The sequence below is a fragment of the Variovorax sp. OK605 genome, assembly GCF_900115445.1.
Lineage (GTDB): Bacteria > Pseudomonadota > Gammaproteobacteria > Burkholderiales > Burkholderiaceae_C > Variovorax.
On record NZ_FOWL01000028.1, the window covers coordinates 1 to 54881 of the forward strand.

Annotated in this window: 60 protein-coding genes and 4 pseudogenes; 27 read left to right on the forward strand and 37 right to left on the reverse strand. The window is 64.1% G+C overall.

Annotation, left to right across the window (positions count from 1 at the left end):
• The 5 genes and pseudogenes from BM013_RS38310 to BM013_RS38330 form a co-directional block, all read left to right on the forward strand.
• A pseudogene (locus BM013_RS38310) lies at nt 1–382 on the forward strand (citrate transporter); the annotation flags it as partial.
• A 43-nt stretch (nt 383–425) separates the two neighbouring features.
• Nucleotides 426–995 carry a hypothetical protein gene (locus tag BM013_RS38315; RefSeq protein WP_093135559.1) on the forward strand — a complete coding sequence of 190 codons (570 nt, stop codon included), beginning with the start codon at nt 426–428 and terminating at the stop codon, nt 993–995.
• 247 nt (nt 996–1242) lie between these two features.
• On the forward strand, nt 1243–1506 hold the full coding sequence (locus tag BM013_RS38320; RefSeq protein WP_093135562.1) for a hypothetical protein: 264 nt from the start codon (nt 1243–1245) through the stop codon (nt 1504–1506).
• A 16-nt stretch (nt 1507–1522) separates the two neighbouring features.
• A complete protein-coding gene (locus BM013_RS38325) occupies nt 1523–2647 on the forward strand; it encodes a sensor histidine kinase (protein ID WP_093135564.1) in 1125 nt (374 codons plus the stop codon).
• A 31-nt stretch (nt 2648–2678) separates the two neighbouring features.
• Complete coding sequence (locus BM013_RS38330) at nt 2679–3419, forward strand: trypsin-like peptidase domain-containing protein (RefSeq protein WP_093135567.1); 741 nt, start codon at nt 2679–2681, stop codon at nt 3417–3419.
• A 985-nt stretch (nt 3420–4404) separates the two neighbouring features.
• Here the strand turns inward: BM013_RS38330 and BM013_RS38340 are convergent.
• Nucleotides 4405–4770, reverse strand: a complete 366-nt coding sequence (locus BM013_RS38340; RefSeq protein WP_093135570.1) for a response regulator — start codon at nt 4768–4770, stop codon at nt 4405–4407.
• 180 nt (nt 4771–4950) lie between these two features.
• On the opposite strand from BM013_RS38340, the gene BM013_RS38345 reads away from it, so the two are divergent.
• Nucleotides 4951–5235, forward strand: coding sequence for a hypothetical protein (locus tag BM013_RS38345; RefSeq protein ID WP_093135572.1), 285 nt, complete (start codon nt 4951–4953; stop codon nt 5233–5235).
• A 348-nt stretch (nt 5236–5583) separates the two neighbouring features.
• On the opposite strand, the gene BM013_RS42040 is transcribed toward BM013_RS38345, so the two are convergent.
• The 5 genes from BM013_RS42040 to BM013_RS38360 all read right to left on the reverse strand — a co-directional run bounded on the left by BM013_RS42040 (nt 5584) and on the right by BM013_RS38360 (nt 7956).
• Nucleotides 5584–5718 carry a hypothetical protein gene (locus BM013_RS42040; protein ID WP_256221875.1) on the reverse strand — a complete coding sequence of 45 codons (135 nt, stop codon included), beginning with the start codon at nt 5716–5718 and terminating at the stop codon, nt 5584–5586.
• 199 nt (nt 5719–5917) lie between these two features.
• Nucleotides 5918–6199 carry an IS66 family insertion sequence element accessory protein TnpB gene (tnpB, locus tag BM013_RS40985; RefSeq protein ID WP_143098480.1) on the reverse strand — a complete coding sequence of 94 codons (282 nt, stop codon included), beginning with the start codon at nt 6197–6199 and terminating at the stop codon, nt 5918–5920.
• 12 nt (nt 6200–6211) lie between these two features.
• Complete coding sequence (locus BM013_RS40990) at nt 6212–6445, reverse strand: hypothetical protein (RefSeq protein WP_143098481.1); 234 nt, start codon at nt 6443–6445, stop codon at nt 6212–6214.
• 522 nt (nt 6446–6967) lie between these two features.
• The gene (locus BM013_RS38355; protein WP_093135578.1) at nt 6968–7210 is read right to left on the reverse strand and encodes a hypothetical protein; all 243 of its coding nucleotides are present in this window, start codon (nt 7208–7210) and stop codon (nt 6968–6970) included.
• Nucleotides 7207–7956, reverse strand: a complete 750-nt coding sequence (locus BM013_RS38360; RefSeq protein ID WP_093135581.1) for a Crp/Fnr family transcriptional regulator — start codon at nt 7954–7956, stop codon at nt 7207–7209. Before BM013_RS38360 ends, BM013_RS38355 begins: the two co-directional genes overlap by 4 nt.
• A 460-nt stretch (nt 7957–8416) precedes the next feature.
• Between BM013_RS38360 and BM013_RS40995 the strand changes: the two genes are divergently transcribed.
• Complete coding sequence (locus tag BM013_RS40995; RefSeq protein ID WP_143098482.1) at nt 8417–8716, forward strand: hypothetical protein; 300 nt, start codon at nt 8417–8419, stop codon at nt 8714–8716.
• 179 nt (nt 8717–8895) lie between these two features.
• On the opposite strand, the gene virB11 is transcribed toward BM013_RS40995, so the two are convergent.
• From virB11 to BM013_RS38410, 12 genes are read right to left on the reverse strand one after another with little or no spacing between them, the layout of a single operon-like run.
• Entirely contained in the window at nt 8896–9966 is a 1071-nt protein-coding gene (virB11, locus tag BM013_RS38365) for a P-type DNA transfer ATPase VirB11 (protein WP_093135583.1), read from the reverse strand.
• On the reverse strand, nt 9963–11210 hold the full coding sequence (locus BM013_RS38370; RefSeq protein ID WP_093135586.1) for a TrbI/VirB10 family protein: 1248 nt from the start codon (nt 11208–11210) through the stop codon (nt 9963–9965). Before BM013_RS38370 ends, virB11 begins: the two co-directional genes overlap by 4 nt.
• A 4-nt stretch (nt 11211–11214) precedes the next feature.
• Nucleotides 11215–12027 (reverse strand): TrbG/VirB9 family P-type conjugative transfer protein, encoded by an 813-nt coding sequence (locus BM013_RS38375; protein ID WP_093135589.1) that lies wholly within the window; start codon nt 12025–12027, stop codon nt 11215–11217.
• On the reverse strand, nt 12024–12806 hold the full coding sequence (locus BM013_RS38380) for a VirB8 family type IV secretion system protein (RefSeq protein ID WP_093135591.1): 783 nt from the start codon (nt 12804–12806) through the stop codon (nt 12024–12026). The genes BM013_RS38375 and BM013_RS38380 overlap by 4 nt, the downstream gene beginning before the upstream one ends.
• Complete coding sequence (locus tag BM013_RS41530) at nt 12803–12946, reverse strand: hypothetical protein (RefSeq protein ID WP_177225685.1); 144 nt, start codon at nt 12944–12946, stop codon at nt 12803–12805. The genes BM013_RS38380 and BM013_RS41530 overlap by 4 nt, the downstream gene beginning before the upstream one ends.
• A gap of 13 nt (nt 12947–12959) precedes the next feature.
• Complete coding sequence (locus BM013_RS38385; protein WP_093135594.1) at nt 12960–13910, reverse strand: TrbL/VirB6 family protein; 951 nt, start codon at nt 13908–13910, stop codon at nt 12960–12962.
• Nucleotides 13911–13938: 28 nt separating this feature from the next.
• Entirely contained in the window at nt 13939–14193 is a 255-nt protein-coding gene (locus BM013_RS38390; protein WP_093135597.1) for a hypothetical protein, read from the reverse strand.
• Between the two features lie 4 nt (nt 14194–14197).
• Nucleotides 14198–14920, reverse strand: coding sequence for a P-type DNA transfer protein VirB5 (virB5, locus tag BM013_RS38395; protein ID WP_093135599.1), 723 nt, complete (start codon nt 14918–14920; stop codon nt 14198–14200).
• Nucleotides 14920–17427 (reverse strand): VirB4 family type IV secretion/conjugal transfer ATPase, encoded by a 2508-nt coding sequence (locus BM013_RS38400; RefSeq protein WP_177225686.1) that lies wholly within the window; start codon nt 17425–17427, stop codon nt 14920–14922. The genes virB5 and BM013_RS38400 overlap by 1 nt, the downstream gene beginning before the upstream one ends.
• Entirely contained in the window at nt 17427–17756 is a 330-nt protein-coding gene (locus BM013_RS41535) for a hypothetical protein (protein WP_177225687.1), read from the reverse strand. Before BM013_RS41535 ends, BM013_RS38400 begins: the two co-directional genes overlap by 1 nt.
• Before the next feature lie 9 nt (nt 17757–17765).
• Entirely contained in the window at nt 17766–18134 is a 369-nt protein-coding gene (locus tag BM013_RS38405) for a hypothetical protein (protein ID WP_143072624.1), read from the reverse strand.
• Nucleotides 18135–18177: 43 nt separating this feature from the next.
• The gene (locus tag BM013_RS38410) at nt 18178–18762 is read right to left on the reverse strand and encodes a lytic transglycosylase domain-containing protein (RefSeq protein ID WP_177225688.1); all 585 of its coding nucleotides are present in this window, start codon (nt 18760–18762) and stop codon (nt 18178–18180) included.
• 145 nt (nt 18763–18907) lie between these two features.
• Between BM013_RS38410 and BM013_RS38415 the strand changes: the two genes are divergently transcribed.
• On the forward strand, nt 18908–19759 hold the full coding sequence (locus BM013_RS38415; protein WP_093135610.1) for a helix-turn-helix domain-containing protein: 852 nt from the start codon (nt 18908–18910) through the stop codon (nt 19757–19759).
• A gap of 28 nt (nt 19760–19787) precedes the next feature.
• Here the strand turns inward: BM013_RS38415 and mobF are convergent, their stop codons facing one another.
• The 3 genes from mobF to BM013_RS38430 are packed head-to-tail and all read right to left on the reverse strand — an operon-like array spanning nt 19788 to nt 24755.
• Nucleotides 19788–22796 carry a MobF family relaxase gene (gene mobF, locus BM013_RS38420; protein WP_177225689.1) on the reverse strand — a complete coding sequence of 1003 codons (3009 nt, stop codon included), beginning with the start codon at nt 22794–22796 and terminating at the stop codon, nt 19788–19790.
• Nucleotides 22797–22806: 10 nt separating this feature from the next.
• The gene (locus BM013_RS38425; protein WP_093135615.1) at nt 22807–24402 is read right to left on the reverse strand and encodes a type IV secretion system DNA-binding domain-containing protein; all 1596 of its coding nucleotides are present in this window, start codon (nt 24400–24402) and stop codon (nt 22807–22809) included.
• Nucleotides 24402–24755, reverse strand: coding sequence for a hypothetical protein (locus tag BM013_RS38430; RefSeq protein ID WP_093135617.1), 354 nt, complete (start codon nt 24753–24755; stop codon nt 24402–24404). The genes BM013_RS38425 and BM013_RS38430 overlap by 1 nt, the downstream gene beginning before the upstream one ends.
• A gap of 508 nt (nt 24756–25263) precedes the next feature.
• Between BM013_RS38430 and BM013_RS38435 the strand changes: the two genes are divergently transcribed.
• The 3 genes from BM013_RS38435 to BM013_RS38445 are packed head-to-tail and all read left to right on the forward strand — an operon-like array spanning nt 25264 to nt 26947.
• Nucleotides 25264–25725: a hypothetical protein gene (locus BM013_RS38435; protein ID WP_093135620.1), complete on the forward strand. Its 462-nt coding sequence runs from the start codon at nt 25264–25266 to the stop codon at nt 25723–25725.
• Nucleotides 25722–26480, forward strand: coding sequence for a StbB family protein (gene stbB, locus BM013_RS38440; RefSeq protein WP_093135623.1), 759 nt, complete (start codon nt 25722–25724; stop codon nt 26478–26480). Before BM013_RS38435 ends, stbB begins: the two co-directional genes overlap by 4 nt.
• The gene (locus tag BM013_RS38445) at nt 26477–26947 is read left to right on the forward strand and encodes a hypothetical protein (RefSeq protein WP_093135625.1); all 471 of its coding nucleotides are present in this window, start codon (nt 26477–26479) and stop codon (nt 26945–26947) included. The genes stbB and BM013_RS38445 overlap by 4 nt, the downstream gene beginning before the upstream one ends.
• 86 nt (nt 26948–27033) lie before the next feature.
• Here the strand turns inward: BM013_RS38445 and BM013_RS38450 are convergent, their stop codons facing one another.
• Nucleotides 27034–29061, reverse strand: coding sequence for a ParB/RepB/Spo0J family partition protein (locus BM013_RS38450; protein WP_177225690.1), 2028 nt, complete (start codon nt 29059–29061; stop codon nt 27034–27036).
• A 37-nt stretch (nt 29062–29098) separates the two neighbouring features.
• Between BM013_RS38450 and BM013_RS41540 the strand changes: the two genes are divergently transcribed.
• Together BM013_RS41540 and BM013_RS38455 are read left to right on the forward strand one after the other, a co-directional pair.
• A complete protein-coding gene (locus BM013_RS41540; RefSeq protein ID WP_177225691.1) occupies nt 29099–29272 on the forward strand; it encodes a hypothetical protein in 174 nt (57 codons plus the stop codon).
• A 1722-nt stretch (nt 29273–30994) separates the two neighbouring features.
• On the forward strand, nt 30995–31690 hold the full coding sequence (locus tag BM013_RS38455) for a response regulator transcription factor (RefSeq protein WP_093135631.1): 696 nt from the start codon (nt 30995–30997) through the stop codon (nt 31688–31690).
• Between the two features lie 624 nt (nt 31691–32314).
• On the opposite strand, the gene BM013_RS38460 is transcribed toward BM013_RS38455, so the two are convergent.
• The 3 genes from BM013_RS38460 to BM013_RS42285 form a co-directional block, all read right to left on the reverse strand.
• A complete protein-coding gene (locus BM013_RS38460) occupies nt 32315–32740 on the reverse strand; it encodes a hypothetical protein (protein WP_093135633.1) in 426 nt (141 codons plus the stop codon).
• Nucleotides 32741–33085: 345 nt separating this feature from the next.
• Nucleotides 33086–33430, reverse strand: coding sequence for a DUF2958 domain-containing protein (locus BM013_RS38465; protein ID WP_093135636.1), 345 nt, complete (start codon nt 33428–33430; stop codon nt 33086–33088).
• 264 nt (nt 33431–33694) lie between these two features.
• On the reverse strand, nt 33695–34126 hold the full coding sequence (locus BM013_RS42285; protein ID WP_371281805.1) for a hypothetical protein: 432 nt from the start codon (nt 34124–34126) through the stop codon (nt 33695–33697).
• Between BM013_RS42285 and BM013_RS38470 the strand changes: the two are divergent.
• Together BM013_RS38470 and BM013_RS38475 are read left to right on the forward strand one after the other, a co-directional pair.
• Nucleotides 34049–34204 (forward strand): annotated as a pseudogene (locus tag BM013_RS38470) (aspartate 1-decarboxylase); the annotation flags it as partial. The gene BM013_RS42285 and the pseudogene BM013_RS38470 overlap by 78 nt on opposite strands.
• A gap of 256 nt (nt 34205–34460) precedes the next feature.
• A complete protein-coding gene (locus BM013_RS38475; RefSeq protein ID WP_256221876.1) occupies nt 34461–35120 on the forward strand; it encodes a VOC family protein in 660 nt (219 codons plus the stop codon).
• A 187-nt stretch (nt 35121–35307) separates the two neighbouring features.
• On the opposite strand, the pseudogene BM013_RS38480 reads toward BM013_RS38475, so the two are convergent.
• Nucleotides 35308–35631 (reverse strand): annotated as a pseudogene (locus BM013_RS38480) (transposase); the annotation flags it as partial.
• On the opposite strand from BM013_RS38480, the gene BM013_RS42045 reads away from it, so the two are divergent.
• On the forward strand, nt 35604–36128 hold the full coding sequence (locus BM013_RS42045; RefSeq protein WP_256221877.1) for a beta-propeller fold lactonase family protein: 525 nt from the start codon (nt 35604–35606) through the stop codon (nt 36126–36128). The pseudogene BM013_RS38480 and the gene BM013_RS42045 overlap by 28 nt on opposite strands.
• Here BM013_RS42045 and BM013_RS38485 read toward each other — a convergent pair.
• The 5 genes from BM013_RS38485 to BM013_RS38505 form a co-directional block, all read right to left on the reverse strand.
• On the reverse strand, nt 36125–36865 hold the full coding sequence (locus tag BM013_RS38485) for a P-loop nucleotide/nucleoside kinase family protein (protein WP_256221878.1): 741 nt from the start codon (nt 36863–36865) through the stop codon (nt 36125–36127). The two genes, BM013_RS42045 and BM013_RS38485, sit on opposite strands and share 4 nt — an antisense overlap.
• 11 nt (nt 36866–36876) lie before the next feature.
• Nucleotides 36877–37833 carry an ArdC family protein gene (locus tag BM013_RS38490; protein WP_256221879.1) on the reverse strand — a complete coding sequence of 319 codons (957 nt, stop codon included), beginning with the start codon at nt 37831–37833 and terminating at the stop codon, nt 36877–36879.
• A gap of 684 nt (nt 37834–38517) precedes the next feature.
• Nucleotides 38518–39171, reverse strand: a complete 654-nt coding sequence (locus tag BM013_RS38495; protein WP_093135641.1) for a JAB domain-containing protein — start codon at nt 39169–39171, stop codon at nt 38518–38520.
• A gap of 661 nt (nt 39172–39832) precedes the next feature.
• Nucleotides 39833–40261: a DUF932 domain-containing protein gene (locus BM013_RS38500; protein ID WP_177225692.1), complete on the reverse strand. Its 429-nt coding sequence runs from the start codon at nt 40259–40261 to the stop codon at nt 39833–39835.
• Between the two features lie 96 nt (nt 40262–40357).
• The gene (locus BM013_RS38505; protein ID WP_093135703.1) at nt 40358–40930 is read right to left on the reverse strand and encodes a helix-turn-helix domain-containing protein; all 573 of its coding nucleotides are present in this window, start codon (nt 40928–40930) and stop codon (nt 40358–40360) included.
• A 231-nt stretch (nt 40931–41161) separates the two neighbouring features.
• On the opposite strand from BM013_RS38505, the gene BM013_RS38510 reads away from it, so the two are divergent.
• Nucleotides 41162–41434: a helix-turn-helix domain-containing protein gene (locus tag BM013_RS38510; protein ID WP_093135646.1), complete on the forward strand. Its 273-nt coding sequence runs from the start codon at nt 41162–41164 to the stop codon at nt 41432–41434.
• 418 nt (nt 41435–41852) lie between these two features.
• Entirely contained in the window at nt 41853–43202 is a 1350-nt protein-coding gene (locus tag BM013_RS38515) for an IS5 family transposase (protein WP_093135649.1), read from the forward strand.
• A 974-nt stretch (nt 43203–44176) separates the two neighbouring features.
• Here the strand turns inward: BM013_RS38515 and BM013_RS38520 are convergent.
• The 4 genes from BM013_RS38520 to BM013_RS41015 are packed head-to-tail and all read right to left on the reverse strand — an operon-like array spanning nt 44177 to nt 47842.
• A complete protein-coding gene (locus BM013_RS38520; protein ID WP_093135651.1) occupies nt 44177–45076 on the reverse strand; it encodes an SIR2 family protein in 900 nt (299 codons plus the stop codon).
• Nucleotides 45073–45732: a hypothetical protein gene (locus BM013_RS41005; RefSeq protein ID WP_143098484.1), complete on the reverse strand. Its 660-nt coding sequence runs from the start codon at nt 45730–45732 to the stop codon at nt 45073–45075. The genes BM013_RS38520 and BM013_RS41005 overlap by 4 nt, the downstream gene beginning before the upstream one ends.
• On the reverse strand, nt 45722–47590 hold the full coding sequence (locus tag BM013_RS41010; protein ID WP_143098485.1) for a hypothetical protein: 1869 nt from the start codon (nt 47588–47590) through the stop codon (nt 45722–45724). The genes BM013_RS41005 and BM013_RS41010 overlap by 11 nt, the downstream gene beginning before the upstream one ends.
• 18 nt (nt 47591–47608) lie before the next feature.
• Nucleotides 47609–47842: a hypothetical protein gene (locus BM013_RS41015; RefSeq protein ID WP_143098486.1), complete on the reverse strand. Its 234-nt coding sequence runs from the start codon at nt 47840–47842 to the stop codon at nt 47609–47611.
• A 264-nt stretch (nt 47843–48106) separates the two neighbouring features.
• Here BM013_RS41015 and BM013_RS38525 point away from each other — a divergent pair, with 264 nt between their 5' ends.
• The 3 genes and pseudogenes from BM013_RS38525 (at nt 48107) to BM013_RS38535 (ending at nt 49998) form a co-directional block, all read left to right on the forward strand.
• Entirely contained in the window at nt 48107–48688 is a 582-nt protein-coding gene (locus BM013_RS38525) for a recombinase family protein (protein WP_093135654.1), read from the forward strand.
• A gap of 342 nt (nt 48689–49030) precedes the next feature.
• A pseudogene (locus BM013_RS38530) lies at nt 49031–49228 on the forward strand (transposase); the annotation flags it as partial.
• A 149-nt stretch (nt 49229–49377) separates the two neighbouring features.
• Entirely contained in the window at nt 49378–49998 is a 621-nt protein-coding gene (locus BM013_RS38535; protein ID WP_143098487.1) for a hypothetical protein, read from the forward strand.
• A 360-nt stretch (nt 49999–50358) separates the two neighbouring features.
• On the opposite strand, the gene BM013_RS38540 is transcribed toward BM013_RS38535, so the two are convergent.
• Nucleotides 50359–51030: an SOS response-associated peptidase gene (locus BM013_RS38540; RefSeq protein WP_093135659.1), complete on the reverse strand. Its 672-nt coding sequence runs from the start codon at nt 51028–51030 to the stop codon at nt 50359–50361.
• Nucleotides 51031–51132: 102 nt separating this feature from the next.
• Here BM013_RS38540 and BM013_RS38545 point away from each other — a divergent pair, with 102 nt between their 5' ends.
• The 6 genes from BM013_RS38545 to BM013_RS38570 all read left to right on the forward strand — a co-directional run bounded on the left by BM013_RS38545 (nt 51133) and on the right by BM013_RS38570 (nt 53336).
• On the forward strand, nt 51133–51633 hold the full coding sequence (locus BM013_RS38545) for a hypothetical protein (protein ID WP_143098488.1): 501 nt from the start codon (nt 51133–51135) through the stop codon (nt 51631–51633).
• A gap of 21 nt (nt 51634–51654) precedes the next feature.
• Nucleotides 51655–51999, forward strand: a complete 345-nt coding sequence (locus BM013_RS38550) for a hypothetical protein (RefSeq protein ID WP_143098489.1) — start codon at nt 51655–51657, stop codon at nt 51997–51999.
• Nucleotides 52000–52030: 31 nt separating this feature from the next.
• Nucleotides 52031–52261, forward strand: a complete 231-nt coding sequence (locus BM013_RS38555; protein WP_093135666.1) for a hypothetical protein — start codon at nt 52031–52033, stop codon at nt 52259–52261.
• 25 nt (nt 52262–52286) lie between these two features.
• The gene (locus tag BM013_RS38560; RefSeq protein ID WP_256221880.1) at nt 52287–52511 is read left to right on the forward strand and encodes a hypothetical protein; all 225 of its coding nucleotides are present in this window, start codon (nt 52287–52289) and stop codon (nt 52509–52511) included.
• Nucleotides 52508–52822 carry a phage protein NinX family protein gene (locus BM013_RS38565; protein WP_093135670.1) on the forward strand — a complete coding sequence of 105 codons (315 nt, stop codon included), beginning with the start codon at nt 52508–52510 and terminating at the stop codon, nt 52820–52822. The genes BM013_RS38560 and BM013_RS38565 overlap by 4 nt, the downstream gene beginning before the upstream one ends.
• Nucleotides 52823–52979: 157 nt before the next feature.
• Nucleotides 52980–53336, forward strand: a complete 357-nt coding sequence (locus BM013_RS38570) for a hypothetical protein (RefSeq protein ID WP_093135672.1) — start codon at nt 52980–52982, stop codon at nt 53334–53336.
• A gap of 738 nt (nt 53337–54074) precedes the next feature.
• Here BM013_RS38570 and BM013_RS38575 read toward each other — a convergent pair.
• A complete protein-coding gene (locus BM013_RS38575) occupies nt 54075–54353 on the reverse strand; it encodes a hypothetical protein (protein WP_218153730.1) in 279 nt (92 codons plus the stop codon).
• Between the last annotated feature and the right edge of the window lie 528 nt (nt 54354–54881).

The window sequence follows — 54881 nt, forward strand, 5'->3', positions numbered from 1 at the left end:
GGGCGTCGACTGGGCGTTGCTGGCCATCATCGCGCTGATGTTCGTCGACCTGCGCCAGCTCGCCGAGCTGCCGGCCGTGGCCGCGCTGGTGGGGCAATGGCCGATCGCCGAAGGCTGGCGCGCCTACCTTGCCGCCATCGTCACCTCGCAGTTCATCAGCAACGTGCCGGCCACCATCCTGCTCGACCGCTACGTGCACGACCTGCCCGCGCTGGCGGCCGGCGTGAGCGTGGGCGGCTTCGGCTGCGTGCTGGGCTCGCTGGCCAACCTCATCGCGCTGCGGCTGGCCAAGGTGCCGCACGGGCTGCGCGAGTTCCACCGCATCAGCATTCCTTTCCTGGTCGTGTGCGCGGCGTCGGCGCTGCTGCTGCGGCTCGGCTGATCGTGTTTTTCCGTTCCACGACCACTCACGCAAAGGACTCCCCATGGCGCATTCCCATGACAACCACGACACCCATGACACCCTCGATGTCTGGTCCGTCGAAGGCCGCTTCCAGCACCTGGTGTACAGCCCCAGGGGCGGCGTCGAAGGCGTGCTGATCGACACCGACGGCGTGCCCACGCAGTTCGTTTTCGGGCGCCACGACGAAGGCGCGGCGTCCGCCTTCGCGGGCCTGCAGGTCGGCCAGGCGCTGGTGATCGAGGGCACCGAAGAAGGCCCCTCCCCCAAGGGGAAGGCGGCCCACACGGTGTACCGCTTCGAGCGGCTGGCCTCGGTCGACGGCGAAACGCCGCGGCACGCGGGCGCCGGCGAACGCATCGACGGCACGGTGGTGCGCCTGAACTACGCACGCCACGGCGAGGCCAACGGCGTGGTGCTCGACACGGGCGACTTCGTCCACACCCGGCCCGACGGCTTCGAGCGGCTGGGCCTGAAGATCGGCGACGCAGTGCGTGCCGAGGGCCGCGCCCAACCGCTGGCAACCGGCGAAGGCCGCGTGATCGAGGCCGCGCGGGTCAATGGCCGGTCAATGTGCGCGGCCGGGGAAGGCTGAGGCGGCCCGCCGGAGGCTGCTGCTCAGCACAGGCGCTCCACGGACAGAGCTCTGGCTTGCGCCGCAGGCGCAACCAGCGAGAGCGCGGGAAAGCTAGTTCGCGGCTCTCTTGGTTGCCCTCGCGTGGCCGATCCGTTGGGGTGTCAGTGCCAGCGCAATCTTGACCAGTTGGAGCCACGATCGCACCGGCGCAAAACAGGCGGTAGTCTGATGCCTGTCACACTGTTCCGCTTTGCCCGGAGAAAACATGTCCAAACTTGCGGCCAAGGCGGCCATCGCCTCGCTCACCAGGAACAGCCGTGACGTGCACCTCGAGGCCGTGGCGGTCACGCTGTACAACGGGGTAATCCTGAAGGGCATCTTCAAGCGCCCTTCGGAAGAGGATGTCGGCTGCGTCACAGGATCGTCCAGTGCCTTGGCCGACACGAGCACCCACGTCAGCACGTTCTTCGACCTGGACGACGTGGTGAGCTTCACCTATGCCGAGCAGAATCAGCGCATCGACTACTGAAGCGCATACTCCGGCGATGCGTCTGAGCCAGTTCATCAAGGAAAACACCGAAGCGATCCTTGTCGAATGGGAGGACTTTGCAAGAACGATGATCCCCCCGGCGGAGACCATGTCCGTCGTCGAACTGCGCGATCACGCGGGCGAGATACTGCTTGCCATTGCCCGAGAGATGGATTCCGTGCAGACCGAGGACGAGCGCGAAGCCAAGTCCAGGGGCCTGGCCCTGCCGCGCGACAGGTCGACCTTCGCGGCGACGCACGGCGGCCTGCGGCAGCGCGTCGGCTTCGATTTGACACAACTCGGCGCGGAGTACCGCGCCTTGCGCGCTTCCGTTCTGCGCCTTTGGATGAAAGTGGCTGGCGAAGTCGATGCGGTGATGCTGGAAGACGTCGTGCGGTTCAATGAGGGCATCGACCAGAGTCTGGCCGAGGCGATGGCCTCGTACTCCGAACTCGTTTCAAATTCGAGGGACACCTTCCTGGCGGTGCTCGGGCACGACTTGCGCAATCCGCTCGGCGCGCTCAGTACGTGCCTGCATCTGATTCAGAAGGGCGGCGACGCCCGCCCGAGGGAGCGCATCTTGCGCATCGCGCGGCAAAGCATCACCTCGATCAGCGCCATGATCACGGATCTGCTTGAGTACACGCGCACGCGGCTCGGGCGCGGCATCGAGGTGGTGCCTCACAAGGGTGATCTGGGTGCGCTGTGCCAGGAGGCGTTCGACGAGGTGTCCACCGCCTATCCCCATCGATTGCTGCGAGCCAGCATCCCCCCACAGATCGAGTTGAGCTTCGATGCGACACGCATGCGCCAGGTGCTGACCAATCTTCTGACCAACGCTGTGCACCACGGGGATCCTGAGTTCCCGGTCATCTTGAGCGTCGCGGACGAGCCGACGCAGGTGTTGATCGTGGTGACGAATCGCGGCGTTCCCATACCGCCCGACGCCATGCAGGTCATTTTCAATCCGCTGGTGCAGGTGGTCAGTAAGCAATCCGAACCGCATGAGCGGCCCGCGACAAGCCTGGGCCTGGGCCTGTTCATCGCACGCGAGATCGTCACGGGCCATGGTGGCACCATCACGGTCACGTCTTCAAGCGATGAGGGCACCGCCTTCAGCGTACATCTGCCCCGCAGCTGAGCACACAGGCTGCCCGGCCACTGGAATCTGAATGACCGAACCCTTGCTCATGACCACTGCGCGGGTCACAACCTTCGACGGCGAGCGACTGCTGACCGGGGCCAGCGGCTTCTTCTTCGAGCGAGCGGAACGGCTCTTTCTCGTCACGAGCCGCCACGTGCTGCATGACGATGCAAGCGAGCACCGCCCGAACCGCATCGAGGTCGAGGTGCATGTCGATCCGGTGAACCTCACGCTGTCGCACAACGTGTCGGTGTGGCTTTATGAAGCGGGCAAGAGTCAGTGGAGACAGGGCGCAGACTCGGGCGGTGAAATCGATGTGGCGGCGATCGAGATTGATCGCGCCCTGCTTCCTGCGGGGGTGCAGCTGTGCTGCTTTTCGGAAGAACATCTGCAGGTGGCACCGGACGAAGTCGAGGTCGGCGCGAGCCTTCTGATCGTCGGTTTCCCGCTCGGATTCCACGACACGATGTATCACTTGCCCGTGGTCAGGCAGGCCGCCGTCGCATCGGCTTTTGGCATCCGTTTTCAAGGGCAAGGCCTTTTCTTGACCGACGCGCGCACACATCGCGGAACCAGCGGCGCGCCCGTTGTCATGCGCGCTCCGGGTACAGGCGCGACACTCCCCTGGAAGCTGCTCGGCATTCATTCGTCTCGCATCGATATGGGAACTCGCGACGTCAATCTCGACGAATCGCTTGGGCTCAACGCGGCCTGGTACGCCACCATCCTTCTCACGCTGACGGCCAATCCGATCCTCGGAAGGAGTTGACCGGTTCAGGGGCAGCAGCTCAAAACCTGGCATTCCGCGCGAGTCTTGCTGAATGGAAGGGACTTGCCCGTCCTGATCTGTCCGCGGAATGCTCTTTGTGCGTGCGGCAAATGGCGTCCGAGTGCCACGATGTGAAGTGCTCTCCGACGATGCGCGACCTCGGTGGGCTGGCCCGACGAGCACATCGCCGCGACCCTCAATCGCATGGGCCTTCAACCGGGGCAGGCGAAGACGTGGACCGCGCATCGCGTGAGCTCCGTGCGCAGAGAGAACGACATCCGCGCGTGCCGTTCAGCTCACGAGGATGGGCAGCGGTTGACCATGTCGGAAGCCGCTGCGGAGCTCGGCGTCAACAACCACAGCTGGCAGCAGGGCGGCCGGCATGCAATGTCTCGGCGTGCGCGACACTGCGTCCCGACGCATTGGCGAACAGCCGCACTGGTGGGCCAGTGCCATTCGTCTGTGCCTTGCGCCCAGGCTCGTTCGGTACCTGGACCGTGGTCTCGTCGCCGTAGAACACACCCGGGCTCATGATCGCAGTCGGCGGCGGCGCAAGGCCTCGCTGCGGTGACCGTGCTGCACGCGCTCCGCCCGGGCTGGCGCGACTCGAGCGTCGCTCGCGATCGAGTACACTCCAGCCACGCTCAATGGTTCTGAGCGCTGTCCTTCGGGGCAAGCTGAACCCGATACCAGCGCGTCGAAGTCACTACGACGAAGAAAACAAAAATGACTTCATGCAAAAGAATTTGCCGTAGCGTGGACCGCGTAAGAGTTCACGACCACATTCTCAAAGCCCGCCTCGTGCGGGCTTTTTCATGGGCGCGCCTTCTGCATTTTGCCGCGAAGCCGGATGTCTCCTCCAGTCCAGTCGATGCACGCCGCGATGGTGGTCCTTTATGGGCGTCGCATGGCGAGGACGTCATCGTCCTATTCCCCGAAGGATTCTCAGCAAACGCGACGCGCTTGATGCCGACAAGATACTTGTTCACGACAAGTTGCACCAGTCAAAGAACAGGTCGAGTTCCTTTGACTTGTCAAAAATCGCGTCGGCACCCAGTTCCATGCTGCGACGTCGCATTTCCTCAGTGGGGTAATTCGTCAGCACCACCACGCGTTGGTGGGCCAGCCGACCTTGGCAAGCGCGCAAGACAGTCAGACCGGACCCTTCGCGGAGGAAGAGATCTACCACCACCAGCTGCCATGTGTGCTTGCAACTTTCAAGAATGGAAATGGCTTCGCTTGCTGTTTCTGCGACTGCCACTACGTCTACATTGGAAAGCTCCGTCAGGGCTGGAATCAAGTTCTCCCTGATGACCTTGCTGTCTTCGACCAGGATGGTTGCGAGCGGCATAGCGATTGCGCACGGGCGCCATGTCAGTGTTAGGGGAGCTGGCTGAAAACTAAGCGGTCTTGATTTATACGGGTAAGTCACTCCGCGCTTGTAGGCCTAAAGCTCAACTTGTGCGCTGCGTGTTGGCAACTTCGCATTCTTGGCTAGCATTCAGAACAGTCGCTCAATCCGAGGAAAGCCATGCCCAAGCAAAAGCCACTTTCAAGCACGAAAAAGACACACGGCCTTGCCAAAGCGCTGAAAGAGAACAAGGACGCGACCCAGGCAGTTGAGAAGGCGGCGGACGACCTTGCGGTTGTGCACGCCGTTTTAGACAGCGAGTTGCCGAAAGAGATTGTGTCATCCGATGTGGATCGTGCAGTCGAGCAGACAAGCGAACTGGAAAAGCAGCTCAGTGCTTCCAGTGAGAAGTTGAAGAAGGTGAATGAGGCACTGGAGCGGGAGCTGACCAATGACAACGCTTAGTTGTCGGGCCGACGGACGCAGCGTGGCCCCCGAGCGCAGTTGCACACGATCACTTCCACCCTGCGCCCCCACCTGAAGACTCCATTCGCTTCGCACTCCAGCGGATGTTTTTTGCATCTTGATCCGAGCCCGAGCCAGTGATCCTAAGGGGTGGTCATGGATCCGACGAAGGCGACGCATTCCACGAGGTTGAGGGCGGCCAGCAGCAGGTATTTCTCGGCCTCGGTGCGCGCGCGCAGCTAGTCGTGGTCGCGAGGTATCCGTAGACGAAGGCAAGCAGGTAGCGTTCGGAATACTCGTCACAGAACTGCTGGACAAGCTGGTCCGCCCAACGCGCCCGGCAATCCCTCATTGAAGCGAACCCTCGCCGTCGAGCAAGCACTTGTCCTGCACCTCTTCAGAGACGACCGGCCACGTATGGCCGCCGCGCTTCATCGCCTGGAATGCCACGAACAGGACGTGCAGCAGCACCTCCTGTTCCACCACGCCGACGCCTGCGTATGCACGATGCGGTCGTCTGTAGCGGTCTCACCGAGCATGCTCTGCATGTTGCACGAGTAGGCGCCCGCTGCGCATCGACAGATGCGATGCCAACGGCAACGTTGGTCCGTCAGCGCTTCATGATCGGCTGATGACGCTGAGTTCGCCCAAGCGCTGCCATGGCAGGCCGACCACCAGGGCTTCAAACTGCCGCGCGGTTAGTTGCAGCGTGGCAGCCGGAAGCTGCCCTGGCGAAGGTTCCAGCCTGACGAAGCGCCCCGCGTGCAGGCGACGCGTGGCGCACCACACCGAAGCCATCGTGCACGAGCAGCTTGACGCGCGTGGAGCGCAGGTCCGCGAAAAGGCAGCCAGGGTGTGCGCGCGCCTCGCCGACTGTGTTGACAACGATGTTGAGCAATCGGCCGGCCCCGGCGCGCATGTCCTGCGGCTGACTCCACAGCCACAGTGTGTCGATGCCGATCAACGAGCAGGCTCCTCAGCCCGCGCACAGCGCGTCGGCCAGCGCGCGCAACTGCGCGGCGTACAGCGCGCCCGAACTGGCAGCACACCAACAAAGATCCGCCTTGTGGTCACGGATTTCAAGAGCGGACTGCGCGAACTGCGACCAGCGCCCGATACCGACAAAGGCGCCCCGGAAGGGAGGCCAGCGTTCCTCACGCCGTGCAAGCACCGAATCCGGGTCCCGCCCCACGCAAGCAGGCAGGTCCACCGAGACATTCGCGACTGGAGCAATGGCGTGTCTCAACCCCAGGAAATGCTCGGCGCTCTCAGCCGCTGCGGCTCGTGTGGCCGCGCCTGACGTACCCCTCGTCGCCACTTTGCGTCCCGCGTGATCCGAGCATCTGGGCCAGCGCCTCCTCGCGAGATATTGGTCCACTTTGCCCGTCCACCGCGCACGCCCCAGCTTCATGCCTCAACAGCTGAGGCCCACGCGCGGTGACGGACCCACTGACGACGTCCCCGGCGTCCACCGCCGGACCATCGCGCCGAAGCAGAACGGCACAGGTCCCATCCTCCGTCTCGACCGCGAACGTCATGCGGTCTGCGGCCACTGCAATCACGATAGCGTTCGTCATGTGCACAATTCGATCAACTGAAAATCTCCTCACCCGAATCGCCGTTCGCCGCGAGGGTTGCGCCGCTGCCGCTGCCGCCACGCTCCTCACCGGCGAAGAGCACCCACAAGTCGCTGCCGACGACGGCAGAACTTCCGACAGGCACCGCCACATCCCTAATTCGCATCACCTATCGGTTCCTCCTCATCCGGACGCTCGTCGGAGCGACCCGACTTCGCCGCCAAGCTCTTTCGGGCCTCCTTCACCGCTTCCAGCAGGCTGTCGGCGGTGAGGGCCGCGGCGTCGGCGGTCATCGTGACCGCGAGCCCGTCGGGTCCGTCCAGAATCACCACGCCGCTCTCTGCCGTGGCCCGACCCGGATCATCGCGAGGTTTGAGAGCGCTGCTGCGGTCCGTCATGAGGGAGCTCCTGCTGATGCGACGGCGCGCGCCGCGGTCTGTTGATTCAAGTACAGATACTCGGGATCGAACATCGCTTTGGCGGTCAACCCCTTCAAGTCCGTGATGTTCACAACCGAAGACCGAACGTGGCACAGGCCCGCCTCGCGCAATTCACGCAACACGCGGTTCACATGCACGTTCGTCAAGCCGCAGACCTCGCCGATGTCAGCCTGCGTCATGGGCAGTGCGAACCCGGTTCCGTCTGACGCGCCGATCGCCAAGAGTCGAGCATTCATCTCGCACAGAAAGTGGGCGACGCGCTGAACAGCCGTCAGACTGGCCAACCGATAGATCCACTGCCGGTGCATTGCCGCGTCAAGCAATGTCAAAAACCACAGCCGCCTTGTCAAACCTGGGTCCTCCGCCTGAATGCGCTCCAGCGACGCATGAGGAAAGACGGCGACCTCGATGTCGGTCAGCGCACCGACGTCATGATCCAGCTTCTTCAGCGCGTAGGCATGCAGGTCCACGAAGTCACCAGGCACATGCACGGCGACGAGATGGCGTCGACCGTCGGGCGCGTCGACATGGCGAGTCATGAACCCGCTCACGAGAAGCGTGCTGATGCTGACGGGCGCGCCCTGCCGGACGACCACATGCCCGGCCGGATACAGCTGCGTGACCGAGATTGCACCTTCGAGAACATCTCTCTCCTCTTCGGAGAGCTCGGCGACACGGTTGCGGAGTAGGTTTTGGGTGAACATGAGACCTCGACAAAAGATGCTGCACCATGGCTTGGCGCCACGCATTAACTTGGATCAATTTACGGCGATTGGATGAGCATGCAAATGAAGAGAGGGACCGTGTCCTACCCTTTTCGGCGCCACGCGCCTCATACCTTCGCGCTTGGCGCGTTGGCTCAACCAAGCGCAACCCCATGCGCAAGAACACCAAGGCGGTGCGGGATGCCGCACTAAATGTAAATGCGTCCGTCGCGTCTTCCGATCTGGCTGCGACACTGTCGACGCGCAACGTCGGTGCAGCGCGCGCTGAAGGTATGCGGCACCTCGCCCACGCGCGGCGCGCGCTGCTTCGCCTTCACAGACCGGAACAGCCGGGTCGCAACCGATCGGCCGGGCTCCGCAACTGCGACAGTGCGCGGACGTGGTGTGCGGCACCGGTGGCAATCGGGACTGGTCGGAGCACCCCGCGCATGCCGACGCGATGCAGGTGCAGTTCCTGAGCACCTACAACGGTGCGGGCGGCCACCGCCATGTCCATGGCGTGAATCTGGGCGTGAGCACACAGGCGCATCACGCGGTGGGCGGCGAGTATTTTGCACCGGTTGAAGCGTTGCAGGAGGCAGGGACGAGCATCGCCTGGAGCGCCGCGCCCCGCGTTTGCACCAGCGCAGGCAGTGCGGCCCTCGCCTCGCACGGCTTAAGTGCTGCGATCTGTCTGGCGGTGAATGCGTTGGCGGCGGCAACCACAGCCCCTGTGGCAAAAGGAGGCTGCCGGCATTGACGTCGGGCGCAGATTGGCTGGAAGAGGACTTCGCAGGTCCGAGCGAGCGCGATCATGACACCCGTCGAACTGCAAACGTATGCTGTGCGACGCACCCGATCGATGCGGGCCTAGGAACTCGAGGCCATGCATCACTGTGAAGTATCGAGTGGGCGCGCAGCATCGTCTCGGCGGGCGCATCACCGCAGCGAGGCCATCGCGTGCATCGGGTCGTAGTAAACCGCAGGCACATGCCGCCCGGAAGCCGGGTCAAACACGATCTGCACCACGACGTGCACCAGCATATGCAGCAGGCGCAGGATGTCCTCGAGGCTGAGGCTTCGGCCTTCATCCGACGCCTTGATGAGCAGGGCCACCCGCAGGAACGCCTCGCGCGGTGAATTCGCATGGACCGTGGTGATGCCGCCGGGGTGGCCGGAGTTGAGCACGTTCTGCACGTAGTAGAAGGTCTCGTCGCCGCGCAGTTCAGCGAGCATCACGCGGTGCGGTGTCTTGCGCATGACCGCCTGCAGTACCTCCTTCGCACTCGCCCCGACCATGCGCTCCCCACCCTGGCTCTCGCGGCGGTAAAACAGTGCCTGCGAATTCGGGTGGTTGTGCAGCGGCATCTCCGGGGTGTCCTCGACCGTGAGGATCCGCTCCCAATGCGGGATGAGTTCGATGAGCGCGCGGATGAACGATGTCTTGCCGCTGCCCGTGGCGCCCGACACAAGGATGTTCTCCCGCCCGCGCACCGCGTGGGCCAGGAAGGCCGGCCAGTCTCCCGCGCACGCGAGCGCCCAGCGTTCGCGCTGCATAGGCTCGAGCACCGTGCCGAGCCGCACGCGCTCCTCCTCGCCCAGCGCCGGCGCGAAGACATGCCGCGTCTGCGTGAAATAGCCCTGCCCGGCGAACTGGCCGAGTGCGAACGGCTGGCTCGTGTGCTTGCGAAGGTTCAGGTAGATCATGCCGCGCGCGGCGGTCGGCGGCATCGTCATCTCCACGCGCTCGCCGCCAGGCAGGTGCGCGGACAGCACCGGATGCGCCTCGTCGAAGGGCTTGCGGGAGATATTGGCCAGGAAGCTGCCGAGCGTTTGCAGATAGTCGAACGAGACCTCAGGCGCTTCGACCGCCTCCCACACCCCGCCGCGCCACAACTGCACCACGCCGGGCGCGTTGACCGCAATCTCGTTGACGTCTCTGGCCTGGAGCCATTCGTCCAGGACACGCAGGTGAACGAGCACCGACAGATAGCGATCGGTCTCGCTCATGGTGCGCGCACCGGGCGCAGTTCGTACACGTCGGAAAAATCCACATCACGCGCAACGTAGATCTTGATCACCTCGCCCTGGTTCTTGGTCAGGCTCGGTCGCACCGCGCTGCCTTGGCGCAGCATCTCCTGCACGACCGACTGGGTCGTGCTGTCGGTGTTGCCCAGTCGCGAAAGCGTGCCCTGCGTGCCGATGTTGAAGGTGTCCCCCGTACGGCTGCTGGCGCGCTGCGCTGCGCGCGCCTCATCGCGGGCCATCGCGATCTGCTTGGCGTCCTCGAACAGCGAGAAGAACACCGCCCCCGCAAAGCGCTCGAACCACTTGTTGTCGATGTGGCCAGGCGTGCCCGAGCGCCCGAGTACGTCGGTGCCCGGGGAGTTCAGCGGCACCGCGACAAAGTGCGGTGTCACCGCGCGCGTCCAGAGCGTGAAGATCGTGCTCTGGCCAGCCTGCACACCCGGGGCGTACTCGCCTTCCAGCGTGGTACCTGCCTCCATCAGGATGACCTTGCCATCCATTGAATACACCGGCGCGCTCAGCACGCATTTGAGGAAGCCGGGCTGGTCGCTGAGAACCGCGGTGAGCAAGGTGCAGTCGGGCAGAGACCCTTTGCCCAGCGTGAGCGTCGGGTTCGCGATCAGCGCGGCGCTCGCTCCCGGGGTGGACGCGGCGGAGAGCGAACGACCCAGCACAGCCGCGCCGCCGGCACTCGCGTCGACCGTGGCGGCAAAGGCCGGCGTACTGCGCGCGTCCCCTGCTGCAATGCGCGTCGCCATGGTGGCACCCGCGCCATCGCCGACCTCGACACCCGGCGCAATGGATCCCTTGAGCCGTCGTTCGCGCACCCGTTGTGCCAGCGATTCGCCGCTGGACGCGGCGCTCGACGGCGCAGGAGCAACAGAGGGCGCCGGGCACTCGAGCCCCAGTGGCAAGCGCACACCACCCGGACACTCGACATACGACGGCGGCTGCCCCGCCGGTCCGGCCAGCGACAGGGGCACGGGAACTTCCGGAACCCCGACCGGCCGCGCATCCACTGCCACTTCCCCGCGGCCGGCTCGGGGTGCACCGAACCATCCGAAGAAGTTGTTGCGGCTCATGATGCCAAAAAGGATCAAAAGCGCGGCCAGGCACGCCGTCCCCACCAGGATCAGTTTCTGGCCCGGGGCGTTGCCGCGCGCCGGCTCGACGATGCCGTCCCGCTCCTCCTCCGCGACGGGTTGTTCGTGCCTGCGTTCAAACATACGCTCAGCCCCCTGTGGCCTTGATCACACGCTGGACCTTGCCGCTTGCGGTGCCGCTGGACATCGGCTCGATCGGCTGCCTCGGCGATCGGTTGGTGATCCCGGCCACCTGGTTGCCCCGGCGCAACAGGATGCGCTCCACCACGCGGTGCAGCACCATCGTGCCGCCCTCGACATGGAAATCCACCAGGCTCTCGCTGCCATCGGGCTCGACCACGAACGCGGCGGGCATCGCGTTCGCCGCCGAGAAGCGCATGAAGGTCTGGCGGCCGTTGTCGTGCATCGCGAGCGGCTGCAAGTCGGCCGAACCCACGATCCAGTAGTCGTCACTGCGGGTGCCATCGGACGCGGCGCCGGCCAGGTCCTGCCTCACCTGCGCGCGTTCGGCCTGCGCCCGGTCACCGCCGCCCCCGGAGACCCCTTCCGGATGCACGACGCGAACCCAGTAGGCCACGTTCCTGGCGCCACGCCCGGTGGTGCGCAAAACGAAGAGGTAGGAGCGCCGAAGGGTGAACAGCGTCAGGTTCGTGTCGGCCCTGACGTCCTTGGGCTTGATCAGGAAGAGATTGCCGTTGACCGCCGCGTGCCACGCATCACGGTCGCCCATGGCGAAGTTCGTGATCTGCTCGCCGGGTGCCAGCTCGATGGTCGTTGCCACGCCTTCGGCAGCGAAGATGCGCACCACGTCGTCGCCCGCGAGCCGCACCGTCTGGATTCGCGGATCACGCGCGGAGGGTCGCGTACCGATCTCCGCGCGAGCGCAATGCCAGCCCAGCGCAGCCCCCACGAGCAGCGACGCACACAAGAGACGGTTCATCGCGGCTCCGCCGGCCGCACCGACGCCATGGGCTCAATCGCAGCGTCCCGCGGCGTGCCCGAAGTGCCGCTCGAAGCCAGCACCTGTGCCGCGCCTTCCTGGTCGCGCCGGTAGTTCAGCGCGCAAAAGCCGAAGGCGTTGACATGCAGATCCTTGATCTGCCCTGGAATGTTGCCGGCGTCATACTGCACCGTCAGCGTGGCGATGTACCGCGTGCGTACCGGCGCCGCCACACCGCGGCTGACCGTCTTGTCGAAACGCACCTGCGCGACACGCAGGTCGTCTCTGTCGGTCGGCAGAAAGGTCACGTTCAGGATTTCGGCGCGCTCCGAATCGGTCGCGCTCATGGTCTTCACGGGTGACTGCGCGTTGGTCTGAGGATTGAAAAAGTTCTCCCACTCGGCGCGAACAGGGCCGCAGGACATCAGGTAGGCGGTCTTGTAGTTGGCCTCGGCTTCGCCGCGCGTGAATCCCTCGCGGGCGAGCACGTACCGCGCCACGTCGGACAACAGAATTTTCTGGTCGCGTGCCAGACCCACATGGGCCAGCTCCCCCGGCGCCTGCACATCGTAGGCACCAGTGGCGTTGTCCACGCGGATCACCGCGGGCACGAACTGCTTGAGCGGCAACAGGATGCTCACGCTGAGCACACTCAAGCCGCAAAGAACCGCGCAGACCCAGGCGACGGCCGTGCTGCGAGCGGCGCGGCGCTCCAGATCGTCCCGGCGCTGCGTGTCCCAGTCGAGCGCCGCGTCGAAGTAGGTCTGCTTGCGAGTCATCGCGCGGCCTTCGCGCCGGCAGGCGAGTTGATGGGACGTGCCTCGCCGGTGGGCCAACCCGGCGGCGCCTTGGCACCCGCGCAGCCGGCCAGCATCACGAAAAGCACCGAGAGCATCGCAACCCGCCAAAGGACCGTCATGCCTGTCATGGCTCTACCTCGACCTGCGCAGGCCCGAACCCGCGCGTGCGATCACACCGAGCCCGCTGAAAAACGATCCGCCACTGCCGCCGGTCATGGACGCGCAGATAGAAGGTATCTGCAGGAACATGCAGAACATCGCCAGGGAAATCAGGATGATCGGAACGCAGACGGCCACCACGTTAAGGCCTTCACCAGCGCCACTCGCTCCGGCAAGACTGCTCGCCACGTTCTGAATGCCGCCGTCGCCCGCCCCGCCCAACTGCGTGGTGAGCTTGGTCAGATAGCCGTTGAGTATCCCGATGAACATGAACACGAACAGCGCCGTGAACACGTGATAGAACACGAAGTACAGGGCAGTGCTGACCCAGGAGAAGAAGTAGTTCCGCGTCTGCACCAGCACCAGCGCCAACAGGAAGAAGGGCCCTACGGCGAGCACCAGGCTCAATCCAAGCTTGGAAAAGATTACAGCAAACAGCGCCGTTGCCAGCAGCATGTAGGCCGCGACGGTGACAAGCGCCGCGAGCACAAATACCGCAATCGCCGGCCCAATTGCAAAGTCGTGGGCAAGTCGCGACGCTGCCCCAAACATGCTGGAGATGAGATTGACGATCTTCTCGTTTACCTGGCCCAACAGGTTGGGTGCATCGGTCACTGCATGGTTGGCGGCCGTTGTCAGTTCCGACGGCAAGTTGAAGATCGGTCTGGCCACCCAGCTCAGGTAACCGTTTCCCATGACATGGAGCACCAGCATGAAGCCGACGAACTTGAGCAACCAGTCGCTCACCGGAATGGCCACCTTGCCCTCCATGACCAGGTAACACCAGATCAGCATGCAGATGCCCAGCAGGATCCAGGCGACGGGGATGACATATCCCGAAATGCCCGCCGCTGCACCTTCGTAGAAGCCGCTCAAGGCGTTTTCGAAGTTGGTGTAGATATCGGTGATGATCTCGTTGGACATGCATTGCTCCGACGATATGGATTTCTGCCTAGAAACGGATGTTGAGTGGCTTGCGCAGCGAGCCCGCTTTATCCAGCACGGCGCAGAACTCCGCTCGCCGGCCCTTCTTGGACACCTCAGCGGTGCATGCCTTCACAAGTTCAGCCATCGGGCCGAGGTTGCCCTTGTCTGCTTCAGCAGCCACGAACTGTGCATCGAAGGCGACTGCTTCATCTGTCTTTTCGCAGCCCATCAGGACAGCTGTCACAGCGCTACAGGTGAGCGCCAAGATCGTTCTGGTCATGGCGTCAAAACCTGATGCCGCCGGCTGCACCCCGGGCGAGTCCGGCATTGAACCCGTCGACAGTGGCCTGACGGCGAAGCTGCCGGTCCGCCTCCTGCATCGCCTGGATCGTGGACAACTTGATCTGCTCGTTCTGCATGCGCACCGTCTCCACCTGGATGCGTGCCTGGACCTCGGCGATGGCCTTCTGGTCTGTCGAGGCGTTGATCGAGCTCACGAAGGTCTGAAGGTTGCGGATGTTCTGTGCGGCCTTTCGGTAGCCAAGATCGCCGATCTGCTTTTGCAGCGCGAGCTGCTGCCATTGCTGGGTGCACCGCTCGCGCGAAGGGCCGTCGGCATTGAGTTCCGCGCACGAGCGAAGTTGATTCGCGCGCACAATGTCCTGCATGGCGCCGGAGACTCCCGAGAAGGCGCCGCTGCCGGTGCGCATCGCCTGTGCCGCAGCCGCATAGTCTTCAGGCAGATACTGGGTGATCAGATCGTTGTTCAGAAGGCTGCCGAGGTTGCGAGACCCCTGCAGCGTCCCGTAGAGCTGCTTCATCTGATCGAGCTGCTTGTCCATCGCACTGAGTTGTTCCATCCACTTGGCGATGGTTTCGATCTGGTTGACGACCGCGGGCAGGTCGCTGGTCACCGTCACCGGGACCTGGGCGTGCACGCCATGCAGCAAGCCCAGGCACGCCGCGGCAGCAAGGACGGGCCGTCGAACACCACGAGAAATTGACATCACGCTCTCCTTTCAAGAAAGATGGGAAGCCACCGCGCCGCATCGGGGCCGACGTCATCGATCGCGGCGCGCATCACCTCGACGTTGTCCAGGCTTGCGGACAGCACGGCGAGCATGTCCTCCATGCCCGAGAGATCCAGCCTCGCGAGGACCGATTCAGCGCCCTTTTTCAAGAGGAACTGTCCCGAGTTCTCTTCGGTGTGCTTGATCAGTTGGAACTCTCGCGGCGTGAGCTTCAGGCCGTCGATGTAGTCCGCCGGGTCCGCTTCGCCGTTGGGCAGGAGCAGCTGCGTGGGAAATTGCGACAACAGCGTGCTTCCCAGGGGTGAACGGCTGATGTCGCTCGGCTCCTGGGTGTCCAGGCCGATGACGCCATCCTCCTTGCGGATCGTCTTGCCCTTGTCCTCGATGAAGCGCTGCATGAGCGGATCCTTCAACGCCCGCCATGCCTCCGCGATATCGATGATGTGCGGCGCGCCCGCAGCCTCCAGGGTGATCTTGTGCGTCAGGTAGCGAAGGATCGGCGTGCGCGCCTCGTCGATGTCCAGGAAGTTGGTCATGTCAAAGCCAAAGGTGTCGCACCCGCGCAGGTCGAACCGGTCCTCGGCGTTGTCCAGCACCCATGCGAAGGCGCCGCCGTCGCACCAACGACCCAGCGCCTGATAGAGGCTCTGCTCCTCATGCGTCGGCAACGCGTCGCGCACCCTCGCGTAGCGACGCTGGTGCGGCGGCAGCTGATAGACCTGTCGGATGCTGCGCAGAAGGTCTTCCTCGTCACGGTGCGACATGAGGTACTTGCCGTCGAACTGCGCGTTCCAGGACATGATGCTCAGAATGACCGCAAGGTTCTCGGCCGTTGGCGGCAGCGAAAACGGATTCATCCCCGTCGGCTCTCCGGCTGCGATGTGGAAGTACCGCCCTTCCATGGCGCGGATGCAGATCTCTTCGCCGTAGTCCTTGTCGAAACTGAAGACCTTCAGGGTCTTCCCGTCGGCACGTGCGCGCTTTCTCGCGAGCAGGCGCAAAGCCAGCTTCAGCACCGTCTTTCCGCTGCCCGAGCGGCCAATGATCTTGTAGTTGCCCAGTTCCTTGCGATGCGCTCGCTGGGTGCGTCGGGTCCCCGCAGCTCTCGCGCCGCCGGCCGAGTCGACGTCCGGGACGGTCTCGTCGCCGTAGTCCAGATGCACCCCCTGCTCGCGAAGCCGATCGCGGCTCACATGAAAATTGAAGAAGTAGGGTCCTGCCGCCACTGTCTTCATCACCGCAATCGGCGCGCCCCACTGGCTGCCGTGTGCATTCCCAGTGGGATGGTTGTGAAGCGGGAAAAGCTTGGAAAGGTTCCTGCTGCTGATGGGCATCGCGCGAATGCGCCCATGCTTGAAGTTCCCAGGCAGGATGCTGAAGTAGGTGCAGATCAGCGCCCCGCCCCGTTCGCGCGACACCGACATGCTCTTCTGGTCCAGCAATGTGACGGCCGCGTTGATGTTCTGGTTGAGTTCCTTGATCGTCTCGCCGTAGACGACGAGAACGAGTTCATGGTCGAACATCGAGAACCGGCCAGCCTGAAGTTGGGTTCGCGCTGCGGCGACCTCGCCGAGTTGCTCTTCGTTGCCGCTCGTGCTCTTGATGCGGTTGTACTGGGACTTCAGCAAGGCATCCGCGCGATCGAAGGCCATGACGGTCACGGATTGGCTCAGCACGAATTCGAAGGGGGCCGCGAGAAGACCGTCGAACACCTTGACATCCAGCTGCTCGACGCGGTACGGCGCGACGAGCGTCAGGCAGGCTGCCAATTGCGAGCTGGAGGCGCCCTCGATCTCCACCGTTTCGGCACCGAAGTTGAGCGCGCCCGCCTGCAGCTTGTGGCTGAGTTCGCAGGCGTCCAGCCGGACATGCCGCTCAACGTGGTGTGCCAGTCGGCCATAGAACTGCGCCGCGCGCGAGCACGCCTGATGATCGATTTCGTACGTGCCCAACAGCCGAGGGTGATAGCGCCTCAGGCTGGCCACGAGTTGGGCTGACAGTCGCGCCAGATCCTCGCGCGCGCTGCGCCTCAGATGCACCATGGATTCACCGCCACTTTGCGAAAGGCGAAGACCAAGCCGATCGGCGCGGTTGGCGGCAATCCGGTAGACGGGTGACACGAAGAGCTGGTTGGTGAACAGCCGCTCACCCTCGAACTTCGCCGCGTACTGCTGCGCGAACTCGCGCGACAGGCCGTTGTCATACTCCAGGCCGGAAAGGTCGACATGCACCCGGCGGCGCTCCACATGGGTCCACAGCGCGACATGCGGACTTCGTGCCATGGTGTTGATGGCGGCCAACCATTGTTGGTTCAGGTTGTCGAGCTCCTTGTGCCCCATGGTCTCGAAGGCGATGCCCTGCACCGAGATCGTCTGTGTCAGGTCTCCCTCATAGGTGATGACGGTGTGGTCGTCGATCTGCTGCGAGTAGGGCAGGCAACTGGCCACGCTGCGTTCTGCGCGAGAGGCAGTGGTCGTGCGCATCAGTGCACCTCGCGACGGCTCAAATGAGGCGTGAACACGACGGCGCCGTCCGCGCCGCGCCGCCGGTTGGTGGCAAACCAGCGGTACCGATAGCTGGCTGTCAGATCCCGAACCCAGAACGGGTTCTCGTTCGTGCGCAACACCAAAATCAGGTGCAAGGGCAGCAGCAGCAGACTCCAGAACCCCACAAGCCGAACAGCCAGAAGCAACACCATGCATTCGATGCCGAAGACCGGCAGCGGGACGTAGGCCTGCAGAACGGGCACCTGTGGCCCGCGATACACCGTCACCCGCTCCAGCGGCGGCTCGTCGTGGCGTGGGTCGGCCATGTGCTGACCTCACAGGCTCGAGATGCCGGAGGCAGAGCCTCCCACCGCATCCTTGACGAACTGGATGATCGCCACCACACCGAACGCCAGCGCTGTGCCCAACAATGCCTGAAAGAAGATCTTCTTCGGATCCTCTCGGCCCAGCCAGTTGCCGGTGACCCAGTTCAGCAGCGTGACCAGACAGGCGATGGCGCCGATGACACCGACGACGCCGTAGATCGCGGTGAAGATATTGACGCCCGCCTGTTTGAGGCTTTGCGCAAGGGCTGGATCCAGCGTGGTCAGTGCGACGACCAAAGCGCACATGCGCCGCAAGGACCCTCCGACGAGGAGGTCCGGAGTTTGAGACTGGGTAATTGACCGTCTGGCTGACTTCATAAGAGGCTCCATCTCGTGGGATGTCACGTTGAGTCACGCCAGGCTAGAAGCCTTGGACAGCCGGCTTTTGCTCGAAGATGTCCAGTGTTTCCTCTGACGTCGATGACTTCTCAGTGCGGTCCGCGCGCAACGCCGAACTCGTCATCTGAAGCGAGACGGGCGATGCAGAAGCAAGGGTGCCTTGCGCGTATCCGATCACACGGCTTGCGTAGCCGTTCGCCACGCCTCGCCCGATGTCTCCGGCGTTGTATCCCCGCAGCGCCGCCCGGACGGCGCCATCTCCGGTGTACCCGACGGCTCGCGCATGGCCGTAGAAGCCGCGAAGAATCTCCTGCCCCGCGCGAAGATTCGTGCAGGGATCGAACGCGTCCTCCCAAGACATCCCGAAGCGCGCCACGTTGCGAGCGTGGATCTGGGCCAACCCTACCGAGAAGCGCCGGCCCGTCTTGACGAGCGCCTTGGCCTGGGCTACCGCTTGCGTCAGGGTGTCCGGCTGGCTCACAGGCGCCGCGCCCGCATCCATGCCAATGGCGAAAGGTCGCCAGGACGATTCGACGTGCACGAGCGCTCGCATCAGTGACGTTGCGACAAGCGGAGCACATTGGTCGAGCAGCGCGAAACCGTCCATGCTGAAGTTCTCCCGCGCTCCGAAAAGGAGCATAGGCGACTAGAAGTACACTTGCAGAAGACACCCATCGTGAATGTCTTGTTTTGCAAGACTACTGCCTTGGCATCGTCTTGAAAAGCATTGGTTACGTCTCGGAACAATATGAATGACGAACTCCTCTTCTGACGACGACAACGTGTCGCGCGGCGCACAAGCCGTCCGGGCGCTCTTGGAGCGGCACGGTGTCCCCAAGCACCGGCACTCGGCCTTTGTGGGCGAGTTCTTCGACCTCTCACGTGCGGCGGCCCATCAGCGTGTCAGCAAGAGCACGGCTTGGACGCTCGAGGAACTTCATGCACTCGCTGAACATTTCGGCGAGACGCTCGGCCACGTCGTCGCGCCTGCGCCATCACGCGCCGATGATGGCCCTGTGGATTCCGCCAAGGGCGTCGATGCCACGCTGTGCGTGGGCGCCTCGAACGCCGCTTGTCGGATCTGGCTCGCGCCGGAGGGGAAGCCCTCGCCCGATGACCTTTTCGTCGCCCTGCCGATGGGAGGGAGTTACGTGGTGATGCCCGCACAGTCAGCGCCGCCAGCGCACGCACTGCGGATCAGGCGCATGGCGATCGACCAGTCTGTGCGTCCCGCCGCCAAGCGTGTGGCGGTATTCGACACCAACCCCCGATCCGCAAAGGCACTGTGCGAGCAACTCGCCCGCGCTGGGCTGGATGCATGCCCATTCAGCGCGAGCACCGAACTCCTCGCGGCTGCGGCGCAAGCTGCATTTGACGGATATGTCCTCGACTGGTCTTCAGCCCGTGGCCAGGATCCAGCGTTGCTGGCGGCCCTTCGGAGGCACAAGGCACCGTGCGCGCTCGTGCTGCTGGGTTCCCGGATGACTGGCGCGTCCCAAGACCTCGCCGATCTGGCGGACGCCGTGGCGAAGCATCGTGCCCAGTTTCTGGAAAAGCCGGTCCAACTGCCGCTGCTCGTATCCGCTCTTCAAAGCGGTTTCTAACCCCGCAGCAGAGCACTCGGCGGACGTCTCAGCGCACCGCACGCAAGGCGTTGTCCCGAACGGGCGCGCCCCGCGAACCCTCACGCGGCTTGAGGTTTGCCGCCAGTTTCGCTGCACGAGCACCCGATGGCAACCGCGCCAGCCGGCCCTTCAGAAGGTCAGATTCGCGGCGGTCGTCTCTCAGCTCGAGTGCGGCGAATTTCTTGGGCTCTCGACTCATTGCACTCGCTAGCTTCGACGCGTCGTCGGTAAAGAGGGTGACATGGTGACGCGCACGGGAAATCGCGACGTAGAAGACTGCGCGATTGCTCGACAGGCTGCGTGTGTTGGCATCCACGAGCACGCGTGCACTTGTCAGGCCTTGGGCGGAATGAACGGTGCTGGCGTACGCATGCTGAAGATGCAACGCGCGCGCGCGATCCAAGCGAAAGCGCGCATCCTGCCCGCCCAGAGTGACGGTGCTCCCGTCCACCGCGACCACGCGAAAGCGCTCGCCGTTGCGCACGCCCACCACCGGATCATTGGCCGTGACTCGCACCCAGTCCCCCGGCGCGATGTCCACCGTGTCCGGCCGATAGACGCGCAACACCGATCGCCTTGACGGATCGAACGAAACCGCCACGCCGTCCTCGCGTTGCACGCTCAGGCAGTCGCGCCCTGCCTGGCGATCGAAGCCAACGACTCGCAGCTGCTCGCCCTTGCGCAGTTGCGTCCCGTAGCTGCGCTGCGGCACGATGACCTGCCCGATGTCATAGCTTTGCGCTGACTTGAGCTCGGCACGGGTCATGTCTACCGGTTCAAGCACCCGAACGCGTTGTCCGCCGGACAGGTCGAGCCCTGTGCGCACCAGCGCATTGATGCTGCGGCGTGCGTCGTTGGTTCCGGCCACGATCAAGGTGTCATCACGCTCGCGCGGTTCCAGCCGCAGGTAGGCTTGGGCGACCATGCCGTGCCTGCGGGCGTCCTCGCGTTCCTCGACCACCGCATGGCGCAGCAGCGCCACGGACAATGGCACCTCACGCCGCGCCGCATGCACGACGGCGGCCCGGATCGATTCGTTCTTCTGCCGGACCACCTCGCTCAGGAAAGCCCTCGTCATCCCGGCGTCCTGAAGCTGTTCGAATGGCTTGCCAGCCTCCACCGCATGCGTCTGATGCCGATCCCCGGTCAAGACCAGACGCGCATTCTGGCGCTCGATGATGGCCATCAGATGCTCGAGTTGGTGCGCAGGCACAACACCCGCTTCATCGAGGAACACGATGCTTCGCGCGCCAAGCCGCTCCTGCTGGCCCTTGCGCGCGAGCAGCGAGGCCAGCGTCTGTGACTGCATCCCGAGCGCCTCCAACGCTCTGTTCTGAGAGGCGTAGGGCGCAACGCCCACGACGTGGTAGCCGCGCAGCAGTGACAATCGCGCGGCTTCTGCGCGGATACCCTGCACGGCTTTGCTGAGCATGTGGCTCTTGCCTGTGCCGGCCAGGCCCTGGATGCCGACGAACCGATCGTTCGACGAAAGAACCATGGCCACCGCCTCGCGCTGCCCCTTGTTGAGGTCACTGCCTACCAGCAGCCGGTTCACTGCGCTGGGGGACGAGACCGCTGGCACGGCGCCCCTGCCGGCGCGCTCGATTGCAAGAAGGTGCAGCTCGCTGCGACGCGCAGCGGGTGTGGCGAAGCGCGGCTCGGAGGCCACGAGGGCGCCGCGCTGGATGGCTGCGTCCACGGCGCTTTGGGCTTGCGTGTGCGTCTGCCCGCGCGCCGCCATCGTCAGCGCAATCCATGAGCTTCGAGTGAGCTTCTCCGCGTCGTCGTGGGCCTTGAAGCGACTGGCCTGCGGATCCTTTGCGATCGCGAAGGCGGACATGTTGAGCGAACGCGCCGTCTGGTACAGCGCGAGTTCAGGCACAAGCCGGCCGTCGCACCGAGCGCGCCCAAGGGCCGCATCCACGGCGCTGGGCGCAGCGTGGGCCGCCGCACGACCGTACGCCACTTCGAGCAGTTCCGCGCGAGAGAAGACACCCTGTCGCTCCGCAAGATGAGCGATTGCAAAATCGATCGCGGCGTCGGCCCTCGCTGTCGCTTCGGCGTTCATGACCGTCGCCTGGTGCAGCGCCCTGCCCAGACGGCGGGCGCTGCGTCGAGCCGCCGCCGCAAAAGCACCTTGCACGGCCAAATCCAGCCCCGCCTCCCTCGCCGTGTCCAGCCAATGCGCATGCAGCCAGGCGCGGTCAGCCTCCGTCTTCCTGGGGCGCGAGGCCAGCGCGATGACCTGTTTTTGCGCGGAACTGGCGTGGCTGCGATCATGGCCACTGGCCGCCAACAGCCTTTCGATCTCCTTGCTGCGCTGGCTGAAAAGCCGTACCGCGGCGTCAGGAATGTGGGCGAGCTCCCAGCCGCCCTTGCTGGTCTCGCGCAGATCGAAATCCAGCCGACGCAGGTGCGTTGCCAGCGTAGCCCGGTAGAACGCGCCGACCATCCGCACGTTGCGCAACAGTTCCTCGTTGGACAGGGCACGCCACTGGCCGTCCGCACGTCGCGTGAGATTCATCACGATCGCATGCGTGTGCAATTGCGGATCCTGGGCGCGTGACAGTTCATGGCGAAACGCCGCGGCCACGAGGATGCCTGTTTGCTCGCGAAACGACAGGCCGCGCTCCTTGCGGCGCGCCGCGGCGAATGTCTGCAGCAGCTGCAGGCTTTCCCGCACCGCTGCATCGTGCGCTGCGATGACGCGCGGATCCCCCATCAGCAGCGCCTGGATGCTCACCGACTTGGGTGCACTGAATGTGAAATCGATTCCCTTGCGGTCCTTCGCGGCGCGGGTGCGGCTCGCGCGGACGCGCTGTCCGTCTGGGAGATGTCCGTCGAGCAGTTGCTGGAACGCCTCCCGCTCGACGCCTTCGCGCTCTCCGAGCCCCAGCGCTGCAGCGCCGGCTCCCATCCACTCGCCGCGATGGCCTTCCTTGCCGTAGTAGTCATCGGAGGTCTCGAAATAGTGCGCCGCGCCTGCAGCGTTCGCCACGAATTTGAACGAGAGCATGCGCGTCTCCTCAGGCAGAAGTCTCGTCGTTCGCTGCGAACAGCGTGCTTTGCGCGTGAGGCTCGCCCTGGAAAACATCAGCCAGCACGATGGGCGGCACGACTGCCTGCCGGGCCTTGTATTTCATGCTCACGCGCGCGAGCGGGTAGTCGCCCGCCAGCTTCACGTAGCCCGTCAGGTTGGGCAGCAGATGGAATTCTGCCGGCGATACCATGCGCTCTGTGTCCTGACGGTGAGAGACCGTGCCTTTGCCGCCTGCGCTGCCCAGCGACAAGCTGGGCGCGCGCCGCAGCACGGTATGTTCGCCAAGGGCACGGGAGAATTCCTCGGCCGTGTAAGTGTCCAGTTCGCCGATCCCGCACAGGAACGCGCTTCGAAAGCAATTGCGCAAGGTGAGGGCATCGTTCCTGCCGTACGTGTTGTTGAGCTGCGCGAGCGACTGCACACCAGGCACGATGCGCAGCCCCTTTTTGCGCCCCTTGGTGGCCGCATCGACGATGTAGTTGAGCTTCTCGAGCGAGTCGAGTTCGTCACACACGAGATGCATGCGCCGCGCGGGATCTTCGGGCATCGAGAGGACGCTGGCGCACGTGACATCGACCCAGCAGGAGATCAGCGGCTTGAGCGCTTGCAGCATGTCTTCACGCCAGGTGATCCACAAGCTCCCCTGCCCGTCATCGAGCCAGTCCCGAAATGAAAAGTCGCCAGACGGCAAGTGCTTGTGAGGCGTGATGTACTGCGTGAGCACGGTGCGGATGCTGGCGAGCGTCTCTGTCGCCCCGTGAAAACAACCTGCCGCGGGCGTCCCGGCGAGCAACGCTCTGAGATCTTCGTTGCTCGCCGTCGTCAACCAATGCACCAAGCGCTCGGTGGTTCCCTGGCCTTGGCGCAGCAGGACCGCGAGCGTTTCGCTCACGATGGTTCTTCCCATGCTGTTCCACGTTTCCTGCTCGGTGGAGGGGCTGCGCGGAATCAGGCTGATCGCGTACTGCTCGCAGTCGAAACTGGTGCGAATCTCGTTGAAGATGCTCCAGCCCTGGCTTCTCTTATCGAAAGGGTTGAGGATCTTGTCACCGGGCGCATGGAAAAACCGCATGGAAGCGCCATCCGGATCGATGCAGATGAGGCGGTCGCCCCGGGCCCGCGCGCTTTCGATGTAGTCGGCGATGCACACGCTTTTGCCAGTCCCGGTCGAGCCGCCGATGAAGAACTGCGTACTCTCGACCGCCTGCGGAACGGGAATGCCGGCAAAGCGAAGCTGACCCTTCTGGCCTCGTGTGATCGACGCCAAGACATGCTCGCTGACCATGCGCGGCCCGCGCAGCCGGGCGACGAAGACAGCACCACCGAAGTGATTGGCATACCTGCGCACGGCCACCACGAAGACAGCGATCCCTGCGAGCAGTCCGCACAGCGGGCCGATCCAAAGCGCCGGGACACCCGGCGTCGCGCGAGCCGCGAACCAGATCCCGCGCACGATCAGGACATCGGGCACCCGATAGTAGAGAGCGGCACCCACGAGCCATCCGAAGAGGACCAGCACCAAGACGGCCAACGACAGCCAGGCGCGCAAGGCCTGATCGGGCGTTCGATGGCCAGCGATCATCAACGTCCCCTCAGGAAATTCTCCACAGCCGTTGCGTCGACGAGCTGATCGGCCTGAGCACGCACACCTTCGGTGACGGATTTGCGCACCATCAGGTAGATCCCGCAGAGCAGGCTCACGAGCAGTTGCGGGTCAACGCCACCAGCGCTGCTGCCCTGCCACCGCTCGACGCTTTCGCGAAGGCCTTCGAGCTCGTGTCTGAAGCGCTGCAGCGCCTCGGTATTGGGATTCGACGCATCGAAGTAGATGCGCTTGATGTGGGTGCCGAGAGCGGTGTCTCCGGATGCAGCGAAGAGGCGAAGAAGAACGCGCTCTTCGGCGTCGTTGAACCTGAGTGGGACGTACTTGGCCATGTGTTACCGCCCGGACTGCGACGTCAGAGGAAGAGCTGGAAGAGCGTCACACTGCCAAAGCGCCTGTAACACCGCCGAATCGAGGCGCCATGCGGGTTTGCCGGCACCCTGTGGGTGCGTATGGTGTATGGCCCCTTCGACCCCTGGGCGGGGGCGGCCCGGTCGGGCGCGGCAGGCGGGGATGCCCCCAGGAGGCGCAGCAGGCTGCACCCGGCGCGGTGGCGCGGGCCCCTCGTGCGCGGCGGGCGGCGGCATCTCCTCTTCGGGCGTGCCGCAGGCCGCCCGAGCGCGTGACATCGACCGGCCAAGGGCCGGCGCGAGCAGCAGTTGCATCCTCGATGTGTGCATTGCGTGTCCTTTCCGTCTCCCGCTGCATCGAAACGCTCTCCGTGGCGGCTTCAAAGTGCGTCCGATGACAAAGTCGCGCTTGAAAAATCCACTTCAACGAGACAAACTCCACTTCATCCGGCGAAATGTATCGCCAAAGAGGATTTAGAGGCAACCGCATATGGACAGCCAGCCCGATCCCCGGCCCGGCGTCGACACGCTCGATGCCCTGCAGCGCGACACGCAGGCGCTGGTCGCGCAGCGCCTGCGCAGCGTGTCGGCGGTGATCGCGCGCCTGGCCGACGCCATCAGTCACGCCCACGCCCTGGGTCACGGTCATGCGGCGATCCACGCGCGGCTGCGCGCGGGCGGTCTGGCGGTGAGTTGGAACAACTACCGCGCGGGCCTGGTGCGCGCGCGCAAGCGACGCGCGGTGCACTCGCCCTTGCCGCCCTTGCCGCCCTTGCCGCCGCAGTCATTGGCCCCCTGCCCGCCCCCGGGCGTCGCGTCCGCGAGCGGGCCCGCGGCAGGCGCCTCGGCGGTGCTGGACGCGCTCGCGAGCGCGCAGCGCGCCGCTTCGCGCGACTACGCGCAGGCCGCGCGCGCGAGCAGCGCTTCCAGGAAAGCGAGGTCCTTCCCATGAAAACCTGCGTTCTCAATCTCTCGGGCAACGTCGGCAAGAGCACGCTGGCGGTCCACCTGCTGGCGGCCTTCACGCCGCGCGCGCGCATCGTGAGCGTGGAGTCGCTCAACGCGAGCGACGTCGACACGGTCGAGGCGCTCGATGTCGAGGCCTTCAGCGCGAGCCGCTTCCGGGATATCTTTCGCGAGATCATGGTCCACGACGACCTCATCGTGGACGTGGGCGCCTCCAACGTCGCGGCGTTCATGAGCGAGATGGCGCGCTTTCGCAGCGCCGTGGGCGAATTCGATCTGGTGCTCGTGCCCACGGTGCCGGCGGACAAGCAGCAGCGCGACACGATCGCCACCGTCGACTGGCTGCACGCGCTCGGCGTCGAGCCGCGCCGGGTGCGCGTCGTCTTCAACCAGTACCCCAGCGACAGCCTGGAGAGCGTTGCCGCGATCTACCCCCAGGTGGTGGGCTACGGCCTGACGCACGGACAGGCCAAGGCGGTCTTCGAGCCGCACGCGGTGGTCGCGCGCAGCGAGGTCTTCGAGCTCGCGAAAACGAGCCGGCGCACCATCGGCGAGCTCGCGCGCGACGCCACCGACTGGCGCGCTGCACGTGCCGAAGCGCGGCGCGCGGGCGACATGGAAGCCCTGGAGCGCGCGATGGCCGCGCAGATGACGCACGACCTCGCGGTCACGGCGCAGGACAACCTGGTGCGCGTGCACGCGTTGCTGTTCGCACCGGCGAAGCCGGCGCGCAAGCCATGAGCGCGACAAGCGCCCAGCAGGCCGCGCTGCACATCCTGCTGGAGGATGTCGAACCGCTGCTGCAGCGCGCCGAGGAAGCCGCGTCGAACGTCCAGGCCTCGCGCGAAGCGCTCGCGGCCGACCTCGCCGCGCTCACCCCCCTGGTACAGCGCAGCGTCGAGGCCCCATCGGCGCTGCTCGAGGCCGCGCGCCGGCTGGACAGCGCGGCCGCGCGCATCGAAGCCGCCCTGCAGGCGCGCGGCGATGCGCAGGGCCCGGCGCGCACCCCGGCGTTGCGCGGGCCCTCGCCGCGGTGGCACGCGGCCGCGCTGCTGTGCGCGATGGCCGCGCTGTCCGGCGCCGCCGCAACCGTGGCGCTCGGCTGGGAGGATCCTGCACCGGCGCGCCTGGGCCGCGCGCTGCAGCGCAACTGGGCATCGCTCGACGCGCCCACACGTGCCCGGGTCGATGAAGCCCTGCGCCGCTGAAAGCCCCCGCGCCAAGGCCGCGGCGTCGCGTTCGCCAGAAAAAAGCCCTGCCCGCACCGGCGGCACAGGCAGGGCCTCGTGCAGGTTCAGCCTTGCGTCCGGCGATCAGCGTCGGCTTCTTCGCCTTCGCCTTCTTCTTCCGCGCCCTCGCCCGGCGCCGTTTCAGACGCTGCGTTCTCCTCACGCTCCTCGTTCTCCTCACTCTGCGCGTGCCGCGCACGCAGCGGCAGCGGCAACCACCGCGTGCCTTCGAGCTGGCTGGCGCAATGCGCCGCGAGCGCGGGCTTCTTGAGCGAAGTGAGGGGCGCCGGCACCTCGGCGCCCGTGGCCTCGCGCACCGCTTCGCACATCGCCGACTTGCTCACGTGCAGCAGGTAGTGCCGCTGCGTCGGCTGCCACCAGTCGGCCATGTCCAGGCCGAGCGCGGCGGCGAGCGCGTCGCTCATGTCCGCGCGCGACGGCATGCGCGTGCGGATCGCATCGACGCTGCGCGCCGTGCAGTACGCGAGCAGGTCCAGCAGCACCTCCTGCGGCTGCGCGAGCAGCCACGCGAAGAGCGCGTCGGGCTTGCCCGGCAGCAGGTCGCCCCACAGGCCCTCGGCCTGCCCGAGCACGCCCGCCGCGCGGCTGTCGCCATGGTCGGTGGCCGCCTGCGCCAGCGTGCCGTCGCCGCACACGCGCGTGGACACGCGCACGATGTCGTTGCCCGGCCCGTAGAGGCTGAACACCGTCTCGGCCATGCGGTGCGCCAGCGCCGCGAGTGCCACGTGCGGCTGTTGCAGCAAGGCGGCCTGCAGCGCCGCCGTGCGGTGCGCGCTCAGGTCGCGCATCAGACGCTCACTGAAGGCACCCCGGGCGGCGTCGCCAGTCCGCGCCTGCGAGGGCTGCGCGGCTTCGTCCTCGGCCGCCATGCCTTCCCCTGCCCCCTCTGCGCCCCTCGCCACGCTGCGACGTGCCGCCCGGTCGGCGGGACGCACGAGGCCGCGCTCGACCACCACCTCGCCGCGGCTGTCCAGCCGCACGAGCGCACCGGCACGCGCGAGCTGCTCGGGCGACCACTGCCGCAGTGCCGCGCGCGCCGCCTCGAGCTTGTCCTCCACCTCGTCCAGCGCGCCGCCGAGCTGCGCCTCGCGCGCCTCGAAGTCGTCGGCCTCGGGGTCGCCGTCCGTCTGGTGCGCATCCAGGGCCTGCGCGGACGTCAGCGCCAGCGCCTCCAGCCCGGCGAGGGCCTGAGCCTCCTCCGGCGTGGGGGCCCGCTCGCCCTGCGCCTCGAAGCCGAAGCCGCGCCATGCGGCCCGATCGGTGTCGAGCGTGACCTCGACCCACGACCAGCCCTCGGTGCGCACGGCCTCGGCATGGCCGCGCAGCCGCTCCATCGCCAGCGCGTGCAGCCTCGGCAGGTCGTCGAGGAAGATGCCTGACAGATCCTCGCCCGAGGCGAAGAGGTCGCGGCGCACCGCCCCGCCCTCGGCCTCGTAGGCGTCCAGCCCGACGAAGCGCGCGAGCCGGCTGTCGGCGCTGCAGGCCTCGGCGGTGACGGCATCGCGGATGCGCCACGCGCTGCGGTCGTGCGGGCGCAGGCCGTCCCAGACCGCCTCCTGCGCCTGAAGGTCGTCGATCAGCGCGAGCGCCTGCAGTTGGTCGTTGTCGATCTCCCCGGCGCGGTACATCGCGATGAAACGCGGCGCCAGTCGCGCGAGCCGCAGACGCCGCTCCACGCTCAGCACGGACACGCCAAAGCGCTGCGCCACCTGCGCCACGCTCAGGTGCTCGTCCTCGATGAGCTGTCGAAACGCCACCATCTGGTCGGCCGGGTGCATGGCCTCGCGCCCCGAGTTCTCCGCGAGCGACACCTGCCGCGCCTGCACCGCATCGCACAGGCGACACTCGACCGGGTGGGTACCTGCCAGGCGCCCGCGTTCGGCCAGCAACTGCAGCGCGCGCAAGCGCCGCCCCCCGGCCACGACCGCAAAGCGGCCATCGTCCTGCGCCACCACGCTCAGGCGCTGCAGCAAGCCCTGCGCGTCGATCAGCGCGGCGAGTTCCTCCAGCCCGTCGGCGCGCTGCACGCGCCGGACGTTCGCCTCCCCGAGCACGAGCCGATCCAATGGCACGTGCAGGTCCCGGGGCACGGCGCCTGAGGGACCTGCCTTGTCCACCGTCCCCACCTTCACCGCCTCACCCACCTCATCTGGCGCGGCCCGCCCCGTTTTCGCGCGCGTCACCGCCCGCGCGCCCTTCGCCACTGCCCTCGGTGCCCTGTTCGTCAAGACCTTGGTCTTCTTTCCATCCGCAATCGCGTTCATGGCAATTTCCTTTCGTTGAAATGAGCCGTCAATGCACACACGGACGAAAGCACCCGAAGCCACCGCAGCGCCGCCGCCTTTTCCTGCAGGCAGGCCGGAGTCCTAGATTCGGAGCCCTTCCAGGAAGGGTTGCTTGCACGCACCGGTCGCCTCGTGGCGGCTGGCTGCCGTTCTCCTGAGTTCTTCGCCCGGTGGCGTCCGGCGCACGCGGGGACGGGAGCGCAAGGGGGAAGCCTTCGTAACGCGCAGGCGTTATGAACACCTCCTTGCAGGCGCAGCCGGGCGCCCGGCTCCGCGCGCGCACAGTCACCGGACACAAGCGAAGAAGCCAGGCGAACGGCCGCACGAGAAGCCTCCGGTGCGGGCACGCAAGCGCCGCGCGGCGAGCGCCCCCACGTGCCGCAGGCACGTCATGCATCGGAAGTCGGGAACGCAGTCCCGCGCCAGGGATGCGCAAGGCCGCCCGAACGGGACGGTCCCCGCAGGGGATGAGCGCGAAGGCGCGAACCTGGAGCTCCCCGACGCCGGCGCCGCCGGCGGGGCGCCCACCGAACGGCAGGGCCGCAGGCCGATCGCGCATCACAGTGCCGGGATGTTCGGTGATGTGCCGCCAGACCAGGCAGGCGGCACATGGCAGCAGACGGCAAAACCGCCGCCGGTGGAAGCACCAACACACCGCCAGCCAAAGCCATCGACCGACCTGGCCCCATGCGCAGCGGCACCTCCACGTCAGGGGGCCGGACGGACAGACGGACAGACATGCATCCCTGTCACGCGCCCGGCCATGGGCGCGACTGCAGGCCCTGCAGGAACTTCCGCGCAGGCGCAGCAGAACCGGCCCTCCTCCCTTGGCAAGACCTCCGGGCTCGCACGGGACCCAGTGGCGCAGAAACCAAGCATCGCGCTTGACGAACGCAGGCGCGACCAACCACCCGGTGCAGTGGACAGCCGGCCCCCAGACTGCGTCCTCAGGACGCAGTCTGGGGGTCGGCTACACGGTCGCTGCCTGCACGCCATTGCACCGATGAAACCGGTGGCACCTGACTCATCCCCCTGGTCGCGGATCACACAGAGCCGCCCGCGCGAGACCAGCAGAGCGCCTCGCTTCCCGCTTTGCTGCGGGCATCCTGCCGAAAGCGAACAAGCAAGCGAACGATCGAGCCCGGCAGGCATCCGATCGCCGGTCCCGGACGTCAGGAACCTGGCCAGGCACAGGGACAAGGAACTGGCGCTCGACGTCGCAGAAGCCCTCTCATTCTTCGACGACGCGTACGCGAACCGCTTGGCTTGCCATGCGTTGACGGTGCATCGGCCCCGGCCGGGCTGCCCTCGGTCTACGCCGCCCGAAGCGCGGCAACGATCCGCATCGCCCCCCGAGAGACCGATGCCGTCACCCGAGCATGGTCTGCGCCACGCTTCGCCGGGCCAGGTGCGCTCAGGCCGCGCCTCAGGCGCTCGCTGATGGCCCCCCGGGCCCGTCTCGCCGGCCTGCCTGTGGAGTGCCGCGAGGCGAAACGGCGGGGAAGATCCCGGCCGTCATCGTGGCGATCAGTAACGCCACACATCGCAGGCAAGACTTCGCCGGCTGCCTTCAGTCGAGGCCACGTCCTACGCAGGTGATGACGGTGAACCGGCGGTCACGGGCAGGCTGGTGAACACAGACTCACCAGCTCGTGCCCGAGATCCCTGAGACCCCTGCCTGCCACCTGCCATTTCGATGGAACCCCGACCACGGTACGAGATGCAGATACTGCTCATCGAAGACCAGCCCATGCTCGTTGCTTGCGTCCAGGAGGGCCTGGAAGGTTTAGGCTATCGCGTCGATCTCGCACACGATCGCGTGGAAGGGCGCTACCTCGCGACGGAGGGCGACTATGCCCTGGTGGTGCTCGACGTGGCCTTGGCGGGCGCCGACCTCGCCGTCCTGCAGGCCATCCGCCGCACCAAGCAGACGCCGGTGCTGATGCTCACCGCGCGCGACAAGCTCGCAGACCGCCTGCGGGGACTGCAGCTTGGCGCGGACGACTACCTCGCGATGCCCTTTTCCGCGGCGGCACTGCGCGTGCGCGTGCAGGCGCTGCTGCAGCGACACACGCCACCGCCGTCGACGCGTGTGCAGTTGGCCGACCTCCAGGTCGATCTCCAACGCCGCGAATGCGCACGCAACCGCGTCCGGCTCAAGCTCTCACCCAAGGAATTCGACTTGCTCGCCGAGCTTCTCCAGCACCCCGGCAAGGTCGTGTCGCACGCCACGCTCGCGCGGCGCGTGTGGAACACGCGCTTCGAGGACGACTGCAGCACGCTCGAGGTCACCGTGGGGCGCCTGCGCAAGAAACTGGACGGCCCCTTCGACGTGAAACTGCTGCACACGGTTCGCGGTGCCGGCTACGTGCTCGAGGATCGCGAAGCGGCATCAAGGGCGCTGGACCTTTCCTAGGCAAGCGCATCCTGCGGACTGCGGACTGCGGACTGCGGACTGCGCAATGCATCTGGGCCAAAGGCCGCCCGGCTGGCGCATGAGGAAGAGAAGGCCGAGCGCTCCTGGTCTTTTTCAGCCAGCCACTCCTGCCTGCTGTCAGCAACGCCGGTCCGCGTGCACCGGTTCGCAGGCGTCAGCCGGCACCCCACGCCTTCGCGACAAGGAACCCAGCGCCAGGCGCGTGCCCTGTGTGCGATCGAGCGCGCCGCTGGCGAGATGCGACATCCGAAGCTGACGGCACCATTCGAAGAACCCGTCGAGCTCTGTACGTATGCGCTGCCTACCGTCGCTTCCGCGCACATCCGCAGCGGGACGACGAAACAACCGGGCGCGCCACCACCCCGGGCGCATCACGCCGAGGCCACCCATCGGCGATGGGTCCGACGTGCATGCCCTTGCGCGGGTCGTGAGGCATCAGACCCCCGTCGAATTTCGAAGCACGACACCGACGCCTGGAGGCCATCGGCCATCAGGCAAGCCCGAAAAGCCGTCCATCACGGACGGGGCCGTGCCGCCGCGGCCAAAACGCCAGAGCCACCTGGGAATGCCCACACCTGGCCGAAGGCGGAGCCGAGCGTGCCTTCAGATGACGACACGCCGCACCGGCAGGCCCCGCCTGAGTGCCTCGCCAACCACTTTCTGGAGGGTGCCCACGTTTTCGATGATCAGCGCATGCTGGCCGCTCTCGTTGAACGGAAGGTATGTCGTTTGCTCGGTAACCTTTTCTCGAACCCGAAGTCCTCGGCTTTCAAGCGCTTGGACAAGACGGCGCGCGGGTCGTTGGTCGAACTCGCCGAGGTCGACACTGGGGCGCCCCCACAGTTGCCGCACCGCCTGCCGGACAGAAATCTCGCGCCAACTCGGCACCGTGCGGCGCAGCACCTGAATCTCTTGGCGGCTGGGCCCCTGCGCATCGAACACCACCGTGATCGCGCACACCGCGCGGTGAATCCTCAGCAGCGTCCACCCCGATTGCGTCCCATCCCACAGATAGCTGTAGCTTGACATCGTCACGGCACTCCTTGCCCCAAGAATAGCCGCGTTGCCTTCAACGGGGTGCCCAGACGCCCACCCCAAAGTGGCTGGCGGCCTGGCGCGGGACCTGCCCCAGTGCGACCGATGTCGACCACGCCCCGCGTGACCTGCCGCTGCGAACACCGACGGGGCGCGCCGCCACGCCCCGTGGAGGCGAACCTGTCCCTGGCGCGGCGGGCGAACGCCCATGCAGAGCACAATCCTGCCGGCGCCCTGTGACAGGCGTGGTGCGTGCGGCTGTCACGGTGGCAATGCGCGCGGCCGGCGCGAAAAACAATGGCACCGACCGTGCGACGACGGCCGATGCCTCGGTGCCGGCTAAGCGACGATGCGCCCGGCCAGCCGCGCCTCCCGCGCATAACCGCTCAGGGGCTTGTTGGCCACGAAATGCAGGTCGCGCTCGATCGCCAGCCCCCATGGCCCGCGCAGGCCCTCCAGCTCCAGCAGGCTCACATAGCCGAGCTCGGGACAGCCCACACCCAGGTCGCACAGCCCGAACGCGATGGCGCCGCCGGCGTCCAGCTCGCTCAACAGCCAGGTCGCGCCCGCGTGGGGCGTGAACAGCTTGACCACAGGCGCCGGATCGTGACGCGGGTTCTCGGCCGAGGTCCGGCCATGGGCCTGCAGCAGCGCGCGCTGGTCGTCGCTCAAAAGATTTGTCATGACGGTCTCTCCTTGGAAGGATGCAGGGCGGGATTGCCCGAGACCGTCACCGGCACGCCGCAGCGCAGCGGTCAGGGTTCGAAGACGGGCGCAGCCCGCCAGCGCACACCGTGCGCGCAGACCTTGACGGCGAGAACGGTGTGGCACCCTGAAGGGAACAGCAAGCCAGCCCACCCGCCCTGCTGCGCGTGCCATGCGATGTCGCGCCGCGCGTTCTGACCCGCAGAGCGCAGGTGGCGCGCCCATCGATGCCGGCCGACAAGGTCAAGCAGACGGCGCCAGGCGAGGCAAATCCCCCGCACAAGCGCGACGCTCCCCGCCTCCTCTCGGAAATGCCGAGAACCCCAAGACGCCTGCTAGCCCCGCCTGGATCTCGGCGGCCATCCGCCGCGCCCGGAGGCTGGACCGTGTCCGATCGATGTCCCTGGCGCTCGCAAGGCCCAGTTCGCCCAGCACGGTGTCGTCGACATCGGGCTCGTCAAAGCGATGGCGCCCGGGCTCGCCCGCTTCACGCACCAGCGCGCGAACCTCTTCATGGGCGAGGTCAGCGTCTTCCATGGCCGTCGACGGCCTGCGCTCCCATCGATCGGCGCTCACTGCCTTGGTCTGGACTGCGAGCTGCACGACGAAGGCTCCTGTGCCATCGACGAAGACCTGCGCGATGCCGCCAACCTGGCAGAGAACGAGCAGGTCCACATCGGGAACATCAACAACGGCGAGCGCTCGCCCATTGCGCGCGCGAGGCCTGCCCGAGGCCGGAGAACTGCGGGAGTGGGGGCCGTTGGCGTGGTTGCCCGTCCAGTCCACGAATGCATGCAACGCCCAGCATCGGCCAGTCTTCTGTCGGGCCAGCTGACGGCCGATCCGATGGTCGCGCTGTCCAATACTTCAGACAAAAATTTCAGTCCGGCAGGCGAGACAGCTTCTCTAGGAAAACAGGACTCAGCGCCGGCCACGGCCCAACACCGTCTGCTGCAAGGGCGCGTTGCGGAACGCCACCGATTCTTCGCGCTGAGGGCCAGATGACTCCATGGGGCTGCGAACCGATGCGCCAGCAGAGGCTCGTGCAGCGCACCAATCAGCTCGCGAAGATTCGGATCTCACGCCTTTTCGACTTTCGCAGAATTTGCTCTCGGGCGTCTTTTATGCGCCCCTGCGCGGACATCGAGCCTTCCCGACAGCGGTCGCTCAAACCGAAGGTCCGCAATGGCGCGCGGCGTACTTCTGCTTGGGCCCCGTAGCGGTCGTTCTCATGGCCGAGAAGCAGGCTTTCCAGTACGCTGTTGGCATGTTTGCGCACATCCAAATCGGCGTTCGTGACCTCAAGGCGATGGCCGCTTTCTACGACGCGGTGCTTTCCGAGTTGGGCCTGTTACGGGATACTGATTTGGGGCATGTCGGTCCTGCGGGCGTCATCTGGAGGCTGCATGGCTCACGGTGGCCCCAGTTCGTCATCAATTTGCCATTCGATGGAAAACCGTCCACCACAGCGAACGGCTCCCAGGTGAGCTTCTTGTGCGCTTCAAGAAGCGCGGTTGACGCCGCATGGTCCGCTGCAATCTCTCAATCAGCCTTGGACCTTGGCGCCCCGGGCGTAAGAACACGGTATGCAGCCGATTTCTATGCCGCCTACTGTTCGGACCCGGAAGGCAACAAGCTCTGTTTCGTTTATACCGACCCGAAACCATGAAGGTCCGCTCTTGGCGGAGGCTGTGGAAACGCCTTCGGCGCTTCAGTATGCCGGGCATCCGCGTCGCGAGGGCCATCACCAGGCGCGCAGGCCATCCAGTAGTCTAGGTGGGCGCGAACGGATTTGAAGCCCAGCGCGCCCTTTGCGCGCCGTCGAAGGGCCATAAAGGGGCCCACGCCCCCACCAGCCGCACCGCCTTCATTGTTCTCCTCATGCCCAGGATGGCGATCACTCGCTTGAGGTTGCAAGCCAGCACATGCAGGCTCATCTCGGTGCCCACATGCGCCAGCGTCTTCGTCAGGAAGTGCGTCGAGCCCATCCAGTGCTTCAACCTCCCGAAGACATGCTCGACGGTGCGCCGTCGCAAGGTCATGGCCTCGGGCTTCTTGTCCAGGCGCTGCTGCACACGCTCGAGCACCTCTTCATGTTCCCATCGGGGGATGCTCCGGTAGTCGCCTGTCGTGCATTGGTTTTTGATCGCGCATGCGGGGCAGGCACTCGTCCAGTCGACATGGTGCCCACGTAGGCCATTCTTTTCCTAAGTGTTACAAGATTTCCTGCATCTTTAGGTCTTCGATCCCGGAATGTTGTCATTCCGCTCACGCTTGGCCCAATGCCACGTCTGCCAACCGCTTCGGGCACCGGCAGGAACCCCGGCGCCCTGCTCCCTTATTCCATCGACCCGACCACGGGCCCGTTGACTTCGATCGGCTCGGTGCCTGCAGCAACACGCCCTTCGGCATGGCCATCGATCCGACCGGACGCTTCGTGTACGCGGCGAACAGAACCCCTCACAACGTCTCGGCCTACGCCATCAACCCACGAACCGGCCCGCTGACAGGGGTGCCGGGCCCACCGTTCTCCATCGGAGCCAGCCCGCCCAACTCCCTGACCGTGGATCGCACAGGCCGGCTCGCCTCACGCCTTTTCAACTTCGCGGCATTTGCTCTCGGGCGGGTGCTGTGCGCGCTGAGTCGATGCTTCGTTGTCTCGGAGGGCTCGCGCTAGTGAGGCGGCGGCAGGAGCGCCAGCCCCAGTGTTTCGGCAATCGCGCGCGCGGCCTCTGCAGGGGCGACAGCGGAGGTGTCGACGACCACTTCCCCTCTCGGCATCGCCCGCTCGGCCGCTTCAAATTGCGCGCGCAATTCACGCAGAAGCTCCACCGACTGAAGCTTTCCATAAGCAGCCCGGCTTGGTGCCGTAAGACGTTCCTCTTGTACCGCGACCGGGACGGTCAGCTGGACAAAATGCGTACTGCCACCGGCGGCCCTCACGCTCTCCACGACCCGCCTGTCGAAGCCTTCGACGACTGTCGGCTCTGGCGCAAACGTGAAGATGAGAGAGCGCTCGGCCATGGCCGCCTCGCGCATCATGTCGAGCCACATTTTTTCGCGCAGCCTCACAAACTGCTCGGTGCCGAAAGGAAACACGGCTGCCACGGCATCAACCACCAAGTGGTTGTGAAAAACAGCGTAGCCGGTGATCCGCCCGAGTTCCTTCGCAATGGTCAGCTTTCCAGAGGCAATGGGGCCGTGGACAAAAACAAGCTTCATGCTGTGGATTATGGTTAGAGAAATGAGCCGCTGAAAAGTCAGCTTCGGGCCGATTCGTTTGGCGCACCGTCTTGCGTCGTTGGTGTGGCGAAATGGCGCGGGGCCGACCGGCGACGTCACCCACGACAGTTCAATCGCGCGCCAGCGAAAGCTCAGTGGCGTCTCGCACGCGTGCAACCGCACGGCGGGCACTGCCAAGGTCCTCAAAGGAGGTCTTCGACTTCCGGCAGGCCCCGTGCCAAGATCCAGTCGAACGCATCGCTGGCATGTCGCGCGGCCGTGAAGATCGCCGATCGGTCATGGCGCAGCAGTTGCAGCCAGGCCTCCAAGCGGCCCGTATGGCCCTCGATGGTGGCCTGAACGAGCCCGCAGTGCCCCATGAGGAAAGCCGAGCCCAGCTCCGCCACGAGCGCCTCGAACGCAGGCGCCGCGTCACCGAAGCGCGGGCCGAACGCGCGGTGCAGCCGCGCCGGATGCCCAGTCCAGTGCACGAGTTCGTGCAACAGCGTGGCGCAGTAGTTCTCGGCGCTCGCAAACCGCTTCGGCAACGGCAAGCGGATCTCGTCGCGCACCGGCACGTAGCTCGCGACCCCGAAGCCATGTCGCACCACGGCGTCGCAGCCGACAACCAGCCGCAGCGCGGTCTCCACCGCCCCGCGGCCCTCACCTGCCATGGGGCCCGCCCATGCCGGCGCCCCCTCGCATGCCGCCATGCCCAGATCGTCCGGCAGCCCGTCGACCTGAGCCAGGTTGAACAACCACAATGGCCGACACCGCAGCACGCCGACGCGCGCCGACCCGAGACCCTCACCCTCATCGACGCCGCAGAGCGCACCCTTGCCAGCCGCACCCGCTTGTGCCTCGTCGCGGGCCGGGCGGCCGGGCACACGGTCGAAATGCGCGCACATCACCCCGCGTGCGCCCCTGCGGACCTGACCGCCGAGCATCGCGGCCTGCCGGTAGGTCATCCAGAAGTTCGTCGCATGGCCCTGTGCAATGGCCTCGTCCCACAGCAGCAGCACGTTCGCGCCCCGGTAGCACCGTCCCGTGTGAAGGTTGCGCGGAAAGCCGCGCGACGCCGCAGCGACCCAGCGGGCACGGGCCACGTGGCCGCCCTGCGCGAGCATGGCGATGATCCGGTCCGTCACGGCCTGTCGCACGTCCAGGCGCCCGCCCGGGCGCCGTGGCGCCTGGGGCCATTCCCGCAGCCCTGCAGTGGGTGGGTCCTCGGGGGGTACGGGGGGAACGCCCGTGGCAGCCGGGGGCCGCGCAGCGGCCGAGGCCGACGTGCCGCGTCGCGCGAAAGCGCCTGAAGATCGGGTCATGGCAACGCCTTTCTGCGGCACCTGCCGCGGGGGTGGAAGAAGGAAAACCTGCTGTCGGAGCCGCCTCGACGCAGACCGGGCGAGGGGCCAGCGAGAAGGTCCGGGGCCCGGGCGCAGGCCGCAGCCGAGCGCCGCGAGGACCGGGCGAGCACGGGGGCGAAGCCTTCACCCTGGAGCGGGGAGCGACCCGCGCCATGCGTCGATCCAGAGGCGGCACGACCGCGGGTCGACACCTCCCCGCCGCAGGCCACACACGGCCGCCAGCGCCTGCGAGCTGCCGCGTGGCAGGCATGCGGCCAGCCCGCTCACCGTCCATGCGCGTCCCGGCGTGCCAGCGCCGGACCTGGCGGGGCGGGTCCGCCCCGCCACGCGGCGCTGATGGAAGCGACTTGAGCGCGCACGGGCCAGCGTGCGAGCGTGCGCCGCGCGCGACCACCCCGAACGCACGCCGTCCAAAAAGCGAGGCCGAAAGAAAGAAGGAAAACAAAAAGGGGCGCCGAAGCGCCCCGCAGGCCTCGCTCAGACGAGGCCGCGCTCGGCCATCGAGACGGCCCGGTTTCCGGCAACCACGAAGTGGTCGAGCACCCGCACGTCGATGTGCGCGAGCGCCTCCTTCAGCGCATCCGTCAGCGCCCGGTCCGCCGCCGACGGCTCCACCTCGCCCGACGGATGGTTGTGCGCCAGGATCACGGCCGCGGCGTTGTGCTGCAGCGCCCGCTTGAGCACCTCCCGCGGATACACCCCGGTCGCCGTGAGCGTGCCCCGGAACAGGTCCTCGAAGGCCAGCAGCACGCACCGTGCATCGAGGAACAGGATCGCGAAGCTCTCGTGCTGCTGCCCCGCGAAGTGCAGCTTGAGATAGTCCGAGACGGCGTAGGCAGAGCGGAAGGCCTCGGCCGGGCGCAATTCTTCGGCGAGCAGCTCCCGCGCCAGGCGCAGCCCGCACAGCAGCTGCGTGCACCCCGGCAGCGACGAATCACGCGCAAAGCAGACCAGCTTGTGCAACGAGCGTCCTTGCGCGTCGTAGAGCACCTCCGCGTCGGCGCCGAGAAACGGCCGCAGCGCCTCGAGCACGCTGCGCTCGCGTGCCGTCATGGCAGACAGCGACGTCGTGAGGTCGGAGCAAACCGCGGAAGATCCCGCAGCGGCAACGGAGGAAGTGGAAGCGTTCATGATGACGAACTCCTGTGAGATGACACAGGCGGGATTGCCTGCGAGACCCCGCCACCCCGTCGCAGCGCAGCGCTCCAGGCCGCCGCAGGCGCGCGGCACGCGCCGAGCACGCGCAGCGCGCGCAGGGCCTTGAACGCGAGAACGAGGGGGTAGCCTCAGGGCTCACAGGCAAGCCCTCCCCCGCCCTCCGCAGAGGCCCCGGACGGGGCCCGCGACCTCGAACCCTCCGCGCACCGCCTGGTGTCCTGGCTGCCACCCAATAGCGCGGGCGAAACGCGCACGGGCCTGCAATGCCCCGGCACGAGGCCACGCACGTGGCCTCACCGGGATGCACGCGCCCCGGCCGGGGCCGGAGCGTGCGGACGCTCAGGTGCCGGCTCTGAAAGACACAGCGCAATGGAAGCCGGCCCTGCAACCCACGTCAAGGCCACGCGAAGCGCCCGGAGAGATGCGCGAGCACGACCGGGCGCAGCGCCCGTGGCATGGCTGATGACCGATGGCAGCCCATCGGTCCGTCGGCCGACAAGATCACGCAAAGACAAGGTGACCCGGCATGGCGGTGTGCCGCGCGCGCCGCAGGGAAATGCCCGCGGCTCGGCAGCACGCCGCACCGGAGCGCCCCGCTCGACAGGGCCGGCGGCGACGCCGGCCCATGGCCGCCTCAGCGACCGATGCGCCGCAGCGCCAGGTTCCACAGCCCGGTGTTGAGCCGCACGTTCTCGCGGATCGCGCGGATGCCGCGCGTGTGCATCACTCGACCGCGTGCCGTGCGTCGCGGCAACCCGCCGCGCAGCACATGCTCCTGCACCGTGTTGAAGGTCCGCCAGACGTCGTCACCGACATCGGCCAGGCGCCGGCGTTCGAGCAACTGCAGCGGTTCCACCGGCAACGCGTCATGGCCCGCGAACCGCAACGCCAGCGCCTCGCGCGCGAAGTCGAGCTGCTGTCCCTGCGTCAGGGTCGTAGTCCGCATCTGCGCGACCGCCTCCCCGACCTGCGCCAGATCCCGCGTGATCTTCTGCGCCGCGTCCACCAGGTTGGCCACCACGTTCCCCCGATGGCTCACATGGACGAACCCGACGTCGCCCATCTCTGAGATGCGCCCACGCCGCGAAGGGCCCGACGCAATCGCACGTCCGCCGCCAGCACCAGCCCGAAACTCCATGCGCTCTGGCCCGGGGCGTCATCACTCCCGCAGCGTGGAGACCACCGACAGGTAGGACACCGGCCGCATATGGATCGTTTCGATCCCGTGCAGCGCCGTCGCGTCAAACACCAACGAATCCCCTGCCCTCACGGTCACAACTTTGGCGCCGTAGCGGTAGCTCACCTCACCCGAGAGGAAATAGAGAAGCTTGAGCCCGGGGTGCTGAAAAGTGACATAGGGTTCGGCATCCGGCAGGAGCGTGACCAGATAGGGCTCGACGAACACATTCCCCGAGAGCGAGTGTCCCAGCAACTCGTAACGATAGCCCCCCACCGCCCCAATGCGGTCGACCACGAGTCCGTGACCCGCAGGTACGTGACAGAAATCCGTGCGGCGCGCTTGGTCGCCGAAGAATCGCGATACGGGCACGTGAAGGGCTTGCGCGATGCGGTCCAGCGTCTCCACCGAAGGCGACACCAGCCCGTTTTCGATACGAGACAACATCGAGCGAGAAACGCCCGATGCCGAGGCAAGCTCACCGGCGGACAGGTCTGCAGCCATCCGCAACGCCTTTGCCTGGGTGCCTATGAGCGAAGCTGAAGCGCTGCGTATTACCGGTGCCAAGCGCTGCGGACGGACGTGCGCTACCGAGGCCGGTAGACGCAGGGGTCGGGCCGTTGGCAAAGGTGAGGCGACTTGTTGACGCGTCATTGGGTTCTCGTTAGCAAAGACGAGCGCCTTGAATCGAGGCATCGGCTTTCACAACTCCGGAGCCGCTCGCTAAACGCATTATGTACCATACAAGCAGGTGCATAAACAGCTCCTCGCGACGAAATTCGTCGCATGCGATCGACGCAGGACCCTGCACTATTGAAAGCCTTTGCGGCCGAGCTCAAGGCTCGGCGGGCTGTGCGCGGGTTAAATCAAGAGGAACTTGGATTTGCGTCGGGTCTCAATCGCACATTCATCGCCAAACTGGAGACCGCCACTACCAGCCCTTCATTGACGAGTCTTATCTTCTTGTGCAACGGACTCGCGGTGGACCCGTCGGAGCTTATGGACTCTTTGATGAAGCGCTATAGGAAAGAACTCCGGACCAAACCAGTGGCCGGATAACGCCGCCAGCGAGCGCGCGTTTTCCTCCGGAACTCTTCTTCAGAGATGATTGACGCGGGCCGCTACCCGCCGCCCAGCGCGGTACAAGGGATGGCAAGGAGGTTCGCTCCTGCATACCAGTGCAGAACGACGAGCGCTGGAACACGCCGGTGGCTTGGATCGGTGGTGATCGACCTGTTCAGCCGCCAAAGTAGTGGGCTGGTCGCAGCGTGAGCACATGACGCGAGATTTCGTGATCGACAGTCATCATCGGCGCCCTGTCCATGCCAAAGCTCGGCAACGACACTAAGCAGTCCGCGCTGAACAATCTCCAACTCTTTGATTTAGCTGGTGATTTCAGGGTTTGCGCGGCGCGGAATTTGCAGGGTATCGGGTTGTACAACGCAGTTTCCTTGCAAATTCCGACGAGGTTTGATCGATGGGACCGAAGCCTGTGACCCCGCAGACCGACGAGCTGTTCGTCTCTCGCCTGGACGAGTTGATCAACATGCGTCACGCGCTCGTTCGCCTGGCCGGCTTGATCGACTGGAGCGAGATCGAACGCACGTTCGGTGCGCACTTCGACTCGGGGCGCGGTCGCCCCGCATTGCCTCCTCGGCTGGTCGCGGGCCTGCTGTACTTGCAGCACACCTTCGATGCTTCCGACGAAGCGGTGATCAACACCTGGATCGAGAACCCTTACTGGCAGTACTTCTGCGGTGAGGTGTACCTGCAGACCGAAGCGCCCATCGACCCAAGCAGCCTCACGCGCTGGAGGAAGCGCATCGGCGAGGAAGGCGTGGAGACCTTGCTCATGGCCACCATCGAAGCCGCACGGCGCGGTGGCGTCGTGAAGGCCTCCAGCGTGGATCGCGTCATCGTCGACACGACCGTGATGCCCAAGGCCATTGCGCACCCCACTGACAGCCGACTGCTGGAGAAGAGCCGCCAGCATCTGGTCAAGACTGCCGAAGAACACGGTCTGCGCTTGCGCCAGAACTACAACCGCACCGCCCCCAGACTGGCCGCGCAGATCGGGCGCTACGCCCACGCCAAGCAGTTCAAGCGCATGCGCCACGCCGTTCGCACACTGCGCACGCGTGTGGGTCGCGTGCAGCGCGAGGTGGCGCGTCAACTCGGCGCGCTGCCCGAGCAGGCACAGAGCAAGGTCAGCGACTTGCTCGCTCGCACCGGCCGCATTCTGGCCCAGCGCACGAAGGACAAGAACAAGCTGTATGCCTTGCACGCCCCCGAGGTTGAGTGCATCTCCAAGGGCAAGGCCCGAACGCCGTACGAGTTCGGCGTGAAGGTGAGCATCGCGACGACCTTGAAGGAAGGCCTGGTGGTGGGCATGCGCAGCATGCCGGGCAATCCGTACGACGGCCACACGCTGGCCGAGACTCTCGAACAGGTGGGCATCCTGGCCGAACGCAAGCCGACCACGGCGATCGTGGACAAGGGCTATAGGGGCGTGGAGATCGAAGGGGTGCGTATCCTGCGCTCGGGTCAGAAGCGAGGCATCACGCGGACCTTGAAGGCCATGATCCATCGACGCAGCGCCATCGAGCCGGCCATCGGGCACATGAAGATGGATGGGCGCCTTGGCCGCAACCCGCTCAAGGGTGCCCTGGGCGACGCACTGCACGCGGTGATGTGCGGTGCAGGTCACAACCTGCGATTGATCCCGGCGAAGCTGCGGCTTCTTTGCGCCCGACTCGGCTTGGACCTGCATGCATTGCTGGTTGCGCTGGCGCCGGCCGCCACGCTCTGTCACGTCGCACTCAACTGAAAACTGAATTGTTCAGGGCGGACTAAGCAACACGAAGACCGAATACGTCTCAGGGTCAGGCGCCGAACCGGTAAACAGGGCGTGACGTCCGCGGTTGCGGTAGTAGCAAGCAGCCACGATGTTCGAAGCGACTGTGCGCCCGCCGTCCACCTGCGCGGTCAGGTGCTCAGCAGTCAGCCGAAAAACATTCGCGCCTGGTCACGCGAGATGCCATGTTCGGCGGCGAACGCCTTTACGCCTCGGCGCCACAGGGTGTCGGCAGTAGAAACACAGGTGGCCTTGGGCCCAGAAAGCGCGCTCGCGGAGTGCGTAGAGACTTGCTCTGTTCATCATAGGGTTTCACGCTGAAGTGATTCCCCGTTGATCATCGCGGCAGCTAGGGTAACAGCGGCACGACCGACTGGCGAGGCACTGGCAATGTGCCGACGCTGTCGGGATTCCCAGGCCCCGATTAGGCACCGGTTTATCTCGGTGCCGGCTGCATGAGCATGCGGTCGTTCCCGATGATGTCCAGCAACAGCCCTACTTCGGGAACGGTGGGCGGAGATTTGGATTTGCCACCTTGCAGTCACTTTCACTCGCCTTTTGGTCTGAAGGCGCGATTACTGAAGCAGTTACTGCACGATGTCTCGGAAGCACCCGGACCGATGCGGAGGCAAGCGCAATGAAAAAAGCTCGTTGATTTACTTAGGGCTTTTTGACTTACGCGGACAACCGCGAAAGTAATGTTGGTGCTGGGGCGGAATCGAACCACCGACACGCCTTCGACCTCGCTAGACCGTTGATTTAATAGAGTTTTTTCTACCAGTAAACGCTGCAAAGTGTACCAGATCGGTGTACCGATCCTGCCGCTATCGAGCCGGAGGAGGAACGCTAGATACGGATTCGGCTCCCCTCTGCTTACGTCAGAGCCGTCGGACCTATACGGCCTGCAGCAGGTAAACAGATACTCAAACGATCACCGCCCATACTGACTACCCGACCGCTCTAAGTTTCGCCGCTCTCTTGCAGATTTCTAGCAGCAGCAGCGGAATATCCGCATAGCTTCCAACCTTATGACTAACCACCCCTCGATCTTCCCAATACGATCCAAGCGAATCGGTGGGCCCTGCAAGCCTAATCCCCCAAAAATGATCGGGCATACTAGAGTGCTCGGCTTTAATAGGCTGAATCATGCTCATTAGATTCATATCTGTACCTGAAAGACCAATAAACAAGCACGTATTTGACCGGAAAATATCAGAAACCCGCTGTCGCCATAACAATTTCTCTTGCCCAATGATGTTAGCGTAATCATATTGAGTGAAGATCACACCGCGCTGCAGGTCAACGCCGAAATCTCTGGGCAGCAAACCGTGCGGATGTAGAACAGTCACATCGCCATAATCAGACCAAGACGGTAGCATGTCTACCGATCGAACAACGAACCCTCGGGATTCTAGATATTCTTCGAGTAAGTTATCAAAGTTGAAAGTTATCACATTGGATACTTTCCCTCTTGACGACGACATTACCATCGCGCCCAAAGCGCCCATAAGAGGCGATCTATCTATACTTGTCGGATCTGAATTGACAATCTCATAAAGCGCTTTTCGTATTGCCTCTGCAAATTTTATCCGATCCCCGGAAAATCCATTGCGCAACACTTCTTCCGCAGCAATCTCGTTCGTCTGGTTTTTGCCTCTTGTTAACGAGGTGCTTTTAAACAGTGCTTCTAGCAACTCATCCCATGAAGGCAGTCCGATGCCCATCGAGACTCCTGCCCCAAGCACTAGAGAAAGCCTTCCGCGAATTAATTGCTCCGCCAAAAAGTCCTTGAGCCATTCCTCGTCACGCCAGATATCGGGAGAATGCCTTGTGCTGACCTTTGTCATTCATCTCCTCCAGAGCGAGCCCACGCCCATTTTATGAGGCCATGTTGCTTGAGGTAACGGAAAAAGCTATCTACTTTTCTGAGCTGGGCAGCTCCGCGGTAGAGAAAGTTCACTTCGCCTCCGGAGCCTGCGCTAACGATATCAGTATCTCTTAACAACTCGCGCACCGTTACACGGTACGGAGAAACCTGCGACAGGATTGTGTTAAAAAGTGCTGCATTTAACAGATCGTCGCCCCATAAAGCCACGGTCTTTAGAGATCGTCCGTATCCATCAATAGAGGCGAAGATCGAACTTACTCGATAGGTTCGGCCAGGGCGCTCCCTTTCAGGCTCATTGACGGGAGCGACTAGATCTTTCACGAAGCTTGCGATAGCAACTCGCGGCCTTTCAATACGGTTTTCAATCCCGCATATGGCGAAAAAGTTATTAACCCGAACGTGATCGTCAGTCATTAGCATGAACCGATCTTTCCCGTCACGAAGCAGAAATTTATGCACGCCACTCGGCGTGTCCCAATCAAAGGAGTACCAAGCGTTTTCAATAATTACTTGCCAGTTCCCGACTTCCTTTTTTTGGGCAAACAAGTCCTTTGCACTTTCCTCTTCGGAAAGTCGACAAAGATAGCCAGCTACGTTTTCGAATTCAGTTGGCATGGTTTCCCTCTGAAAAAGCCAGTTGGGCCATGATCCAAGCGGACCGCCTCCCATCGGGAGTGTTCGTCAGCGTGGACGATCCGGAGTGATCGTAGATAAAGCGCAGGGGGTTATCGATTTGACTTCCCGGCTGAAATAGCTTCGGCTCAGAGCGCGTACCACGGCTAGCGCGAGCTAGTTGAGCGGCTACTTCTGGGCTGTAGAAGTAGGAAAAACTTATGCGCACCAGATGACTCAAGTGCTGCAATCTTTTCTTGAAAAACTCTTTATTCTTCGTTAACCGGTCAATCGCCACACCTATGTAAGGGCCGTCGGGAAAATGAGATCGCAACGAAGTTAACTCTTGCAAGAGTTGGGCAATAGCGCTATCGAAAGGTTGTGCAATAGTCAAATGTTCGATCAAAATCGCACACAAAGTTCGCGTAATGTATTCGTTGATCCGGTCATTGATGTTGGGAATTACATCCCAGCTTCCCCAAATAGCTGAAATGTATGTCTTGGGATCGCGCTGGTAGAAATAGAGAAAGTCGAACACGTGCGTGAGGACTTCGGATGCTTCCCCATAGCTATCCTCGATGACGGACAATAAGGAGTCGCTACCATTTAGTTCGATATCGTTATCGTCCTCCGTCACGACCAGACATAGCGCGAAGCAAAAATACGCTTGCAATTGCTCGTACGAGTTCGCCGGCTCGGCGTTTCCGGCGATTAGTTGCATTATTCGATTTAACTCCGACGAGTTATCAAACGCCGGAAGAATACTGCTAATAAGTCCATCGACGAAAACGTGTGACAGTTCGTGCGTAACCGTTCTCAAAGTCCAACCAACGGTATTCGCCGCCGTAATTACCTCAAGAGGCACACTTAACGTATGGGTGGTACTTTTGAAGCCATCGCGACCGCTGAAACAAACGATGAGGGGCATTCGTTTTCCGTCAGCGCGGGCACTCGCGTCAGGCAAATGATGTATTTGCCAAAAGCCGTCAGATATCGCAAGCCTTTCCAAACGCACTGAGTTGGGAGGCTTGTTTTTTAGAGCTAGCAGGCGCCCTCTAAAGTCTGCGGTAGCCGCCGTACCTTGCACCTGCCTGCGAATGGACAGCAACGCTTGCGCCGCCATTCCAATTCCTAGCAACGAGTGCGTCCAATAATGACATTCCGTACCTAGGATTGGAGAAGTACCGGCAAAGGTTTGAGAGGAAAACCTGGATAGAGCAGCATTGACATTTACTAGCCACTGCGCCTTTGCAACACCTCGCCATTTTGGGTTTTCGAGCGTTTTTCGAAAACCAAAGTCAAATGTGGCAATCTCCTCATCTACTCCGGCTAGCGAGGCTTGCCCTTTTGCGCGAGTGGCAGCGACAAGTGTTCGGTATTCTTGTGCAACAGATTCAAGCCCTTCAGGCAAGCCCAGGATCGGTCCGGAGTCGAGAGGGCCGTCGTTTGTATCTTGCCTAGGCCCTGGCACGACCAGCATGATCGAACCGTTGGAAACTTTCCAGCCTTCCCAGCCAACGGTTTTATCTAGAGAAACAAGAAACGTATTGAGCCTAACTTCTTCCTCGTGGTTTGTCGCCAAGAGTAAAAGGTTATAAATCCCAAAGGTTAGAAAAGCTGGGAGCCCCGGCGGCAACCGACCCGGGTAGAGAGGGCCGATAAAGCAGAAAGAGCAATTCAAATTCCTAAGATCAGGAAACTTGCTTTTGTTGAGGGCGAAAATTGGGCTTGAGCGAGTAGATGCTCCCCAATTTTGAAGGGCTGCATCTACGCTTTTAAAAAGCTTGACCGTATGCCCGCTCAGATCGTCTGTCCGTGCTACCGAGAGGACATAGTCTTCGCCAACGATTGCGACTTTCATCGTTGGCGAGTCCGGGCGCTACGCGCGAATGACTTCGCCGGTGTCGGGATGCCGGGTCAGGTGGACAATTACGGAACAACCGCTTGAGCTTTGAACAGGTGCTGTGTTATCAGCTTTCTTACGCCTTACCTGGACACGTCCCATCGGGCCTGTCATGCCATGCGCATCATGGTCATAGTGCCCATGCCGACGCGATCCAACCTGGGTTTGAAAACCCAAGACAGCATCAAGTTCGCCTTCGATGTTGTACATGACTGGAGGGTGCCAAAAAAGGTAAAGCCGATGATTATCCTACGCGGACTGAAGAGTTGCAAGCAATGTTGCAATTCGGGCAGGCAGAGATGGATCGGACGCTCGGTTTGTAACGTGTATTTACATGATGCGCAATACGCTTTCACCCCTGTTCGGAAATGACCGGTTTCGGACGCCCTCCCAAGGCATGTCCAAAACCTAGCTCGACAGGGTTTCGGACATTCATCACAATTCGGACTCCCTTTTCGTACGCAGGAGCACGCCGTGTCCAGAGTCTTCGCATATTGCCGCGTCTCCACTACAGACCAGACCACAGAGAATCAGTTGCACGAGATAGCTTCAGCTGGTTTCTCAGTCGTGACCCAGCGCATCGTGCAGGAAACCGTTTCGGGCTCAATGCCGACAGCTGAGCGCTCGGGATTCTGCAAGCTTCTGGACAAGCTGGAGGCTGGTGACGTGCTCGTCGTAACCAAATTGGATCGCCTGGGAAGAAACGCGATGGACGTTCGCGCCACCGTTGAAGCACTGTCGGGCATGGGCGTTCGCGTTCATTGCCTCGCGCTAGGTGGAGTGGACCTGACCAGTGCGGCGGGGAAGATGACGATGGGGGTGATCGCCGCCGTGGCCGAGTTCGAGCGCGACCTGTTGGTCGAGCGCACGCAGGCCGGTTTAGCCCGCGCCAAAGCCGAAGGAAAAGCCCTGGGGCGTCCATCAACGCTCGGGCACCCTCAGATAGCAGAGGTAGCTCAACGCCTCGCTGCGGGCGAATCCGTGGCCGCAGTGGCCCGTGCGATGAAGACAAGCCGCCAGACCATCATGCGGGCTCGGGACAGCTCGGGCGCCTGAAAAGGCTCAACCTCGACGTGAGCGGAAGGCGGCCCGCTACGCAATCGCCTGCCCTCGCTCCCTCAACCTCCGCGACCGACCATCACCGGTGAACTAGCACGCCACCGGCAGCTAGGCCCCGAACTGCGCGGCATCGTCAGTCCTACATTCTTCTACGCGGACAACAACACCGCGCTCGATGGCTAGCGAGCGATCTCGGCAGCCATGCGCACCAGAGGCATTTGCCCGTAGTCGCGCGCCACCATCCCAGCCCCGGCGTGACCAGTGACCGCATCGTGTACGTCTTCAGGGATGTCGTCTTGCGCTGCTGGTCACGGTAGATCAGGCGCGAGAGCTCCTGCGAGCGAGGGCTACGCGCTCTCACAGCGCAAGCGCAAGCTCATCGAGCAGGGCTTCGGCTGGGCCAAGACGGTAGGACGCATTCGCCAGGTGATGGTGCGTGGCCTTCAGCGCGTGGACCATCTGTTCGTGCTGACGATGACGGCCTACAACTTGACGCGCATGCGCTCACGGGGGCAAATCCGTCAGCAGGCGCTCTGAGGCACGCAAACGCCCCCAGACGCTCCCTCAAAAAAGCGAAAACGGCTTCAGAAATTGCTGCCTGACGCACCATGTGAAAATCAACTTCTCGCCCCAGAGGGTGGCTCGCTTGGCGGGGGAGTATTTCAGCAGCCTGTTAAGGAGCGAAAATGAAGAAGCCAATTCCGATGATGGATGCTGAACAGATTCAGAAGGCGAAGCGTCCGTTGACGGAGGACGAGACAAAGCAACATGCGGAGTTCGAGCGCTTCTTCACGGAATTAGTCGCCGAGTCTGATCGGGCAGCAGTGATCTTGGGGGCCGCGAAGATCGACGCGCTTCTTTTTCAACTGCTTGCTGGTGTGCTGCTGCCGTCAGACACGAAAGCGGATGAACTTTTGGGCCAAGACAAGCCACTTGGTACCTTCAGCGCACGGGCGACGATTTGCTATCGACTGGGTCTCATCGACAAAGACCTATTGCATGCGATCACGTTGGTTCGGCGGATTAGAAACGATTTTGCCCATAGGCTCCGCGGCGTCAGCCTGACCAGCGGTGAGAACGGCAACCGAGTCCGCGATCTGATTGCCCCGCTTCGAGCAAGCAGCGGCTTCGAATGGCTGACCGACGGGGGAAGGCAGAAAATTGTCGGTCCAGCCATGGAGTTCCGAGCGGCCATCTCGTTGCTTTATCTGCGCCTCGAAGGAGCCTGCGATGCACGTCCAACCGTCTATCTGCCGGTCGCGATGCCCTTGTTGGCCCCAAACTGGCGTGACGAGGACTTGGAATAAAAACCGCGTGAGCCTCGGCGATCTGCGTAGCGGGCGCGAAGTGAGCGACAAGTGCGCGTGCTACCTGCCTCGCTCGCTCGTCTCGTCACATGCGAGATTTCCTTACATCCGCCACTACATCGTAGAAAAACAGAACGGAAAGAAAAAGAGTCCACTACCATTTTCATAGCAGACTTCGGTGGCCATGCGGCCTTTTAGTTGGTAGGACGTACTGGATTCGAACCAGTGACCAACGGATTAAAAGGCCCCAGCGGTTTTCAAATAAATCAACCACTTAGGCCGAAAACTGTCCCGCAATTGTAGAGGAATAGTAGTCACGAAAGCCAATGCCGGCGCGGGCCACTTTTTTGCGGAACAGTTTTAGGCGGCAGCCGGCCCTGCCTCGAACAGCTCGACTGCCGGCAGCCGCAGCAGCTGCTTCGCCTCCTCCACCGTGCCGGCCAGCCACAGGTCGACGTCGCCCAGTTCGATGGGGATCACGCTGCGCTTGTCCTGCTGGTCGGGCGGCAGTTTCGGATCCGGCTTGTGCATCCGGTTCATGAGGGGATGCTCGTCGGCGTTGAGCGTGAGCATCGTGTAGCTCTCGTACACCTCGCCCGTCGCTTTGTCGGTCCAAGTGGCCCACAGGCCGGCCAGGCCCCACGGCGTGCCATCGGCGCGCCGGAACTGCCACCACTGGTTCTTCCCGCTCTCCCAGTTCGGCTCCATGAAGCTGGCGGCCGGGATGATGCAGCGGTGGCCGCGCTTCCACGGGTCCTTGTAGCTGGCCTTCGCCTCGAGCTCCTCGCTGCGCGCGTTGTTGGTCGGGAACTTGAGCTTCGGCTCCTTGGCGAACCAGGGGATGAGGCCCCACTGTCCCACGACCAGCTCGCGCTCGTAGCCCGTCTCGTGCCGCGCGCGGCGGATGAACGGCGCCTGAGACCGCGGGAAGACGTTGATCGGCGGAAGCAGCGGCGTGCGGCCGCGGCCCTCCGGGATGCGCCAAAAGCGCTCCGCCTCGGCCGATTCAGGAGTCCGGTACTGGTTGCACATGGGTGGTCCTTCCGATCACATTTTGCGACACCAAAGGCAGTTGACGAAGCTCCTTGCTCGGAATAATACTGTATGCCCATCCAGTATTTTCAGGAGTTCACCATGCAGCCCCTTTCCTCCCAAATCCATGCTCCGACCTCCACGCCGGACATCGTGCAGCTCGAAGGCTATGACCAGAACTCGCAGCCCGCGATGTTCGACGTTCAGCGGGCGCGCACCGCGGCCCGGAACGACTGGGTGTCGCGCTACGTGAGCGAGTGGAGCCGCTTGGCCAACGGCCGCATGGACGACGAGATCGCGGACACGGAAGGCACCGCCCTGCACCACGTCGTCGGCCACCGGCCGCCCGAGGAGGTCGCGCGCCAGCACTTCAACTCGTGCACCGGCGCCGCCGATACCCTCACGAGCGCCGCGACCAAGTTCCGCCTGCTGGCCACCGATGTCGGGCTTATCGCAGAAGGCGCTGAACTGTCGACGGCGCAACTGGAGTTCGCCCAGGGCATCGCCGAGCTGTGCGCCGCCGTTGGCGATCAGGTGCGCACCGCGCGCGACGGCAGCGCGGGCGACCTGATCCGCGCGAACTATGGCCCTGTGCCGTTCTGAGTCGCTCCACAGTTTGAATCCTTGAAAGCAGAGGTTTCGGCCAGACGCGTCAAGGGGCGAATCCAGCCGTGGAACCGCCAAGCAGCCTTGGTCGTCGGGCATCTGACGACCACGCTGAAAGAGGCGCATGACGAACGGAAGGTTGTGGTCCTGTCGGTCAACGGGGGCGACAAGGGCAATCTCCAACTCTTCGAACCTCGCCTGATTTGCGCCGGCGGCAGCGAGTTGAAGTTCACCGGCTACGAGCGCGTCGAGTACTGCTGGGTGATCCAAGAGTGGGTGTGCGAACTGCAGTACGAGCCGCCAGTCAGCGACGCCGTCATCCGCACCCGCTACGGCCTGCCGGCAATTCCGCTGCCGCGGTGAACTGGAGCTGGCCCCCGCGACAATCCACCCCATGAGCCAAGCTGACTTTTTCCCCTCCCCCTCCCCCTCCGACGCCACCATCCTCTCCACGCCGGTCTGGTACAGCGACAAAGCCCGCAACGAGCGCGAATTGCCACTGACGCCTGGCGACTACAAGATCACTCCCGGTGACCGTTGGACAGTCGCCTCGTTGAAAACGGGCGAGGTGGTCTATGACGGTATCGGGCCGGTCGAAATCCTGCGCAAGCGCGCGGAGGCCTGACGCGATGGCCTCCCTTTTTCTCTCGATGACCGAAGCCGTCATGAACCATTGGAAGGCAACCGGCAACGCCTATCCAAAGAAATTCATCCTCACGCCCGAGCAGCACAAGGGCTACGTGGACTCGCGGCGCGCCGGCATAGGCGGCGCCGCCGCGGACGTCACTGAGCACATGGGCGTGCCCGTCGAGGTCGCGGAAGGCACGCCGGGCGTGATGGTGGCCGTGGATGGAGCCAAGGTCTCGCTGCATTGAGTGCTGAGCGCGCCAGCGACCTCCTAGGCCTCGCGCTGGATCGTTGGGTGGCCAGGGCCGATGGAAAGGCCGCCGACGACGATTTCCGCCCGTCGACGGACTGGGCAATCGGCGGACCGATCATCGAGCGCGATGGCATCCAGGTCGCTCCGATGCCGGCCAAGGGTTCGACCTGGTGCGCCGTCGCAGTCGGCCGCCTGCCGGTGCGCGCGAGCGGCGGTACCGGCGGCGGCTGGATCGAAGGTCCAACGCCGCTGGCAGCTGCGATGCGGGCCTACGTTGTTGCCCGGTTCAGGCACGACCTCAAGTAGCGTTTTCCTACGGGCGCTTGAAGCGCTCGGGCCGAATGGCGCCCTGCCGCTCGGTCAGCTTCAAGCGCGCGTTTCCGTTGACCCGGCCGGGCTTCTTGCTCGGATACGATCCTGACGCCGCCCTTCCTCCTTTCTCGCAGCCCAACGAGTCGATGACATGCGTACCGCCCTCTACTACACGCTAATGCTCTTGCTCGGATTTGCCTGGTACAGGCTTGGGCAAAACTTGCTTCGCAAAAGGCGTTGGGACGAAAGTGGCAACCGCACCGAAGGGGTCGTGGGGCCAGCGGGATTACTCCTGTGTGCTGGCGTGGCCTGCTATCTCTTGTTCGCGTTTTTGCGCGCGCTGGTGCGAGGTGAAGTGCCATGCGTTGGCAAAGCTTGCAAGATGCAGATCTACACCTTGGCGGCCAATGCTGGCGAGTACTGGGCCAACATGTTTTTCCTCGCGTGGATGGTCTTTGGCCTGAGCTATGCGATGTATGTGACGCTCAAGATTTGGTTCCGAGCGTAGCAGTGCTGACACCGAGGCTGAGCGGCCGCTCGTCGAGCAGCATCGGCGGGAGGTCAGAGAGGTGCGGCATGGCCGGACGCCCCCGCACGGCCTTTCTGTCGGCGTGCTGAAATGCAAACCCATAAAAACGGGCAATAAAACCACATGTGAAAACGCGCGACCTCTCAACACTGGTGCGGCTGGCCAGCGCTCGACTAGGTCGTAAAAGCAACCACCCGAAGCGTGCGGGCTCGGTGGGGGTTAGACCGCGCGCCGGCGGGGCCGGCCCTCGTGGCGGCGGGAGGCGCGGCGAGGCCCGTGGCAGCCCTGTGGAGAGGCCGAGCGGACTAACGCGAGGCGCAGAGACAAAGAGGTGAAGAAAAGGGCGCTATGGGCGCCCTCGGGTCTCTACGGTGAAGGGTTTCCAGGCTGCTTTGGCCAATGCGGAACGACACTCTTCTTTCGTCAACGCGCCATTGAGCTTTCGTCGGTCAGCGCGGAGGGTCGCTCGATCGGCGCTCCGGCACGGCACGGCACGGCACGGCACGGCACGGGCAGAATGCGACCAACAGCCGGAGCCGCCAAAACCAGCCACTCGCCGAGGTGACCAAATTCACCTGGAAGCCGGCGTTCGGGGCGCATTTACAACAAGAGGGGCTCAGGGACGCTGCGTTATGTTCTACACCGCATCTTCCGGCATGCCATCAGCACCAAATTTCACACCGCGCTCTTCCAGCTTCGCTCGCGCTGCGTGGTGCACTACCCGCGTTTGCGCGTGTCAGACTCCAACAGCCTGCGCAAGGTGGATGGGCTGACGTTGGCATTGCGCACCACTTCCATTCGGACACCCCAGAACTTGTCGTTCGCGAACCGATCCAGAATCTCTGCGTTCGCATCCGGGTTCATAGCAGCTACGGCGCGGATACCTTGATTGGGGTCGGTCAAAAAGGGCTCAAGCTCAGCCGCATTGGCTGCCCCACTGGCTGCAATGTAGCGACGCTCCTGTGCATTTTTCTGTTCCGTTGTCTTTTTGACCATCACGCACTCAAAGGAGATGAAAGCTTCTAGCTTCGCACACGCCATGGCTGATGCATACGAACTCCGGCTGCGCCAGTCGGATAAACATCCCAAGGTTGGATTCGTCGTTCAAGTATTCAAGTGACCGCTTTACGCCCTGACGATGACTAGCGTGGACCCTTCGCAACGCATGTGCGACCGGCTACAGTCGGCCCAGGACCGGACGTTCGAAACCTACCTTCAGTTTTTCTCAGGAGACCCGTTTGAACCGCGAAGCCGAAGTCCCGAAGGGAAGGCCATCGCTGCTGGAAGCCCCGACTTACCCCGGGCGCACCAGTGGGTTATGTGACGCGCATCACCGGGAAGGTCTTGGAGGAATCAGCCATTGCGGGGCATCGCAACTTGTTCTTGCCCTCGCCGAGCCCAGCAACAAGCTCATACGTGTATGGCGGCTCGGATGTCACAGGGACGCCGTTGTTTGAAGTTCCTGGTGAGTTCTATGCTCTCGTCTACGCGCGAATCGGAGCCTTGTTTGGACCTGACGCGGTG

Coding starts and splice junctions, on each gene's coding strand:
- BM013_RS38315 (WP_093135559.1), top strand. CDS start 426: ATGGCGCATTCCCATGACAACCACGACACCCATGACACCCTCGATGTC.
- BM013_RS38320 (WP_093135562.1), top strand. CDS start 1,243: ATGTCCAAACTTGCGGCCAAGGCGGCCATCGCCTCGCTCACCAGGAAC.
- BM013_RS38325 (WP_093135564.1), top strand. CDS start 1,523: ATGCGTCTGAGCCAGTTCATCAAGGAAAACACCGAAGCGATCCTTGTC.
- BM013_RS38330 (WP_093135567.1), top strand. CDS start 2,679: ATGACCGAACCCTTGCTCATGACCACTGCGCGGGTCACAACCTTCGAC.
- BM013_RS38340 (WP_093135570.1), bottom strand. CDS start 4,770: ATGCCGCTCGCAACCATCCTGGTCGAAGACAGCAAGGTCATCAGGGAG.
- BM013_RS38345 (WP_093135572.1), top strand. CDS start 4,951: ATGCCCAAGCAAAAGCCACTTTCAAGCACGAAAAAGACACACGGCCTT.
- BM013_RS38355 (WP_093135578.1), bottom strand. CDS start 7,210: ATGACGGACCGCAGCAGCGCTCTCAAACCTCGCGATGATCCGGGTCGG.
- BM013_RS38360 (WP_093135581.1), bottom strand. CDS start 7,956: ATGTTCACCCAAAACCTACTCCGCAACCGTGTCGCCGAGCTCTCCGAA.
- BM013_RS40995 (WP_143098482.1), top strand. CDS start 8,417: ATGCAGGTGCAGTTCCTGAGCACCTACAACGGTGCGGGCGGCCACCGC.
- virB11 (WP_093135583.1), bottom strand. CDS start 9,966: ATGAGCGAGACCGATCGCTATCTGTCGGTGCTCGTTCACCTGCGTGTC.
- BM013_RS38370 (WP_093135586.1), bottom strand. CDS start 11,210: ATGTTTGAACGCAGGCACGAACAACCCGTCGCGGAGGAGGAGCGGGAC.
- BM013_RS38375 (WP_093135589.1), bottom strand. CDS start 12,027: ATGAACCGTCTCTTGTGTGCGTCGCTGCTCGTGGGGGCTGCGCTGGGC.
- BM013_RS38380 (WP_093135591.1), bottom strand. CDS start 12,806: ATGACTCGCAAGCAGACCTACTTCGACGCGGCGCTCGACTGGGACACG.
- BM013_RS41530 (WP_177225685.1), bottom strand. CDS start 12,946: ATGACGGTCCTTTGGCGGGTTGCGATGCTCTCGGTGCTTTTCGTGATG.
- BM013_RS38385 (WP_093135594.1), bottom strand. CDS start 13,910: ATGTCCAACGAGATCATCACCGATATCTACACCAACTTCGAAAACGCC.
- BM013_RS38390 (WP_093135597.1), bottom strand. CDS start 14,193: ATGACCAGAACGATCTTGGCGCTCACCTGTAGCGCTGTGACAGCTGTC.
- virB5 (WP_093135599.1), bottom strand. CDS start 14,920: ATGTCAATTTCTCGTGGTGTTCGACGGCCCGTCCTTGCTGCCGCGGCG.
- BM013_RS38400 (WP_177225686.1), bottom strand. CDS start 17,427: ATGCGCACGACCACTGCCTCTCGCGCAGAACGCAGCGTGGCCAGTTGC.
- BM013_RS41535 (WP_177225687.1), bottom strand. CDS start 17,756: ATGGCCGACCCACGCCACGACGAGCCGCCGCTGGAGCGGGTGACGGTG.
- BM013_RS38405 (WP_143072624.1), bottom strand. CDS start 18,134: ATGAAGTCAGCCAGACGGTCAATTACCCAGTCTCAAACTCCGGACCTC.
- BM013_RS38410 (WP_177225688.1), bottom strand. CDS start 18,762: ATGGACGGTTTCGCGCTGCTCGACCAATGTGCTCCGCTTGTCGCAACG.
- BM013_RS38415 (WP_093135610.1), top strand. CDS start 18,908: ATGACGAACTCCTCTTCTGACGACGACAACGTGTCGCGCGGCGCACAA.
- mobF (WP_177225689.1), bottom strand. CDS start 22,796: ATGCTCTCGTTCAAATTCGTGGCGAACGCTGCAGGCGCGGCGCACTAT.
- BM013_RS38425 (WP_093135615.1), bottom strand. CDS start 24,402: ATGATCGCTGGCCATCGAACGCCCGATCAGGCCTTGCGCGCCTGGCTG.
- BM013_RS38430 (WP_093135617.1), bottom strand. CDS start 24,755: ATGGCCAAGTACGTCCCACTCAGGTTCAACGACGCCGAAGAGCGCGTT.
- BM013_RS38435 (WP_093135620.1), top strand. CDS start 25,264: ATGGACAGCCAGCCCGATCCCCGGCCCGGCGTCGACACGCTCGATGCC.
- stbB (WP_093135623.1), top strand. CDS start 25,722: ATGAAAACCTGCGTTCTCAATCTCTCGGGCAACGTCGGCAAGAGCACG.
- BM013_RS38445 (WP_093135625.1), top strand. CDS start 26,477: ATGAGCGCGACAAGCGCCCAGCAGGCCGCGCTGCACATCCTGCTGGAG.
- BM013_RS38455 (WP_093135631.1), top strand. CDS start 30,995: ATGCAGATACTGCTCATCGAAGACCAGCCCATGCTCGTTGCTTGCGTC.
- BM013_RS38460 (WP_093135633.1), bottom strand. CDS start 32,740: ATGTCAAGCTACAGCTATCTGTGGGATGGGACGCAATCGGGGTGGACG.
- BM013_RS38465 (WP_093135636.1), bottom strand. CDS start 33,430: ATGACAAATCTTTTGAGCGACGACCAGCGCGCGCTGCTGCAGGCCCAT.
- BM013_RS38475 (WP_256221876.1), top strand. CDS start 34,461: ATGGGGCTGCGAACCGATGCGCCAGCAGAGGCTCGTGCAGCGCACCAA.
- BM013_RS42045 (WP_256221877.1), top strand. CDS start 35,604: ATGCGGGGCAGGCACTCGTCCAGTCGACATGGTGCCCACGTAGGCCAT.
- BM013_RS38495 (WP_093135641.1), bottom strand. CDS start 39,171: ATGAACGCTTCCACTTCCTCCGTTGCCGCTGCGGGATCTTCCGCGGTT.
- BM013_RS38500 (WP_177225692.1), bottom strand. CDS start 40,261: ATGGGCGACGTCGGGTTCGTCCATGTGAGCCATCGGGGGAACGTGGTG.
- BM013_RS38510 (WP_093135646.1), top strand. CDS start 41,162: ATGCGATCGACGCAGGACCCTGCACTATTGAAAGCCTTTGCGGCCGAG.
- BM013_RS38515 (WP_093135649.1), top strand. CDS start 41,853: ATGGGACCGAAGCCTGTGACCCCGCAGACCGACGAGCTGTTCGTCTCT.
- BM013_RS38520 (WP_093135651.1), bottom strand. CDS start 45,076: ATGACAAAGGTCAGCACAAGGCATTCTCCCGATATCTGGCGTGACGAG.
- BM013_RS41005 (WP_143098484.1), bottom strand. CDS start 45,732: ATGCCAACTGAATTCGAAAACGTAGCTGGCTATCTTTGTCGACTTTCC.
- BM013_RS41010 (WP_143098485.1), bottom strand. CDS start 47,590: ATGAAAGTCGCAATCGTTGGCGAAGACTATGTCCTCTCGGTAGCACGG.
- BM013_RS41015 (WP_143098486.1), bottom strand. CDS start 47,842: ATGTACAACATCGAAGGCGAACTTGATGCTGTCTTGGGTTTTCAAACC.
- BM013_RS38535 (WP_143098487.1), top strand. CDS start 49,378: ATGAAGAAGCCAATTCCGATGATGGATGCTGAACAGATTCAGAAGGCG.
- BM013_RS38540 (WP_093135659.1), bottom strand. CDS start 51,030: ATGTGCAACCAGTACCGGACTCCTGAATCGGCCGAGGCGGAGCGCTTT.
- BM013_RS38545 (WP_143098488.1), top strand. CDS start 51,133: ATGCAGCCCCTTTCCTCCCAAATCCATGCTCCGACCTCCACGCCGGAC.
- BM013_RS38555 (WP_093135666.1), top strand. CDS start 52,031: ATGAGCCAAGCTGACTTTTTCCCCTCCCCCTCCCCCTCCGACGCCACC.
- BM013_RS38560 (WP_256221880.1), top strand. CDS start 52,287: ATGACCGAAGCCGTCATGAACCATTGGAAGGCAACCGGCAACGCCTAT.
- BM013_RS38570 (WP_093135672.1), top strand. CDS start 52,980: ATGCGTACCGCCCTCTACTACACGCTAATGCTCTTGCTCGGATTTGCC.
- BM013_RS38575 (WP_218153730.1), bottom strand. CDS start 54,353: ATGGTCAAAAAGACAACGGAACAGAAAAATGCACAGGAGCGTCGCTAC.